We start from the raw sequence: 57,671 nt of genomic DNA on the forward strand, positions 1-57,671 counted from the left end.
TGTAGCCACACAAGTCAATAAGATCATACGAGTCTCGCCTGAAGGCAATTTAATAATAGCAATACTTGCCATCACGTGCAGACAATTGTGCATAAGTACCTGCTGAACGTGCGATTGACCCACCTTGACCAGGATTCAATTCAATGTTGTGAATGATTGAACCCAAAGGGATGTTAGCCAATGGCATAGTATTACCTACTTCTGGGGGCTACTGATTCGCCTGCGATCACTGTTTGACCTACTGTTAGACCAGCAGGAGCAATGATGTAACGTTTTTCACCATCCGCGTAATGCAATAAAGCAATACGTGCTGTACGATTAGGATCGTACTCGATAGTTGCAACTTTTGCAGGGATATCTTTTTTATCGCGTTTGAAATCTATTAATCGGTATGATTTTTTGTGTCCCCCACCGATGTAACGCATAGTCATTTTACCGGAGTTATTACGACCACCTGACTTCTTGATGCTAACTACTAATGATTTCTCAGGAACGTTAGTTGTAACGTCTGAATAATCAGCACCTACTCTGAAGCGAGTACCAGGGGTAACCGGTTTGAATCTTTTAACTGCCATTTCTTATTATAGTGTACTGTAAAAGTCAATAGTTTCACCATCTTAACTGTAATGATGGCCTTTTTATATTTAGGGCTTCTTCCTGAAACAAATCCTGCTTTAGTGTAGCGGCTTTTAGCTTTACCTGCAACTACTGCTGTGTTCACAGCTACTACAGTCACACCAAACATTTGCTCTACAGCAGCTTTGATTTGAATCTTGTTTGCTCTATGATCTACTTTGAAAGCATAACGGTTTAATTTCTCCGTTAAAATCGAAGCTTTCTCAGTCAAAATAGGTTTTTTAATAATTTCCATATTATTTAGCGAATGCTTCCTCCAAAGTTTTAACAGAATCTGCAGTTAACAATAATTTCGTAGCGTTCAATACATCATATGTATTTAAATCAGATGCTACGATAACTTTTGCTTTCTTCAAATTTCTGCTTGATAAATAAACATTGTTATTGTATGCTGGCAATACTAATAAAGTTTTTTCGTCAGCAATGTTCAATGCATTAACTAGAGCTACATAGTTTTTAGTTTTGATTGTATCGAAGTTTACTTCGTCCAATACTAAAACGTTGTTTTCTTGAGCTTTGTAAGATAATGCTGATTTACGTGCTAATTGCTTTAATTTTTTGTTCAATTTGAAGCTATAGTCACGAGGTTGAGGGCCGAATACACGACCACCACCGTTAAACAATGGAGATTTGATAGAGCCCGCACGAGCACCACCAGTACCTTTTTGTTTGTGTAATTTACGAGTTGAACCCGCGATTTCATTACGTTGTTTTGATTTGTGAGTTCCTTGGCGTTGGTTTGCTAAGTACTGTTTCACATCCAAATAGATCGCGTGGTCGCTTGGTGTAACACCGAATACCGACTCAGGAAGTTGCACCTTGGCACCTGTTTCTTTTCCTGATAAATTTAATACTTTAACTTCCATCTCTACTATTTGTCTACGATTACATATGAACCTTTAGCTCCAGGTACGGAACCACTAACAACGATTAGGTTTTGCTCAGGGTAAACTTTCAATACTTGTAAGTTTTGAACTTTTACTCTTTCACCACCTGTACGACCAGCCATGCGCATTCCTTTGAATACTCTTGACGGCCATGATGAAGCTCCCAATGAACCTGGTGCACGTAGTCTGTTGTGCTGACCGTGAGTCGCACCACCTACACCACCAAATCCGTGACGCTTCATTACACCTTGAAATCCTTTACCTTTAGAAGTACCAACTACATCTACGTACTCACCTTCTTCAAATAAAGTAACATCAACGATGTCTCCTAGTTGTTTCTCATCTGTAAAAGTTTTGAATTCAACTAGTTTACGCTTAGGACTAACCCCTGCTTTTGCAAAGTGTCCTTTCAAAGGATCTGTCGTGTTCTTTTCCTTGGCATCATCGAAACCAAGTTGAACTGCCGAATAACCATCCTTCTCTTCCGTACGTATCTGCGTTACCACGCACGGCCCAGCCTCGATTACTGTACAAGGGATATTCTTCCCTTCAGCATTGAACAGGCTGGTCATTCCTACTTTTTTACCAATAATTCCTGACATGTTATAAATTAATTAATTAAACGTCCATCGAAGCAGTAGGGCTTCGCTCAAGACACAATTCTCCCATTAAGGGATTGCAAAAGTACAAACAATTTTATAACTATCAAATAGTTAGTCAATTATTTTTCAAAAAAACATGCCATGCAAAAATTTGCATGGCATGTAGATTTATTCGAAGGCCAAAATTTATATCTTGATGATCGGCTCACCATCTAATATTCTTTTGTAGCGGATCAAGGCTTCAACATAATAATAATCAGCATACGTCAAAGGTACATCTACCTCAGAATCCAAAGGCAATGCACCAACACTGTGCTTCAATAAGTAACCCCCATTCTCTCCTACATTAGCAAAATACTCATTCGATGAAAGTGTTTTTAGAATGCTCTCAGCCTTTGATAAATATAATTCAGCTTTTTTCCCTTTGGTATATTGCGATAATTCCAATAATGCTGAGGCAATAATTGCTGCAGCCGAGGCATCTCTTAGATCCTTTCTAGAATAAGTTTTATTGTCTGATGGTATCTTATCCTTATCAAAATCCCAGTATGGAATCAGGTCTGCAGGTAAACTTTTATTGTTAAGAATATAGTTAGCAATATTTTCGGCCTGTTGCAAGTAAGTTTTATCCTTAGTTTCTCTATACATCATTGTATAGCCATATAGCCCCCAAGCCTGTCCCCTAGCCCAAGCAGATTCATCAAATGCACCTTGAGCAGTCTGTTTAGCCAGCACTTCGCCATTTTCTGGATTATAATCAATCACATGGTATGAGCTATTGTCTTTTCGGAAGTGATTTTTCAAGGTTGTATTGGAATGGGTCCTTGCAATCTCTTCATATTTTTTGTTTCCGGTAGTTTTTGCTGCTTGCATTAAAAACTCCAAATTCATCATGTTGTCAATGATAACTGGAAACTTCCAAGTGTTATGGTTCCATGAACGAATAGTTTTTGTGTTAGGATTATATCTGGAAATAAGTGATTCGGCACCAGTTTCCAATATAGGTTGATAAGTCGCGCTATCTCCTGTTAATCTCAGAGCATTTCCAAAACTACAGAATAGCATAAATCCGAGGTCATGGGTTCCTTTATTATATTGTTCTTTTTCGAGATCCTTCAACTTATCCAAAGCTGTTTTCTCAAGTCCTGCATTTCCAGTTCCTTCAGAAAGGTACAATAATGTCCCTGGGTAGAAACCAGAACACCACCACGAGGAATTTGAGAATTCTTGTTTCCCGTTATCGAATGTTTTTGGGAACTTACCATTAGGCACTTCTTCCACCAACTTACTATATTGTTCAGCAGAAGCCTTCAATTGTCCATTTATAAATTCAGATGTAAGCTTGAGGTTTTGTTTTTGTGAACTAGCAAATTGCAAAAAGTAAAGACAAAAGGAAAGGGATAAAACAAAGGTCTTCATAGATTATGATTTAAATAAAAATTAGGTTTAATACAAAATAGAAATATATACAGACATTTCTATAAAATATTTACTATAACGTTTTCATAAAAAAAGGGCAATGTTTCCATTGCCCTTAAAAATATTTTCAGTGTTTACTTAAAACTGACCGGTATTCAGCATAACCAAAGTACATGCTTCTACTACTTCTATTCCGTTCTCCCTGGCCTTATCTGCCAATTCAGCATTTTCGGCTCCTGGGTTAAAGATTATGCGCTTAGGCTTAGTCTTTAAGATATAGTCATAGTATTGAGGTTGATTTTGCGGACCGACATACAGTGTCATGGTATCGATATCGGTATGAATTTCCTCAGCAGGCTCGATTTCAACACCAGCCACTTTTCCAGTCTTGCGTCCAACATTTACGATTGGATGCCCTTTTCTTGCCAGTTTATTGGCTACCAAATACGAATATCTCGCCGGATTAGTACTCGCACCTAAAATCAAGGTCTTTTTCATGTGTTGCTATTAGGTTTATTAATTTACAAATTCTCCATTTGCATTATATGCATTTTGTCTCAAAATAGGTATTTCTAATATTTTATACAAATCATCCAGATGATTCAAGCTCCCATTTGCCATATTTGTTAACAAAACAATCGTAACATCGTTTTTAAGGTCACGTACATATAGGCTTTTAAATCCATGCCACCAACCAGTATGATAAACCATCGGTTCATTAGGCGGGCTGAAAGTTCTCCAACCATACCCATAACTGAACAAGCTTCTCTTAGCATCGCTTCTAGGCATATACATAGAATCTAAAGTTGCTTCGTTCACAATTCTTCCTTCCCGAACAGCTCTATCCAACAGGTACATATCTTGTACAGTACTATATATTCCTTTATCACCTACAGGACCATCCAAGTAATTTCTTACCACCGATCTTCTCCAAACTTTATCATGTCCCATGACATTGGACGGAGTTTTCTCATATACAGCGGTTGAATATACTGCTGTATTCTTCATGCCTGCAGGATCAAAAATATTTTCCTTCATGTAGACTGCGAAATCTTGACCTGTTACCTTTTCAACGATGGCTGCTAGTACCATATAGTTGGAATTATTATAATGAAACCTTCCATCAGGTGCACCATAACGATTAGGATGTTTTTCGATCAACAAATTCATGGCATCCTGATTTGTCATTGGCTTTTTACGATCTGGCCATGCTTCTTCAGCGAAATAGACATAGTTAGGCAAACCAGATCTATGTGACAACAATTGAGCAATGGTAATTCCAGGATATGGAAAATTAGGGTAAAAATCATTTACGGTATTGTCCAACTTTAATTTGCCATTTTGGACAAGTTTCATTACTCCTAAAGCAGTAATGGGTTTTTGATGCAGAAGCCAACTCAAATTGGGAGTTAATATTCAAACTGTCCTTTAACAGATAATCTGCCCAACCGAAAGAATTCTGATAAAGGATCTTTCCTTTTTTGGCGACCAAAACATTCCCATTAAATGCTGAATTTTTATGGAGTTTCTGCATAAAAGCATCAATCTGCTGATCTGCTTTCGAAGAATCATATATCAGGGCTATACTATCTTTTTTCCCTTGATCTACTTTAATTTCTCTTTGTTTTGCTTCTGGCGAAGAACATGAGAACATCGTAAATGTCCCCAACCCCAATACTAATAATAAATTTTTTATAGACACGCTCCTAAACTGAATCATTAATCCTTTTAATCATAATTGACTATGCAGACAAATTACTACATATTGTGACAAATTACAATAAATTTTAGCTTTCTTTTGATAAAAGTGTAGTTACAAATTCCCATATCAATGATACGCTAATTTTTAACATAATCATATTCAAAACGATTGATAATCCAACTTATTGCAATACAATAAATATTTGAGGAATTATTTATTTATTCATTGACTATTATATTTTGTAGAAATAAAAAAGCCGGGTAAATCAAGATCTACCCGGCTTTCAAAATTTTATGTGATTGCTCTTATGCCAATAAACGGATAGGAGCTTCGATCAATCCTTTTAATGTTTGAAGGAATTGTGCACCCGATGCGCCATCCACTACACGGTGGTCACAACCTAATGTCAATTTCATCACATTACCTGGGACAACTGCGCCATTTTTAACTACTGGCACTTGTTGGATTGCACCTACAGAAAGGATAGCTCCATCTGGAGAGTTGATAATTGAAGTAAATTCATCAATTCCAAACATACCCAAGTTAGATACAGTAAATGTTGAACCTTCCCAATCAGATGGTTGTAGTTTCTTAGACTTAGCTTTTTGCGCAAAGTCTTTTACCTCTGCAGAGATGTGAGATAATGATTTTCCATCAGCAAAACGTACAACAGGAACTAATAATCCATCTTCAACTGCGATTGCAACACCAATGTTTGAATGCTCGTTGTAACGGATCTTATCTCCTTGCCAAGATGAGTTTACGTTAGGATGTTGTTTCAAGGCAACAGCTACTGCTTTGATTACGATATCATTGAATGAAACTTTCACTGGCGCAACCTCATTAATTTGAGCACGAGCTGCCATTGCATTATCCATATCAATGCTGATTGTTAAATAGAAGTGTGGAGCTGTAAATAAAGATTCAGATAATCTGCGTGCAATAGTTTTACGCATTTGATTTACTGGTTTTTCTGTAAAACGCTCTTCTCCTACAAACTGAGGTAAGCTGATTGTCTTAGCTTCACCTTCTGCGGCAGGTTTAGCTGCAGCAGCTGCAGCAGGAGCTGCTTCTGGCTTGAAGTTTTCAACATCTTTTCTTACGATACGTCCATTTTCTGCAGATCCTTTCACTTGGGTCAAGTCAATTCCTTTTTCTTTAGCGATTTTCTTTGCCAAAGGAGAAGCTTTTACTCTTGAATCCGAGGAAGTTGATGCTGCAACAGGAGCATCAGATATGCTTTCTTGAACAACTGGTTTTTCTTCTTCTTTTTAGTTTCTTTTTTAGAATCTGAAGAAGGTTTTTGATTTAATAATGGAGTAACGTCAGTTCCAGCAGGACCTACTATAGCAATAATATCATTTACTTTAGCAGCTTGTCCAGCCTCTACACCAACATACAACAATGTTCCATCTGCATATGCAGTTACTTCCATAGTTGCTTTATCAGTTTCTACGTCAGCAATTGCATCATCAGATTTGATGGTATCACCTACTTTGAAGTTCCATTGAGCGATTACACCTTCTGTCATCGTATCACTTAACAGAGGCATAGTAATCACAGTAACTCCTAAGTCTTCAGCAGTAACGTTGCTTCCAGCGTCGTCAGAAGATTTTTCTTCAGATTTCTCTTCAGTTTTTTCTTCTTTGTTTTCTGATTTTTGTTCTGCTTTATTATCTTCTTTTTTGTCTGTGCTTGCAGAATCACCTTTTAACAAGGCTTCGTAATCTTCACCTTCTTCACCCAACACCGCGATTACAGCATCTACAGGAACAGCTTCACCCTCTTTGGGGCCAATATATAACAATGTACCATCTTGATAAGATTCAAAGTCCATTGTTGCTTTATCAGTTTCAACCTCTGCAATAAGGTCACCTGAATTAACTTTATCACCAACTTTTTTGTGCCATTTTGCGATTACACCTTCAGTCATGGTGTCGCTCATTTTAGGCATTTTTACTACTTCAGCCATCGTTTAGGAATGTTCTATTTTAGTTAAAGTAATTATCATTAATTAATCCATGACAAAAGGGTAGTCCTCTTGCACATAAATATCTTTGTAGATTTCTGATGCATCTGGGTACGGAGATTCTTCAGCAAATTTCACTGATTCATCAACGATTTTCTTAACCTTAGCTTCTACCTCATCAAACCAAGCTTGATCAGCATATTTATTCTCAACAATAGCATGTTTTACAGCGATAATTGGATCTCTTTCTTTGTATTCTTCCAATTCTTCTTTCGTACGATATTTTGCCGGATCTGACATGGAGTGTCCTTTGTAGCGGTATGTACGGATTTCCAAGAATGTTGGTCCTTCACCAGCACGAGCACGTTGAACGGCTTCATCCATAGCATTGTGAACAGCTACGACATCCATTCCATCTACTGGAGCACTTGGCATATCAAATCCAAGACCCATTTTGTAGATATCTTGCATGTTAGTCGTACGTTTTACAGAAGTACCCATTGCATAACCATTGTTTTCACAAACAAAGATTACAGGCAATTTCCATAACATCGCCATGTTCAAAGTTTCATTGAAAGCACCTTGACGTACGGCTCCATCACCCATGTAACAGATGTTAACATTGTCAGTACCCAAATATTTCTCAGCAAATGCAATACCTGCACCCAATGGAATTTGACCACCAACAATACCATGTCCTCCCATGAACTTATGTTCCTTAGAGAAAAAGTGCATTGATCCACCTTTACCTTTTGAACATCCTGTAACTTTACCAAACAATTCTGCCATACATGCATCAGCAGACACACCTTTAGCCAAGGCATGTGCGTGGTCACGGTAAGCAGTTATTAATGAATCCTCAGGTTTGATCACAGACATCGTTCCAGCAACTACTGCTTCTTGTCCGATGTACAAGTGACAAAATCCACGGATTTTTTGCTGTCCATAAAGCTGTCCAGATTTCTCTTCAAATTTGCGCATGAGCAGCATGGATTCATACCACTCTAGGTAGGTTTCTTTGTTATAGGTGTTGAACTCATTTCTAAGTATTGAATTTCTTTACTAAACTGACCACAAATTTAATTAATATTAACGAGATTTTTGATAAATTTTACCTTACATTTCACTGATTTATGCGGATTATGTCAAATTATTACCATAATCTCCGTCAAACATCAGCTTATTACATTAAGACATCTACTTTTGATCACAACTAGAAAACGACCCCAAAGGGCCGTTTATTTTATTTTATTTTTTCTATTAATTCCTCGATCGAAACTTTTTGCTGTTCTCCAGTCTTCATATCTTTCAATGACAACTGTCCTGATTCAACTTCCTCTTCCCCTACCAATAATACAAATGGTATTCCCTTCGAATCTGCATAACTCATCTGCTTCTTCAACTTTACAGCACTAGGATACAATTCTACAGCTATGCCTGCCTGCCTGATTTGATATAGCATTGGCAATGTGTATGACTCAAGGTTTGAATCAAAATTTACGATCAACAGTTTAGTTCGCGCTGAACCTTCTGTTGGGAAAAGATTTAATTCCTCCAAAACATCAAAAATACGGTCGGCTCCAAAGGATACCCCTACACCAGTCAAGTCTTTCAAACCAAACATTCCGGTCAAATCATCATAGCGACCACCACCACCTATACTTCCCATCTGTACTTCATTTGTTTTTACTTCAAAAATACATCCGGTATAATAATTCAATCCCCTAGCCAATGTGATATCAACCTCTACGATTTTCTCCAACAAATCTCCTCTGCCAAATTTTCTCACATAGTCGAATACTTCCTCAATTTCAGCAATCCCTTTCATCCCTATTTCAGAATTCGAAAGCACCTCCCGCATAGAACTTAATTTCTCCTCATTTGATCCACTCAATTCAATAATTGGCTTCAAAACTTCTAAATCATCTTGCGTAAATCCTCTTTCGAGCAATTCTTTATTTACTCCTTCAAGTCCGATTTTATCGAGTTTATCGATTGCAACGGTCATATCCACAATGAGATCCGGTTTTCCTACTACTTCCGCTATTCCTGAAAGTACTTTGCGATTGTTAAGTTTGATGTTGAAATCTTTTAATCCCAATTCGACCAATGCTTCATTGTAGATCAAGATAAACTCAGCTTCATTTAACAAGGAAGCAGAACCGACCACATCTACATCGCATTGATAAAATTCACGGTATCTTCCTCTTTGAGGTCGATCAGCACGCCATACCGGTTGTATCTGAAATCTTTTGAATGGAAGAGCTATGTCATTTTGATGCATCACCACATAGCGGGCAAAGGGAACAGTTAGATCATACCTCAGAGCTTTCTCGGAAATATGAGAAATCAATGAAGTTGAATTTTTGCTTCCCAGTAAGTCTTCAGGCGCTTTACTCAAGTAATCTCCTGAGTTCAATATTTTAAATATTAACTTATCGCCTTCATCACCATACTTTCCAGTTAAAGTACTCAGGTTTTCGAATGATGGAGTCTGAATCTCAGCATATCCGAATTTCCTGAATATTGTCTTTAATGTATTGTAGATATGGTTACGTTTGTCCATTTCCACAGGAGAAAAATCCCGTGTACCTTTAGCTAATGATGGTTTAATTGATGCCATAGGCGCAAATATAGAAAAGAGATGTGAGATGTGAGATATGAGATGTGAGATAGTGGAAAGGAATTGAAGGGGAAATTGTGATTAGACAATAGACATAAGACAAAAGACATTAGAACTTATATGTGAGATAGTGGAAAGGAATTGTGATTAGACAATAGACATAAGACAAAAGACATTAGAACTTTTATGTGAGAAAGTGGAAAGAAATTGAAGAGGAAAAGAAAAGTTGAAAGAAATTGAAGAATAAACGTAGAAAGGAAAAGTGGAAAGGAATTGAAGGGAAACGTAAAAAGGAAAAGTGGAAATGAATTGAAGAGGAAATTGGAAAGGAAAAGTGGAAAGGAATTGAAGAGGGAGTGGAAGAGGAAAAGTTGAGGGGATAGTTAAGGGTTAATTATTCTTCGAAAATCTTGAGGTATTCACATGCTCTTTCTGCGGCGATTTTTTCGGCGCTTTTTTTATTGAAGTCGCGGCCAAGTCCACATTCTTCACCATCAACGACAGCTACTACGGAGAACATTTTATTAGATTCACCTTCTGGGTTTTCAACTTGCACAAAGCTAATTTCTTTGTTATTGTGCTGACACCATTCAATCAATCTACTTTTGAAATTAGTTTCAGTTACTTCCAAGGTTTGAATATCAACATGTGGCTTGATGATTCTGGTCAACAAAAACTCCCTAGTAAAAGTATATCCTTTATCTAAATATACTGCTCCTACCAATGCTTCGAATGCATCACCAAGAAGAGATCCTTGTTTGTTAGGATAACTGATCATTCTAGCGTCGAATTCGATCATTTCATTGAATCCTAATTTTCGGGAAAGTTGATTTAGGTTTGCTCGAGAAACGATCTTTGATCGCATTTCTGTCAAGAAGCCTTCATCCTTGTATGGATAAAGTTTGAAAAGTAATTCAGCCACTACAGATCCCAAAACCGCATCACCCAGAAATTCGAGTCTTTCGTTGCTGTTTTTTACACCATCTTTGATGAGTACAGCGACCGATTTATGTCTGAAAGCCATTTGATAAAGGCGCACATTACCCGGCACGAAACCAAGTAAGTTCTTTAGTTTTCGAACATAAGTACGATTTGGTGACAGATAAAGATTATAAACCTGTGTGATAGGCATGATTACTCTAAATAACAAATAGGTAGTTGTGATATCCAACTACCTATTCAAAATGTTTAGCATGGAAAAAATGAATTCATCTTAACCATTATACTTTTTCACAATTATAGTTGCATTGTGGCCACCAAAACCGAAGGTGTTACTCAATGCTGCATTAACAACTCTTTTTTGCGCAGTATTGAACGTAAAGTTCAATTTACTGTCAATTTCAGGGTCATCTGTGAAATGATTGATCGTTGGAGGAACAATATCATTTTTAACTGCCAATATGGAGGCAATTGCTTCTACTGCACCAGCAGCACCTAGAAGGTGACCAGTCATGGATTTAGTAGAACTGATATTTAGTTTGTATGCATGTTCACCAAAAAGGTCAACGATAGCTTTAGTTTCACTTACATCTCCTACTGGAGTTGATGTTCCATGTACATTGATGTAATCAATGTCTGAGAAATCCATTCCAGCGTCTTTAATAGCCATTGTCATAGCCAATTTTGCTCCTAATCCTTCAGGGTGAGAAGCTGTGATATGATATGCATCAGCACTCATACCCCCACCTACTACCTCAGCATAGATTTTGGCACCACGCGCAAGAGCATGTTCTAGGCTTTCCAAAACAATTGCACCAGATCCTTCACCTGACACGAAGCCGTCACGATCTTTATCGAAAGGGCGCGATGCAGTTTTCGGGTCATCGTTTCTTGTAGACAGGGCATGCATAGCATTGAATCCTCCGATTCCGGCTTCATTGATAGTAGCTTCGGAACCACCGGTAATGATAACATCTGATCTACCTGAACGAATGTAGGTGAATGCATCTATCATTGCATTTGTTGCAGATGCACAAGCTGATACTGATGAGAAGTTTGGACCTTGTAATCCGTGACGCATTGAAATATGGCCAGGGGCCAAGTCAATAAGCATCTTAGGAATAAAGAACGGATTGAATCGAGGAGTACCATCACCTTTAGAAAATTGTGCAACTTCCTCCGTGAATGTGGTCAAACCACCGATTCCAGAACCCCAAATTACTCCGATTCGGGTTCTGTCTAAATTATCAAAATCTAGTCCTGCGTCTTTAATGGCTTCGTCTGTTGATGCAATGGCGTATTGCACAAAGGGGTCCATTTTACGAGCCTCTTTGCGGTCCATATACACGTGTGGATCAAAACCTTTTACCTCGCAGGCAAATTGTGTCTTGAATTTTGACGCATCAAAATGCGTGATAGGAGCGGCTCCACTTACACCGTTGACCAATCCGTCCCAGTATTCTGCAACGGTATTTCCGATCGGTGTAAGTGCGCCTAATCCTGTTACAACTACTCTCTTAAGCTCCATTTATGATGTTTGGCCTAATAAAATTAGTTAGTTAACGTTTTTTTCTAAGTAAGCGATTGCTTGACCTACAGTACTGATGTTTTCAGCTTGGTCATCAGGAATTGCAACGTTGAATTCTTTCTCGAATTCCATGATCAACTCAACTGTATCAAGTGAGTCTGCACCTAAATCATTCGTGAAAGAAGCCTCAGGTGTTACTTCATTTTCGTCCACACCTAACTTTTCTACGATAATTGCTTTTACTCTTGATGCGATATCTGACATGATTTTCTAGTTTAATTGTTTAATAAATCTGTGCAAAGAAAAAATAAATATTCCCAAAAATCAAATCTTTTTGACTTTTGGAATTAAATAAAGAACAAAGTTAGCCTAAATAAAGTTTTCAATACCTTATTAATTAACGTTATTCAATAATACTAAAACAAATAAAGTTTTACAAACTTAATGCATAATTAATGATATTTTTACGTAATCTTCAAACTTAAACAATCAAAAAACGTAATTTTGTATATCATTAAAATAAAATTGGCTTGAGCAAAATCACCTTTAAACTCGAAACTGACTTTGACCTTGAACTGGATTTTATCCTTATTGGGATTAGTTCTGTGCTCAGAGATTACAGACTCTGCCATTTCATCAATAAACATACAGGACTGCAGTTTGTCTATGGAAAGGAAGACTATCTCGACCACAATGGCAATACCAAAGAAAAGCCAAAGGACGAACTTGATTATCATATTATTTACGAATCAAAAAAAAATAAACCCTCCATTCAAAATCATTTTAATATTTTCAGATATCATAACCCAACCTTCGAATTTGAATTCTATTTGCTGAGCAATAGATCCGTTGAAGGGGCCGCTTTAATACCTGAAATAAGCAGTTTTGATTATTTTTTATTGGTTAAACATTATATTGACGACGAAGACTTAGATGCACTTTTGGAAAACATAAAGTCTATTCCAGAAGTATTGTTAGTAAAAGAAATAGATCCAACAATATTGAAATCTAAAGAAAATCTGATATTTTAGCGAATTATTTACATAGTGTATATATTACACATAAACCTAACCTTCGGCTTTAAGGGGAGAATAAAGCTGATAGAAACACGAAAAAGAATATAAATTTAAAATTTAATTTAAATGGATAAACTAAAAAAGCGGACCAAAATCGTAGCCACTCTTGGTCCGGCTTCTTCAAAAAAAGACGTTTTAACCCGTATGATTGCTAAAGGTGTCGATGTATGCCGCCTTAACTTTTCTCACGGATCACAAGATGACCACCTTAAGGTTATCAACACCATCAACGAAATCAACCAAGAACACCCTTTCAGTGTAGGTATTTTAGCGGATTTGCAAGGTCCGAAAATCCGTATTGGTAAAATGAAAGAAGGAGGAGCCATCCTTGTGAATGGCAGCACCGTTGAAATCACTACTCATGAACAAATAGGCGATGAAAACAAGATTTACATCACTTATGAAAACTTCCCTAATGATGTAAAAGAAAATGAAATCATTCTTTTGGATGACGGAAAACTTCAATTACGCGTTATTAACACAAATCATTTAGATACAGTTACTTGTAAAGTTGTTCACGGTGGTATTTTAACTTCTAGAAAAGGTGTTAATCTTCCTAACACAAAAGTTTCTATTCCTTCATTGACCGAAGAAGATTTAGACAATTTGAATTTTGCACTTGATCATGGTGCAGATTGGATTGCTATGTCTTTTGTTCGTTCTGCAGAGGACATCAAACAATGTAAAGAGATTATCAAGCAGAAAGGTTCACATGCAAAAGTTATTGCAAAAATTGAGAAACCTGAAGCTATTGAGAATATCGACAGTATCATTGAAGCTACTGACGCTGTGATGGTTGCTCGTGGAGACTTAGGTGTTGAATTGCCGATGGAAGAAGTTCCAGGACTTCAAAAAATCATAGCACAAAAATGCCGTAACTTGTCGAAGCCTGTTATTATTGCTACTCAAATGCTTGAGAGCATGATCACTACTCCACGCCCAACACGTGCGGAGGTGAACGACGTAGCTAACTCAGTAATTGATGGTGCAGATGCAGTAATGCTTAGTGGTGAGACCTCAGTTGGTGAATTCCCTGAGATTGTTATTGAAACAATGGCTAAGGTTATCACACATGTTGAAGCAACTTCTTACCCATATTATGCCCAAAAAGAACAATTAGGCACAGTTCCAGTAACACGTATCCCTGATGCAATTTGTAGTTCATCCATCTTCTTGGCTGAAAAAACTCATGCGTCAGCGATTGCTGTAATGACATCTTCTGGATATACAGCAATGGAAATTTCAAGTTACCGTCCGGATGCTGATATTTACGTATTTACAGGTAATAAAACATTATTGCGCACACTTAGCTTATGCTGGGGTGTAAAAGCATTTATCTACGAAAAGTACGAGTCAACAGACGGTACTATCCAAGATGTAAACGGATTACTGAAAGAGCGTCATTTGGTTGAACCAGGACAAATTGTAATCAATACTTCTTCAACTCCATTACATGAAAAAGGTAGAACAAATACCATTCGTGTTTCGGAGGTAAAATAATACTCCATTAAAAAAGCCTCATTTGATTGAGGCTTTTTTAATTTATTTATTTTTGGATTGATTTGACTTCTTCGGTTGAATCAACTTTATATTTTTTACTGTATCTACCTGCAGATTGAGATTATTGGAGTCCGATTTTTCTGTGCCTGGCATAATTACACTTTCCTTACCATTCAAATACTTTTCTCTAATCACGGTATCATCTTTCTGTTCCAATCCTTTTATCAAGTTATCTCCTTTTCCTTTATAGGCATTTGGAATTTCAATATTCATATTAAATGATTTATTTAAGGAATCCATTTTTGATTGAAACTTGGCAGCATTGTCCATTTTATCAATTGGCTGAATTGGGCGCTTGGAACAAGCTTTCCTTTTTCGGAATTTTTTCTGTAATTTGAGAAAAAGAAGGTATGCACCAACCCAACAGCAAAATGGCGATCGTTAATATGTGTTTCATAATTAGTCTATTTAGAGTATTTAATTTACCAAAACAAAGTCTATTTTGCTAAAAAAGCTAAAAAAGCGCTGTTAAATAGTGTTAAATGAGAAAATTAGCTGTTTCCCCTTATTATTTTTGTAACAAATGAAGAAAAGAAGTATTGCGTTGATTATATGGCTCATGTCTATTGCTCTAATTGGAGTGATGGCTATGCAATATTACTTTGTGAGGGAATCCTTTATAAAAGAATCAAAGTTATTTGATGAGGAAGTCAAGGCTTCTTTATCTGCTGTAGCCAATAAGATCGAGCGCCAGGAGATCTATGATTTTGCCCGAGAGCAAGAACGCCAGAACCAGGAGAAATTTAGAATCGATCAAGAACGCATTCAAAAGAACGAAAAGATCCTTGCACTTCAGGTTCAATATCAAGACAGTATAAAAACCCTTCAAAGGATAGCTTTTCAACATACTACAAATTTCAACAAACTTGAAACTGCTCTAAACCAGCAATTCCCTGCGGTTTTTATCAACAACGAATTTTTTGAAACTTATCTTAGGAGGAAAGAATATAAGCACCTGGTCAGAATTACTTTAGAACAAGGTCTTACAGCTGACAATACCATTGGTGAATTTACCAGAATAGATGCTATTAAGGTTATACCTCCGGTCAAGCCAAAGGACGACAGCACAAGATATATTATTCCTGTGTTTGCTCCACCTGCGACCAATGCTATTGCATATCAAATAAGGACATTACCGCCCAAGATTGATTACAGAACACTTGCCAAAATTGAGGCTTTGGAGATTAAGCTTCACAACCTGAGGAACCAAAAACTAACGGATGCCGCAACATTGTTTGATACTATTGCGATTCTTGGGGGTAAGAAAAGTTCAGTGATTGCGGATGTAGCCATGGGCATGGAATTATCGAAAAGACCTTTGGCAGAACGTATAAATGGAAAAAGAACGGTTGACCTTTTAATTCATGAACTGCATGAACGCGGCATTAAGTCGTCATTTGTCATGGAGATAAAAGATTTCAATAAAATTCCCGTTTTTCAAGGTTTTTACCAATTTAACAATGAGCAATTAGAAGAGGTTAAAAATCCGCTGATCTATACTGCTAGGTTATTTCAGGGTGACCGCGGTAATGCACCAGGAGAATTAAGCATCCACTTCCCTAACAAGGGGTGGTATTATTGCCGAAACAATGGGCTATTGGTTATTCCCCACTATCTTGGCATTATTGGCACTATTAATTGGCTGTTTCGCTTACACTTTGAGTATCATTTTTAAACAGAAAAAGATGTCTGAGATGAAGACAGACTTTATCAATAATATGACTCATGAATTCAAGACTCCAGTTGCCACAATTATGATTGCCAGCGAATCACTTCGTGATCCTGAAATCTCCTCTGATGGCAAAAGAGTCAATAAGCTTGCGAACATAATTTATGATGAAAATGTTCGGTTGGGCTCACATATTGAAAGGGTTTTGAACATAGCTAGGTTAGAGAAAGAAAACCTAAAGATCGAGCGCGTCAATGTTCATATCAATTCACTTGCAAATGCTGTTTTGGAAAGCATGCGTCTACAAATGGATAAGGCTGAAGGAACCCTAAACATTGATATTGCTGCTGATAACGACTTGGTTGTTGGAGATGAATTGCACTTGTCCAATGTGATGTTTAATTTGGTTGATAATGCGATTAAGTATTCCAAAGGAAAACCAGAAATCACTTTTAGGACTTTTAATAGAGGGAACAACATTGTAATTTCTGTTGCAGACAAAGGAATGGGGATGACCAAGGACCAACAAGAAAAGATCTTCGATCAATTCTACCGTATCCCAACAGGGAACATTCACAACGTGAAAGGATTTGGTTTAGGACTTAGCTATGTAAACGATATTGTCAAACGCTTGAACGGTAAAATCACCGTTAAGAGTGAAAAAGATAAAGGCACACAATTTGAAGTAACTCTTCCTTTGAAAAATGCATCTAAGGAAGTTGCATAATCATTAGATAAAGAAAAGTATGAATCAAAAGATATTATTAGCAGAAGATGATCCTAATTTGGGTGAATTACTAAAGGATTATCTAGAATTAAAAGGAAAATTTGACGTGGTACTTTGTACCGATGGTCAGGAAGGCATGGATGCTTTTCGTAAAGAGGAGTTTGATCTATGCATCTTGGATGTCATGATGCCCAAGAAAGATGGTTTTTCATTGGGGAAAGATATCCGCAAGATCAATCAAACGGTTCCAATTATCTATGCGACTGCCAAGGGAATGATGGAAGATAAAACACAGGCCTTTGAATTGGGTGGAGATGATTATATCACAAAACCATTCCGTGTTGAGGAGTTATTGCTTCGCATCAATGCGCTTCTTAAAAGAGCTTCAAAAGATAAGGAGGAAGAAGTTTCTGATAAATTTGAAATCGGAGATTATTTCTTTGATTACACCAGTCAGATTATTTCGTATAAGGGCCAACAACAGAAGCTTTCCACGAAGGAAGCCGAATTATTGCGCTTACTTTGCTTGAAGAAAAATGATGTCTTAACTCGTGAGGAAGCCTTAATCAAGATTTGGCATGACGACAATTATTTTACCGGCCGAAGTATGGATGTTTTCTTGAGCAAGCTTAGAAAATACCTTAAGGAGGACCCTAATGTTGAAATAGTTAATGTCCACGGTAAAGGATATAAGTTGTTGGTGAGCTAAGGATTAGATAGTTTGGTTAAGACACTAGACATAAGACATAAGACATTAGACTATTGTCAAATTCTAAAATAGTTTACCTTTTTTATACATTGTCCGTACCTAAATAGAGCTGATCGAATAGCATTATATTAAAACATTATAATTCTAAAAATAAATGAGGCATATCAAGCCTCATTTATTTTTTTTAATTAATTTTCTAACAGTAGCTGTTAACTCGACCAAATTCTAAAAATGTAATTAATATTTTATGGATTATTTCATCTCTCTTGTGTCTTGTGTCTTATGTCTTATGTCTACTTCAAGCCGTCTCTTCACTTTTTTTTGCATATTAAAAATCTAATTCCTAACTTAGCCCCCGCTTATAGAGAAAGGCAGAGGGACTAGACCCGATGAAGCCTTAGCAACCTGTCCCTTGACAAGGTGCTACATTCTACCCCTGATTGGGAAAGATAAGCTGGTTACAGACATCCTTGGTAGCCTTCTCTTAGCAAAAAGATTTATTGAAATATATTTAATTTAGTAGAGAAAATATGCTATTAACAAACAATTTAGGTTACCCACGTGTGGGCGCATTCCGCGAGTTGAAGAAAGCTAATGAAGCTTACTGGGCGAAGAAGATTAGCGCGGAAGAATTATTGCAGGCTGGACTGAAAATCCGTGAAAGCAATTGGAAGACTCAAAAGGATGCTGGAATCGAGTTGATCCCATCTAATGACTTCGCATTCTATGATCAAGTTTTAGACTTGTCATTAACTGTAGGAGCTATCCCTGCTCGTTACAATTCCTTATTAAACAAAATCGATCGCCAATATAATCTTGATTTATATTTCGCGATGGCACGTGGTTTCCAAGAAGGTGGCGTAGATGTTACTGCTATGGAAATGACTAAGTGGTTTGATACTAACTATCACTATATCGTTCCTGAATTCGTAAAAAACCAAGAATTCAAACTTACTTCAGAGAAATTCTTAAGTGAATACAATGAAGCAAAACAATTGGGTATTGAAACAAAGCCTGTTTTAATTGGTCCAATTACTTACCTTTTATTGGGTAAAGAAAAAGAAGCAGATTTCAACCGCATCGATCTTATCGACAAATTACTTCCTGTTTATGAAGAGATTTTAGGCAAGCTTGCTGATGCTGGGGCGAAATATGTTCAGATTGACGAGCCTTTCTTGGCTTTAGACATTGATGATGCTACCAAAGCTCTGTATGGCAAAGTATTTGAAAAATTAGCTGCTGCAGCCAAAGGCATCAAATTAATCGTTGCTACTTATTTCGAGGCATTAGGAAATAACGAGGATATCGCTGTTAATCTTCCTGTGCATGCGTTACACCTTGACTTAGTTCGTGGTGAAAACCAACTTGACACTATATTATCAAAAGTTCCTGCAAACTTAACTCTTTCATTAGGGGTTATTGAAGGCCGTAATATTTGGAAAAATGATTACGAAAATTCATTGAAAAAAATCAAACAAGCAGTTGATGCGTTAGGAAAAGACCGTGTTTGGGTTGCTCCTTCTTCATCTTTATTGCATGTTCCTTTTGATTTGGACAATGAAAACAATGAAGAATCATTACCTGCAGAAGTTAAAAACTGGTTAGCATTTGCAAAACAAAAACTTTCTGAGGTTAAAGATCTTGCTGTATTGGCTGAAGGTGAAGTTGATGCTGATACTCAGAAACGCTTTGAAGCAAACAAAGAAGCTGCTGAGAGTCGCCGTACTTCTCCATTGATTCACAAACCAGAAGTTAAAAACCGTGTAAGCAACATCACTGATGAAGATGCAAAACGTACTTCATCATTTGATGCTCGTAAAGCTGCACAACAAGCTAAATTCAATCTTCCTGGATTGCTACTACAACAATCGGTTCATTCCCACAAACAAAAGATGTACGTAAGTGGAGAGCTGACTTGAAAAAAGGAGCTATTTCTCAAGAGGAATACGACAAAGAAATTGCTGCTGAGACTGAAAGAACAATCAGATTACAAGAAGATTTGGACATCGATGTATTAGTTCACGGTGAATTCGAACGTAATGACATGGTTGAGTACTTCGGTGAGCAATTAGCAGGATATGCATTCACACAAAACGGTTGGGTTCAATCATACGGTTCTCGTTGTGTTAAACCTCCGATTATTTTTGGTGATGTGTACCGTCCAGAAGACATGACAGTACGTTGGTCAGCATATGCTCAGTCATTGACTAACCGTCCTGTTAAAGGAATGTTGACAGGTCCTGTAACGATTTTACAATGGTCATTTGTACGTAACGACCAACCACGTTCAACCACAACATACCAAATCGCTTTGGCTATTTTAGATGAGGTTCAAGCTTTAGAAAAAGCAGGAATCAAGATCATCCAAATCGATGAGCCAGCTATCCGTGAGGGTCTTCCATTACGTAAAGCAGATCAACAAGAATACTTGGATTGGGCAGTTCGTGCATTCCGTGTTTCTTCATCAAATGTTGATGATGATACGCAGATCCACACACACATGTGTTACTCTGAATTCAATGATATTATCCAGGACATCGCTGCAATGGATGCTGACGTAATTACTATTGAAACTTCACGTTCACAAATGGAATTATTAGATGCATTTGCTGATTTCAAATATCCTAATGATATTGGTCCAGGTGTATACGACATTCACTCACCACGTGTTCCTAGCACTGAAGAAATGGTAAACCTACTTCGCAAAGCAAAAGCTGTAGTTCCTTCAGAGCAATTATGGGTTAACCCTGACTGTGGATTGAAAACTCGTGCTTGGCCAGAGACTAAGGCTGCCTTAGAATCAATGGTTGAAGCTGCGAAAATCCTTAGAGCAGAATAATCAAAAATTAGTATTATAAAATATATTAGTTCAAAGCCGAGCAAAATGCTCGGCTTTATTATTTTACCGCTTTTAATCGAGTATGAGCAAACTTTTCGGTCTCTTTATTGTTTAACAAAAAAAGATATTATGAATAGATATATAGGATTCTTAGCGATTGCTCTTACCACTACCCTTTTCAGTAGTTGTTCTTTAATTGAAGGAATATTCAAAGCAGGAATGTGGTGGGGTATTATATTAGTTGTAGGGGCAGTAGTATTAGTGATTTGGTTAATTTCAAAATTATTTGGTGGTGGCCGTGGAGGCACTAATTAATCTTTAACGAAAATTTCACTATCTGTTAATGCGAATATCAGTATCTTTCGTACAAAATTAATGTACATGACCAGGTTTATCTTAGTAGTACTGATATTCGTATCTTCATTTCAAGCCTTTTGTCAGGATGGTTATCCAAAACCAACTTCCAACGATGGATTATTGTTCTACATCCAACATAACAGAGGTAAGAATGCATTTATTTATTCCATTAATTACAGCAATAACCATAAAATCGACACGGATGAGCCCGTTAAAGTTACCCGTCAATTATTTGACAAAAATGGAGAAATAAAACCTTTAACCGCCATTCAGAAAAACTTTGCATACGGTATTGATATAGATAAAATCAACGCAAATCACTATGAACTTGCCATCGTATCACTCCCAGATCAAAAGCTATATCTAACCATACCTTCCAAAGGAAAAGCCTACGTAGAGACTACGGTTAATGGTGTAAAAATCAAAGTCAATAGATTATTTATTCGTATAAAAGACGGAACTTCAGGATTTAGCACCAAATTAGATTATATATTATTTTATGGAACCCACAAAAACAAAGAAGTAATTTTAAAGCTTGAAATTTAATTGACCGTTATTTATGTTCAATATAATTTCTTTATATTAAACATATTATAAATCAATTTTATTTATTATGAAAGCATTAATCACTTTATTCCTATCCATTTTTATGATTTTTAGTTGTTATGCACAACAAAAATCATCAGATGTCAATAACCTTGAAGGCCTTTGGCAATTGAAATTTATGAAAGCCAATTCTGCTTCTGATTCCTTGGCAGTAAAAGCTCCAATTTTTAAACATATTAGGTCAGATTTGGGCTTCACGAACTTAAGCTTAACAGATATCCATTTGATAGGAACTTTGGAAGGATCTTTAGAAATCAGTGACACTGGTATTTTAACAGAAAAAATAGCAAAACAAGGCCCTTCAATTGGTAGTAATATGATTGGACAAACTTTAAAGATCCCATATTTATTAACAAATGGAAATAATCAATTATACCTAACTTTTTATACAGCAGACCAAAACGGTACACCTCTTGAATACCAAGAAATATATGAGCGTGTTCATATTCGATAAAATGAAATTAGCATATAGCACAGGATGGATATTTCAATATTTTAACCGTAATTTCGCTTTACAACCTATATCTTAATAATTGTTATGAGTGTAAAGATCAAATATCCTTACCATACGGGGTATCCTTCAGTTGCAGATTTAAAGAAGAGAGCTAAATGGAGAATTCCAAAATTTGCCTTTGACTATTTAGAAGGCGGATGTAATGAGGAACTAAATTTAGCGAGAAATGAAAATGATTTTGACAACATATTATTAAAGCCTCAATATTTACATGTATCTGGAGAAATAGACATGTCCGTTGAGCTTTTTGGCAAACGCTATAGTGCTCCATTTGGGATTTCCCCAATAGGACTTCAAGGTCTTATGTGGCCCAATGCACCAGAGATTTTAGCGAAAGCTGCTGCGAAAAACAATATACCATATATCTTAAGCACTGTTTCTACGAGTAGCATTGAGCGCATTGCTGAAGTATCTGATGGTGAGGCCTGGTTTCAGTTATATCACCCTACTGAAGACCGTTTAAGGGATGATATATTGAACAGGCTAAAAGCGGTTGAATGTCCGGTTTTAGTAGTTTTAGTTGATGTTCCTTCTTTTGGCCTTCGGTATAGAGAGATTAAGAGTGGCCTTTCTATGCCTCCTAAGATGAACATCAGTAATGTGGCACAAGCCCTTATTTGTCCAGAATGGGGAATCAAGACTCTCCAATATGGGATACCTAGCTTTGCAACATTAAAACCATATATGGAAAAAGGTCTTGATCTTTCTCAATTAGGACAATTTATGAACAAAACGTTCACCGGAAAAGTAAATATACAGAAGGTTCAAGCCATTCGTGATATTTGGAAGGGTCCACTTGTGTTAAAAGGTATAGCCACTCAGGAAGACATGGATGCTGCAATTTCTATTGGTGTCGATGGAGTCATCGTGTCCAATCATGGTGGGAGGCAAATTGACGCTGGAGAATCTTCAATCCATTCCTTGATTCGATTGACTCAAAACCCAGCTTATAAAAATAAGTTGAAAATCATGATGGACGGAGGTATCAGATCTGGTGTTGATTTAGGAAGGGCCTATGCAGTCGGTTCAGAATTCAATTTTATGGGTAGACCATTTATGTATGGCGTTGGTGCTTTGGGAGATGAAGGTGGAGACCATACGATTAACATGTTCAAAGCTCAACTCTACCAAGTGATGCAACAATTAAGCATTGAAAACATTAATCAATTCCCGTCTAGATTATTATAATTCAATATATAATTGTAAAAATTGGTTTACTTAAACATGTAGGCCAATTTTTTGCGTTTTAGGATTCCTAACAACCAGATTTTTGTTGTAGATTGTAAAAAAATCAAAAAAAAGATTCTTGATTTTTTTACAATCTACAACCTAAACATAATGCGATTAAATTACATAAACCTATTTTGGCTAACAAGTCTATTCATTCTTTCCATAAAATTTTCTCAAGCGCAGATAGCAGTTCAATTAAAAAACAATCAGGAGTTTAAATACAACCTGAAAACAGGGTCCTTTTCATTATACCAAAACAATGATCCTATTTTTGAACATGCATTTTCTAGCATTCAACTTAAAGGTAGCGAACTTGAAACCTTAAACCTTCCTACTACTCGAGCATTGAAGCAGAAATTCAAGGACAATGCGGGATCAGGAATCTGTTATTCCATTGAGCGCCCTGCTGGAAAAGGCTTGAAAACCCTGCAAAACTTCTATTTTTATGATAATTCATCCTTTATCGTTCTTGAAATAATAATTAAGGGGAAAAATATTAGTTCAAACTCTATTTTACCGTTTAACATTATTCCTCAGAATCTCCTGGCCAACAAAAACTTAACTGCTGTAAAGGTTCCTTTTGATAATGATACCTTTATTTCATATGATCAAATAGAGTTGACAGATACAACATATGAGAGCTCAGAAGTAGGTATATTATATGATCAAGAGTCACAAGCAGGTTTAGTAGCCGCTTCCTTAGATCAATCTGTTTGGAAAACTGGAATTCTGGCAAAAAATCAAAGCAATAATCTTACTGAACTTTCGATCAAAAATGGATACACGGAAGTTACCTTAACTCGAGATTCTATGGGTCATGGATTTGTAGAAGGTAATATCATCAGGTCTCCGAAGATATTTATCTCTTATGCTAGTAATTGGCAAGATGGTTTGGAAGAATTTGCTAAGTTTCAAAGAAAATTATTTCCTCCCTACCTTCAAACTTGGGAAGGAGGCACTCCAGTTGGATGGAACAGTTGGGGGGTTATTCAACAAGATTTATCTTGGGAAAATGCTACTGGCTCTGTTGATTACTTTAAGAGTAACCTTCCGGATTTTAGGAATGAGAATGGGAAGGCTTATATTGATTTGGATTCATTTTGGGACAATATGGTCCCTGGAGGGATGTCAGGAGATTATAGCAAACTTCAGGAGTTTGATACTTATTGTAAATTGGCGGGTCTTGAGCCTGGAGTTTATTGGGCACCTTTTACAGATTGGGGTTATAAAAGCGGTCCTTCCCGAAAAGCGGAAGGCTCAGATTATACTTTTGGTGAAATGTGGACCAAGACCAGCAAAGGCTATCATGAGTTGGATGGTGGTCGAGCGTTGGACCCTACACATCCAGGAACAATAGCTAGAATGAAATTTATTCTACAAAAACTTAAAGATTGTGGATTCAAAATGATAAAGATTGATTTCCTATCACATGCAGCAATTGAATCAACAGGATTTTACGACCCAACAATTAAAACGGGTATGCAAGCTTATGCCGTAGGCATGAAGAATCTCAATGATATTTTGGATAATCAAATGCTGATATATGCGGCCATCTCTCCTTCTCTAGCGAGCTATAAATATGCACATATGCGAAGAATTGCTTGTGATGCTTGGAAAACAATGGATCAAACAGCCTACACCTTGAATTCGGTTACTTTTGGCTGGTGGCAAACCTATCTTTATGATTATATCGATGCAGATCATTTAGTTTTTACTGGCGAATCACACGACACTAATATTGCCAGGTTTCTTTCAGGAGTTGTAGCGGGCCCCTTGATATTGGGAGATGACTTTTCAAAAACTGCTGAATGGCAAAAGGAAATGGAACCTATTCTTCAAAATCGAGAAATCCTAAGTATTGTCAAAAATGGAAAAAGTTTTAGGCCACTCCCCGTGATCAAGGACAATAAAAGCAGTAATCTTTATTTTAAGAAAGATGGAAAGAATTTATACCTTATTGCCTTTAATTTTAAACCTGAGGTTGCAAACATAGCCTTTGATTTAAAGGAAATTGGATTGACAGGCAATTTTAAGATGAAGGACTTGATCAGCCAAGTGGAAAAAAGCAGTAATTCCGAATTGAATATAGGATTTGAAAGTGCGGGCGCCAAGGTATTTCGGTTGGTAAAGGAATAGGGATTATGAACAAGATTGACTTTGGCATTCTTATTTATAAAGGCATTGATTGCATTAGTTTAGCCTATCAAAAAATTGTTTTATCAAGCCCAATAAATCAGTATAGGATTTCCCTTCTGGCAATATCCCCAAATCCTTATAATAAGTCATAAAATCTTTGGTATACATTTCATCAGCTTTAATTTGAAGAGTAAGAATATTTTCATTTTCAGCATGAGAAACTACAAATATATTTATCGTCAATCTATACTCACTCGTAAACAAGCCTTTACCTTTAGATAAATAATACAATTGGACAAAGCCATTCCTTATCCATATTTTGAATAAAATAGTCGTTTTCGAGCGAAAACCTCTTTAGGTTGTCCAATATTTCATTGCTATTCATATTAGAAATAACAAGAGATTTTGAATCTTGAGAAAATGCGTAGCATGTAAAAAGGCAATAAAATGACATCAGAAAAATCAAACGTAAAGCTTTCATAGTAAAATAGTTAGTTTGATTATTGACTCATCGAAATTAGTTTGGTTTAACTACAATAAACGATTTATCCCTTTTACATTTTTTTTTGTCTTGTACCTTCGAATCATACTTAGATAATAATTTCCTCATCCCGCTATGAGGAAACTATTGAAAAATCTTTTAACAGCTAAAAATTTAGCCCTACCAATTCTAATGTCTTATGTCTTTTGTCTCTTGTCTAAACACAATTCCTTTCCACTTTCTCATATCTCACATCTCATATCTCATATCTACTTTCTAATGTCTAATCTAATTTACCTCTTCCCAAACTTTTCTTCATAGGCTTTTTCCAGAGCGAACATTTCATCGCGCAATTTCGCTGCTTCCAAGAATTCCATTTCTTTTGCAGCTTTTTCCATACGTTTTCTCACTGTATCGATTGACTTCTTCATTTCTTTTTCACTCATATATTCGATCAATGGATCTGCAGCAACTGCGGCGCCTGGTTCTGGTTCAATATATGCTTTTGGTTCACCTTTAAAGTCAGCAACGGAGGTTTGTTCCAAGATTTCTTCTTTTGTCTTTCCTACGGTACGTGGGGTGATTCCGTGTTCAAGGTTATAGGCGATTTGTTTATCTCTTCTTCTGTTGGTTTCATCAATAGTGACCTGCATACTGTCCGTCATTTTATCGGCATACATAATCACCCGACCTTTATCGTTCCTTGCGGCGCGTCCGATTGTTTGGATCAATGACCTTTCCGACCTCAGGAATCCTTCTTTATCAGCATCCAATATAGCCACTAAGGTTACTTCAGGCAAGTCTAATCCTTCCCTTAGTAAATTCACTCCTACCAAGACATCGAATTCTCCAAGACGCAATCCTCTTAGAATTTCTACACGTTCCAATGTTTTCACTTCGGAATGGATATAACGAACTTTAATATTCAGCTTCGTCATATATTTGGTCAATTCTTCAGCCATACGTTTCGTCAAAGTAGTTGCAAGGATCCTTCCACCTTCTTTAATAGTTTTATCTACTTCTTCCAAAAGGTCGTCTACTTGATTTACTGCAGGCCTTACTTCTACGACAGGATCCAATAAACCGGTTGGACGGATAACCTGCTCTACCACGACACCTTCGGTTTGTTGCAATTCATAGTCTCCAGGAGTTGCCGAAACATATATGGTTTGATTGGTAAGGGATTCGAATTCTGGAAAATTCAGCGGACGATTGTCCAGTGCTGCCGGCAATCTAAACCCATGCTCCACCAAGGAAATTTTTCTAGACCGGTCACCACCATACATTGCTCTTAATTGAGGTATAGTAACATGGCTTTCATCGATTACCAAAAGATAATCTTCTGGAAAATAATCCAATAAACAGAATGGTCTCATACCGGGTTGCCTACCATCAAAGAATCTTGAGTAGTTCTCAATTCCGGAGCAATAGCCCAATTCACGCATCATCTCAAGATCGTAGTTCACGCGTTCTTCAAGTCTCTTTGCCTCCAACATCTTGCCTTCATCTTCGAGCTGCGACTTTCGAGCAACTAACTCATCCTGGATTGACCAAATAGATTGGGTGAATTTTTCTTTTGGTGTCACAAAAAGGTTTGCCGGGAAAAGGGCTAAACTTTCGTGTTTCTCAATAGTTCTTCCAGACACAGGGTCGATTTCACTCAGCTCATCGATTTCATCACCAAAGAAGGAAACCCTATAAGCTGTATCCAAGTAAGCAGGATAGACATCAATAGTATCTCCTTTCACTCTAAAGGTTCCTCTTTTAAATTCGGAAGTGGTTCTTGCATAAAGAATTTCGACTAACTTATGCAGGAAAGCATTTCTGCTGATTGTTGTACCTACACCAAACCGGAAAATAGATCGTGAGAAGTCTTCAGGGTTTCCCATACCATAGATACAAGAAACGGAAGAAACGACGATAACGTCTCTTCTTCCAGACATCAAGGATGACGTTGTTGCGAGCCGCAGTTTTTCAATTTCCTCATTGATTGCCAAATCCTTTTCGATATAGGTGTTGGTATGGGCGATGAATGCCTCCGGTTGATAATAATCATAATAAGAAACGAAGTAGTTGACCGCGTTATTGGGGAAGAATTGCTTGAATTCACCATACAATTGGGCAGCTAAAGTTTTATTATGGCTTAAGATCAAAGTTGGTTTCTGAGTTTCTTGGATGAGGTTAGCTACGGTAAACGTTTTACCGGATCCTGTAACTCCCAATAACGTTTGATAAGTTTCCCCTTGGTTTACACCTGCTACCAATTGTTCGATTGCTGCGGGTTGATCGCCTGTGGGTTTGTATTCTGAAGTTAATTGAAATTTCATAGAGTGCCTTTCGTACCCCTAAGTTATCAAATATTATTCCCAATCCAGATATATGAACTGCAAACAAAATAATCCAAAAAATTATTGTTATTTTGGTATTCAACAAGACTTTTTGTCATGGTCACTATACTAACAAAACAAAACAGCATTGCAAATCATTTCTTAGCAGAACTAAGGGATGTGAATATTCAAACGGACAGGATGCGTTTTAGGAGGAACCTAGAACGTTTGGGGGAAATTATGGCCTATGAAATTTCCAAAACTTTTGAATATAAGAGTTCTGAAGTGGATACGCCACTAGGTGTTGCAAATACTCATTTATTGAGTACTCAGCCGGTTATTGCAACTATTATTAGGGCAGGTTTACCATTCCATCAAGGACTGCTGAATTATTTTGATGGTGCTGACAGTGCTTTTATCGCAGCCTATAGACATACGAAAAAGAGTGGTGAGTTTGAGATTCACAAAAAATATCAAAACACACCAAATTTAGATGGCAAGGTCGTTATTATGGCTGATCCTATGTTAGCGACCGGTCGCAGTTTGGTATTATGTTGCAAAGATTTACTGAGCGATTATGATATTAAAGAATTGCATATTGCTACTATTATTGCATCTGAGGAAGGTCTTCAGCATGTAAGGGCATTTCTTCCGGATGTTCAGTTATGGATTGGTGCTGTTGACAATGAGCTTACCAGCAAATCTTATATAGTTCCGGGGCTTGGCGATGCAGGCGATTTGGCATTCGGCAATAAGGAATAGTTTACTTACCATTAGGAAACATACATTTATTAATTAGTTAACATTTAAAATCAAGATAATGAACCACATATCCGTAAATTTAGTAAACAAATTTTCATACTATGGAATGGCAAAAATACAACGGAGAGACAATAAGGCTTCCATTATGGTCTGCAGTTGAGGAGACCATCATTAGGGAGAAAAACGCAGGTAACAAACTCAAGGTTTTATATCGGCACAGATTCTCAAGTAAAAAGAGGAACTGTTGAGTTTGCGACTGTTGTTGTCTTCCTCAGGGAGCACAGAGGGTGGATTTATGTTTATCAGGAAAGATAAAAAAAGCCACAACATGTCCATCAAAGAGAGAATGCTTTTGGAAGTTCAGCACTCTATAGAAACAGCCTACGAACTTTGTCCTTTACTGGATCAATATCAAATCGATCTAGAAGTCCACGCCGACATCAATACAAACCCCAATTTCCAGTCTAACACCGCACTCAAAGAAGCCATGGGTTATATCTTAGGAATGGGTTTTATCTTTAAGGCGAAACCTGAATCTTTTGCAAGTACAAATTGTGCCAATAAACTGGTCCAATAACTGTTAAAGATTCTTTTTATCCAATTATTGCAATCTTTAATTATCCCAAATAATTGAAGGTTATAAACTTCTCCCATCTTTTTGATCTAATTCCTTAGGTCAGGTAAATTCTTCTCCCTTATTTTTTAGTAAAAATTAATTATTCCTATCCCTTTTTTGACTGATTTATTCAATGAAATAAAACTCAAAGAAGTTATTATCTTTATTCAACGAAAATTAACAGCTTCTACTTTATGGATTTTTTCCATCAACTATATGAACAGTTTCTTTTAACCTCCCCTCTCGAATGGTTAGCAACCATAACTGGTTTTCTATGCGTTTATCTAGCGGCAAAACAAAACATCTGGAATTGGCCAATTAGTATTATTTCAGTCCTCACCTATCTCTATATTTTTTATCACAACAAATTATATGGTGATTCTGTATTGCAGATCTATTTTTTGAGCACTGCAATTTATGGTTGGTATTATTGGAATAAAAGGGCTCATTCTGATGACAAACCTATCAGTTCCTTCAATTCTAAACAGATGATGGTCACTATTTTGATTATTGCAGTTTTATCTGCTGTATTAGGATTGGTTTTGGATAAATTTACAGACACCGATGTGCCCTATGCAGATGGTTTCTGTACCGCAACAAGTTTTGTTGCTCAATTTCTTATGACCAGAAAAGTTCTACAAAATTGGTTATTATGGGGTTTTGTTGATATATGTTATATCCCACTTTATTTCCACAAGGATCTCTTATTGACTGCCATCCTATATTTTGCATTTGCCATCATAGCATGGAATGGTTATCGTGATTGGCTGAAAACCTATCAAAAATTTCAGTAATATTGCCAACTTATGGATTCCAAAAACAATAAGGTCATAAAAATAGCTGTTGTAGGTCCAGAATCTACTGGAAAATCCACGATGGCATCCTACTTAGCGGAAAAACTAGATACAGTTTGTGTCCCTGAATATGCGCGATTCTATTGCCAGAACCTGAACAAACAATATACTTTGCAGGATGAAGTAAATATGTTTTATGGTCAGCTAGCATTAGAAGAGGCATTAACTTCATCAGCATCCAATAATTTATTGATTTGCGACACCACTATCTTAACTGTTAAGATTTGGTCTGATCATCTTTTTGGACATACACCTGTGGAGGTAACGGATGAAATTAGTCTAAGAAAATATGATTTATATCTGCTGATGGATATTGATTTACCTTGGGAAGATGATCCGTTGCGAGATTTCCCTAACGAAAGAGAGCATTTTATGAAGGTATGGAAAAAAGAATTATCTTCAATTGATGCTAATTACAGCATAGTTTCGGGTTTGGAAAATCAAAGATTAGAAAATGGTCTGAAGGCTGTTAAATCTTTTTTAATAAATCAATAGGCAGTTCAAAATAGGTTTTAACTCCCCAAAACTTAAAGGGATTATTTCTATGGGAATTTTCATAGATTTCTTCTGCATTTAACCTTTTACTCCCAGTAGTTGTAGAGATCTCCCAAAATTCTGGTTTTCTATCATTGCTATTTAAGTTGTAAAGATAAGTAACGCTTTTAGCAGGAATCTTTACCATCCAATATGCTGTATTGGCTTCAATAAGATTTAGTGTATCAATAGTCTTATCTTCAGCAGAGAAGTTTTCCTCTTTATATCCTTCCAATGGCAAATTAATTAGTTTTATTTGATTCACTTCCATTACTGTGGAAGGAAAGACTTTCAAGATTACGTCTTCATCCAGCTTATTAATGAAATATTGAGGATAAAAGAATGAACAAGAAGAAAAAATAAGAGAGATTAATGCAATCAATAAAAACTTGAACCGACTCATAAATTGGTTTATTGATTAATACCCAAAAATTACCAAAAGTAACCCTAGCAATCAATCAATAAAAACAAATTAAAATTTATCATTGTTCAATATTGAAGTGTTTGGCAAACTACTCGCTAAAGAATTTTATCTTAACAATATTTCCACTAATTTCCAGAATACAGACTGATTTGATTTCATTCTCCTTTCTAACAAATCTCTTGATATGGTTTTTATCAAAAACTTTAAACCAATTATTTCGTTTGGCCAAGCTATCTACTTTGTTGTTGTAATTTTCAAGGTTATTAATCTTAAAAGTATCCTGAATAATGGAACGGTCAATATCATGATAAACATGAAAATCATCACTGTTTTCAAAAAAGTATGCAATATCAGACCTTTTTGAATCTTCATAACTAAAATTTAATTTTTCATTGCAGGAACTAATAATTAAAAATCCCCATAAAAAATATTTCAACCTCATATTCTTAATCTTATGAAATTTTAGGATAACAATTAAAAGAAGTTAAAAATTAATCCTTGCTTTTCCATTAGAAATAATTTTCAAATACTTTATATTTTCAATTTAATAGAATTATTGAATTTTCTAATAGATTAGTAATAGAATTTAAAAGGGGCTGTCTAAAAAGGTCTCTTAAAAAAATAACCCCGTCATTAAAAAATGGCGGGGTTTTTCTGTTTTTTGTCCTCAAGATTTTGTATCTTAAGGTGCACCCAAAAAACAATATGGCAAACATACAATTCAAAGCGCTTCCATCCAATAGTCCGAGTCTTTTTCCTGAGAATATTTTAGACCGTATCCCCTTGAACCATCCGGTTCGTTTGGTGAGTCAGGTTGTTGACCAGTTGGATCTGGAACATATCATCCGTCAGTATAAAGGCGGAGGCACGACCAGTTTCCATCCCAGGATGCTCATCAAGGTACTGTTCTACGCGTATCTGAGCAATATCTATTCTTGCCGCAAGATCGAGCGCGCCCTGCACGAGAACATCCATTTCATGTGGCTTTCGGGCAACAGTACGCCGGATTACCGTACGATCAATTATTTCAGGGGAAAGCGTCTTAAGGGACAGATACAGGAGCTGTTTGCCAGTATCGTTCGGATGCTGCATGATATGGAGTATGTCAGCCTGAAAGTCCAGTATGTAGATGGTACCAAGATCGAATCGGCCGCCGGTCGCTATACCTTCGTTTGGAAGAGATCGATCGAGAAGAACAAGGTAAAGCTGGAGGCGAACATCGCTTCGGTCCTTTCGGATATCGATGCACAGATCAGCCAGGACCAATCTTCATTAGGGGATCAGCAAGTCAGCAAGGCCATCGATAGTGCCCAGCTGAAGGAAAAGATCAGAGCGATCAATGCCAAGCTCAAAGGAGTGGATAGATCCACCGATAGGCAGCTGAGGAAGCTTGAAGACGACTATCTGCCCCGATTGCAGAAATATGAGGAGCAACTGGAAGTACTGGGAGATCGCAACAGTTATAGCAAGACCGATACCGATGCCGTGTTTATGCGGATGAAAGAGGACCACATGAAAAATGGCCAGCTTAAACCGGCCTACAATACCCAGATCAGCACCGAAGACCAGTTCATCACCCATTATAGCATCCATCAAACGGCCGCAGATACCACAACCCTGCCCGAACACCTGGAAGGCTTTGAGTCCCATTACGGAAAACAGAGTGAATCCATCGTCGCAGATGCCGGATATGGTAGCGAGCAGAACTACGAGCTGATGGAAGGACAGGGTATAACCGCTTTTGTGAAGTACAATTACTTCCATATGGAACAGAAGCGCAAGCATAAACAGGATCCTTTCTCGGTACAGAACCTATATTACAACCAGCAGGATGACTATTATGTATGTCCGGCCGGACAGAAGCTCAGCTTTATCGGTCATGCAACCAGAGTCAGTGCCAACGGATACACTGCCCGGGTCAGCTGTTACCAGGCTCGGCGATGCGAAGGCTGCCCGATGCGGAGTGGGTGCCATAAAGCTACAGGCGATCGGCTCATTGAAGTGAACCACAGGCTCAATAAGCTCAAGGCTAAAGCCCGGGAAAGACTGCTGTCGGAAGAGGGAATGTACCATCGGAGCAAGCGACCCATAGAAGTGGAAGCCGTTTTCGGCCAGATGAAAAGCAACAACAGGTTTACCCGGTTCACAATGAAAGGACTGGAGAAGGTCGCTGTGGAATTCGGTTTGATGGCCATTGCCCATAACCTCAGAAAATGGGCAAAAAAGTGGAAAGACAAAGCTTTTATCGGTAAACCAGTTGGCAAAAACTCCCTATTTGCGATAAATCAAGCCATCAACATGCTGAAAAGCACAAAACATCGACTTGCAGCCTAATATTGCTCATGAAATTATAATGGAGCTCCAGAAAGCTATAAAGCAGAAGAAGGTGCCTTTTTAGACACCTTCTTTTGAATATCTAAATACTAAATACTATCTACTAAATACTATTCTAGTATCTATAAGCTTCAGGTTTGTAAGGTCCTTCTACGGTGACACCTATATATTCGGCTTGTTCCGGAGTCAATACATCCAATTCTACACCGATATGAGCTAAGTGAAGACGAGCTACTTTCTCATCTAAATGTTTAGGAAGCGTGTATACTTCTTTTTTGTACTGATCAGTGTTGGTCCAAAGTTCTAATTGTGCTAGCGTTTGGTTGGTGAAAGAGTTTGACATTACAAATGAAGGGTGACCAGTGGCACATCCTAAGTTAACCAAACGCCCTTCAGCCAATAGAATGATGTCTTTACCGTCGATTGTATATTTATCAACTTGAGGTTTGATTTCAACTTTTGTATTTCCGTGGTTCTCATTTAACCAAGCTACATCGATTTCATTATCAAAGTGACCGATATTACATACTACAGTTTTATCTTTCATTGCTTTGAAGTGCTCAGGGCGTATAATATCTTTATTACCTGTTGTTGTAACAACAATATTAGCTTCTTTGATGGCGTCTTCCATTTTCTTCACTTCATAACCTTCCATTGCTGCTTGCAGCGCACAGATTGGGTCAATTTCAGTTACGATTACACGCACACCTGCAGAGCGCAAAGATTCAGCTGATCCTTTACCAACATCTCCAAATCCAGCTACCACAGCGACTTTTCCAGCTAACATAAGGTCTGTCGCACGGCGAATAGCGTCTACCAATGATTCACGACATCCATATTTGTTGTCGAATTTAGATTTTGTAACGGAGTCATTGACATTGATTGCAGGCAAGTGAAGAGTTCCGTTTTTCATGCGTTCATACAATCGGTGAACACCTGTTGTTGTTTCTTCAGAAAGGCCTTTGATTCCTTCAATTAACTCAGGGAATTGGTCGAATACCATATTCGTCAAGTCACCTCCATCATCAAGGATCATATTTAGAGGCTTGCGATCTTCACCAAAAAACAAAGTTTGTTCTATACACCAGTTGAATTCTTCCTCGTTCATACCTTTCCATGCGTATACAGGGATACCAGCGGCAGCAATAGCAGCAGCGGCGTGATCTTGCGTAGAGAAGATGTTACATGAAGACCAAGAAACATCAGCACCAAGTTCAACAAGTGTTTCGATTAATACTGCTGTTTGAATAGTCATATGTAGACATCCGGCAATGCGAGCACCTTTTAAGGGTTTCGTTGCGCCGAATTCTTTGCGCAATGACATTAGGCCTGGCATTTCAGCTTCTGCTAATTCTATTTCTTTACGCCCCCAGTCAGCTAAAGTAATATCTTTTACTTTGTAAGGTACGTAGGTAGTTTCTAATGATGACATAGTTATACTTTTTGTTTATAGAAGCACAAAATTACTTGATACACAAATCAATTCAAAACATTGCTGCATTATTCCGCATAAATTGACATTTTCTTGAGGATACTGGCTTGACTATGGCATCTTTTAGCGCTATATTTGCATAAATCATTAGAAAAAAAGAATATGTATCCAGAATATTTAGTATCTCCAATGCGTCAAGAATTAGTTGACGCTGGGTTCCAAGAATTAAAGACTGTTGAGGAAGTTGATACCGCTATCCCTTCTGAAGGAACAGTATTCGTAGTAGTGAATTCTGTATGTGGATGTGCTGCTGCCAACGCTCGTCCAGCTGCTAAAGCTGCCGTAAAAAACGAAAAACACCCTGACAAATTAGTTACTGTATTTGCCGGAATGGAAAAAGATGCAGTTGACAAAGCTCGTCAATATATGTTACCTTACCCTCCATCATCGCCTGCAATGGCTTTGTTCAAAGATGGTAAATTAGTACATATGATAGAAAGACATATGATTGAAGGCCGTCCAGCTCAAATGATTGCGGACAACCTAGTTGCTGCGTTCGACGAGTACTGCTAACAATCGTTGTATTTTGATTTTTGAATACTGAAAAAGCTTCTTTTACCATAAAAGAAGCTTTTTCTATTTTATCAATTCCAGCTTTTTCTTAGTACATTTGTGCTGTATCATCAAACAACAACGATGAAAATTACAACAAACCTAATTTTTCTATTTTTCCTGAGCTTTTTTCTGAGCTGTACAACTAACAAGCAGATAGACTTAATTGTTTATAATGCAAAAGTATACACTGTTGATTCTGTTTTTTCTACGGTTGAAGCTATTGCAGTTAACAATGGAGTAATTGTTGAAATTGGAGACTCTCAAGATTTATTGAATAAATACGATGCTAAAGAAAAAGTAGATGTCAACGGGAAATTCATCTATCCTGGGTTTTATGATGCACATGCTCATTTCTTTATGTTGGCTGAAGCTATGGACGAGGTAGATCTTGTAGGTTCTCTATCTTATAATGAGGTTCTTGAAAGATTAAAAACATATGTTGCCCACAATCCTGACAAAAAATGGATCGTAGGGAATGGTTGGGATCAAAACCTGTGGGAAGACAAAAATTTCCCTACCAAAGATTCATTGGACAAATATTTCCCAGACCTCCCGATTTATCTAACTCGGATAGATTACCATGCTGCTGTGGTCAATTCTAAAGCTTTGGAAAAAGCACATTTAGATAGTGCTTATTTTGTTGAAGGCGGTGTGATTTCAGTTAATGCTGAAGGTTTGCCAGATGGAATTTTAATTGACAATGCCATGCAGCTGGTTAGAAATCATATTCCAAAAAATCAAAGTTCTGCCTTGCTGAAAATTCTTAGAAGAGCCCAAGATTCATTATTGTCAGTAGGCTTAACGAGTATAGTAGATGCGGGATTGACTCCAGATCAAATCGAATCATTAAAAATATTCTATAATGAAGATTCTCTAGCAATCCGGGATTATGCGATGGTTACGGCGACAGATGAGAGTATAAGAGATTATTTAAGAGCAGGTACATTTGAGTCTGACCGATTAACGGTCAGGTCATTTAAACTTATGGCAGATGGAGCTTTAGGGTCAAGAGGTGCTTGTTTATTACACCCATATAATGATGCGCCTACGAATGGTTTCTTATTGCAAGACCCCGAAGAATTTGACAGAATCATCAAGAGATTAGCCAACAGCAATTTTCAGGTCAACACACATGCTATTGGAGACTCAGCAAATAGAATTATTCTAGATACCTATGGCAAGTATCTCAAAGATGGTAAAAAGCGGAGATGGCGTATTGAGCATGCGCAAATTATCGCTCCATCAGATTTTGATAAATTCAAACAGTTCCAGATAATCCCCTCAGTTCAGCCTACGCATGCCACATCAGATATGTATTGGGCAGAAGACAGAATTGGTGCAGATAGGATTAAAGGAGCATATGCTTATAAGAAGCTCTTAGATGAGTATGGATTGCTTGCTTTAGGCAGTGATTTCCCCGTGGAACATTACAATCCATTATATGGATTTCATGCTGCTGTTGCTCGTGTAGACAAGAATGGTTTTCCTGACGGAGGCTTTCAAATGGAAAATGCCATTACTCGCGAGCAGGCCCTCCGAGGGATGACTATTTGGGCAGCCTATTCATGTTTCCAAGACAAAAAACGTGGTAGCATAGAAAAAGGAAAAGATGCAGACTTTGTGATACTTGAAGAGGATATCATGAAAGCCCCTAATGAAGAGCTTAGGGACATCAAAACCTTGAGAACAGTCATTGCTGGAAAAACAGAATTCCTAAGAAAATAAATTAACCTATTTCAATATTATCCTTAGAACGCTTTATTAAAAATTGAGATATTCCAGAAATTATAAATAATCCAGGAATTGCAACTATTGCAAAAAGGAATAAAAAGTATTTAAAGAAATAAGCTGATAATATATCTCTGTCTACTTCTTGACCTTTATAAACAGTTCCGAATCCACTTTTAAAGTAATTATGAACTTGGGCCATCTGAATAAATGCGTTATAATTCTCATTTCTAGGATAGATTTCCAAATATCGGAATTCACGAATGTTCATTCTTTTAAAATGGGTCATTGATCCCTTGACAAATTCATCATCCAACTTTTCTTCAAGTTCTTTTTTAGAAAATCCCTTAACATATTCAAACGCCAACCATGCTTTGGCATGTGATCGGTAAGCATCTTTATTTGAAAAGATAGGCACTATAAATAAGAGATTGACTTGGTATGAATTAAAATTGAATAAATTTGGCCGAGTCAAAGTTTTTAATGGGATTACTCGCATCCTATCAACATACCAATCATTCAATTGCAGAAACGCAGGGCTCTCATTCGGTTTTAAGTCATTGATACTTTCTAAGGTAAGGACCTTACCGAAATTATATTTAATGCTCTGTGTTAATGGCGAGAACATAATAGTTGTAAGAATAGGTACACAGATATACAAGACGACCGTCAACTGGTTATTTAACCTTTTACTTTCTCCCTGACCTCTCAACAGGATTTTAAGATATTTATCTTTGAATATTGCCAGCACGGCAATGCTGATTATGATTGGGATAACTGTGGTTGCCCACTCCGGCCAATTTGCATTCCATGTTCGCACCATCAATGCATAACAAATGCTAATCAAGAATAGTAAGGCTATTAAAAGAATAAATAACGGTAAGAAAATTCTTTTGAAAAACATGTTTAAGAGATTGATGTCTCTTAAAAATAGGGCTTTTCAAAAAAAAATCCTTAGAAATTCTAAGGATTTAATTTTATTGCATATCGAATAAGTGCTTTTCAGCGTGGTAAGAAGACCTTACCAATGGGCCTGATTCAACATATTTGAATCCCATTTTCAATCCGATTTCTTTATATTTTTCAAATTGCTGAGGAGTTACCCAATCAATTACTGGATGGTGGGCTTTAGTAGGTTGCAGGTATTGACCAATAGTCAATATATCTACCCCTACGTTATATAGATCTTGCATTGTTTCGATTACATCTTCTTCTGTTTCTCCCAATCCCAACATAATACCGGATTTTGTTCTCAACCCAGCTTCTGAAATCCGGCGCAAGCATTCCAATGATCTGTCATATTTCGCTTGGATACGCACTTCACGAGTAAGTCTTCTTACGGTTTCGATGTTGTGAGATACCACTTCAGGGCGTACTGCTAATACGCGATCCAAGTTTTCCCATTGTCCTTTAAAATCAGGGATCAATGTTTCCAAAGTTGTTTCCGGACTTTCTCTACGGATTGCCAAGATAGTTTCGGCCCAAATTTGGGAGCCACCATCTTTTTGATCGTCACGGTCAACTGAAGTAATTACGCAATGTTTTACTCCCATTAATTTGACTGAGTTTGCCACACGGTTAGGTTCATCAAGATCTACAGGCAGAGGTCTACCCGTTGCTACAGCACAAAATGAACATGAACGTGTACAAATATTTCCCAAGATCATAAAGGTTGCAGTACCAGCACCCCAACACTCTCCCATATTTGGACAATTTCCACTTTCACAAATTGTATGTAGCTTATGTTCATCAACCAAACCGCGAACATGTCGGTATTCTTTACCTACTGGAAGCTTTACACGCAACCAATCTGGTTTACGCTGTGTTTGATTTACTGGAATTACAGGAAGTTCAATCATGTGACAAAGTTAAACATATTTACATTATTAATATTAATTGATTGTTAGGATTATCTCATAAAACTTTGTCACAACATTTATTGTTATCTTAGTATTGAATTTTTGGATATTTGCTTAAATCAAACCCCAATTCTCCAATATGGTCAATTGTTACAGAATACTTCTAGTCTTATTATACTTACTTCCTTTATTCCTATTTTCCCAAGAACAGGATATTGATATTGTTCCTAGGCCTTCAAAAATCATGGTACAGGATGGTGAATTTCCCTTGGGTCAAATAATTGATTTATATTATACGGAGGAATTTGCTTCGAACACCGAATTATTGCGTGAGGTTCCCGGATTACAGATTGGCAATTCCGAACAAATCAAAAAACTCAAAAAACAGCATAACCAAGGTCTTCGATTATTAAAAGCTGAAGAATTTGACCATGTAGATCCGAACGGTTATTTATTGGAGATTGATGAGAAAGGGATCTATTGAAGGCTCATTCTGCCAAAGCGATGTTGCCAGGAATATACAGTCTTGTTCAATTAAGCTATCTAAATGACCTCAAGTTTTTACCCTATGTGAAAATTGAAGATAAACCACGGTTTTTCATATAGAGGGATGCATCTTGATGTATCACGAAACTTTATGCCTTTTAACTTTCTGAAGAAATACATTGATTTACTGGCATTATACAAATTCAATTATTTTCATTGGCATTTAACTGATGGTGCTGGTTGGCGATTAGAGATCAAGCAATATCCTGAATTAACCCAAAAGGCTGCATGGAGAACACATATGTTATGGAAGGATTGGTGGAACAATGGCCGTCAATACGTTGATCAAGGGAGTCCGAATGCAAGTGGAGGCTACTATACTCAAGACCAAGCCAGGGAACTGGTAGCATACGCAGAAAAAAGAGGGATTACTATCATTCCTGAAATAGAAATGCCGGGGCATTCGGAGGAAGTTCTTGCCGTTTATCCTGAATTATCATGTACGGGGAAACCATATACTCAAGGAGAGTTTTGCTTAGGCAATGAAAAGACATATCAATTTCTTAAAAATGTGCTTGATGAGGTATTGGCGATTTTTCCCTCTCAATATATTCATATTGGAGGTGATGAAGCAGACAAATCCCATTGGAAAAACTGTCCAAAATGCCAAGCGTTAATGCAGAAAGACAGTCTTAAATCGGAAGATGAGCTTCAATCCTATGCGATAAAACAAATGGATGAGTACCTGCAATCAAAAGGGAGGAAATTGATTGGCTGGGACGAAATTCTTCAAGGTGGTTTAAGTGAAGGTGCGACAGTCATGAGTTGGCGAGGCGAGGAAGGAGGCATCCAAGCGGCAAATGCTGGTCATGATGTTATTATGACTCCTGGCGGATATCTCTATTTTGATGGATATCAAACAGACCCACGGACTCAACCTGAGGCAATCGGCGGATATCTTCCTTTAGAAAAAGTATATAGTTATAATCCTATCCCAGAAGAATTACCTGAAGACAAAAGAAAACACATTCTTGGTGCGCAAGCCAATATATGGACAGAATATATTCCGAATTTTCAGCAAGTAGAATACATGGCATTCCCAAGAGCATTGGCACTTTCGGAAGTAGTATGGACCGATCAAGAGAACAGGTCATGGAAAGATTTTCAAAAAAGACTGCAACAGCAATATAAAATTTTGCAGAAACTCGAAGTTAACTATTACAGACCTTCCTATAATGTGATCAATAAGGTTGAATTTGATTCTGCGCAGGTAAAAAATACGGTTATTTTATCTTCAGAGCAGTTTATACCCAACATTAAATATACAATTGATGGGTCGGAGCCCAATGGTGGCTCTACAGTTTACAACCTTCCTATCGAGTTATCAAAATCTGCTGTAATAAAAGCGGCTTCATTTATAGATTCCACGAGGGTTAGTCCTGTTGAAACAATTGAATTGGATTTGCACAAAGCTATTGGCAAAGAGGTGAAGTACAATATTCCATGGGAAGGCTATCCTGCCCAAGGAAATAGAACTTTAACAAATGGGGATCAAAGGAACACTTACTTATCAGGATGGTCAATGGCAAGGATTCACCAAGGGTATAGATATCGTGGTTGATTTCGAAAGAAGAGAAGAGATAAAGTCTGTTGCTTTGAATTTCATGCAGATTCCAGGTCCTGGGGTTTATTTTCCGGGAGAATTTACGGTTTTGGTTTCGGATAATGGTAAAAGCTACCGTGAACTTGGGAAGATTATCAATCAGGTTAGTACGGGTTGATCCAGCCTTAAAATTTCAAAAATTTGAAATTGAATTAGGGAAACCCGTTTATGGCCAGGTATATTCAGATTAAGGCAACCAATCCTATGAATGGGTATTTATTTGCTGACGAGGTTGTAATTTATTAACAAACGAAATTTCTATTTTTTTCAATGAATTTATTCGTTCATTATTAAAATAAAAATGTAACTTTGCACTCCGACAAAGCAGTCGGAATATCACCTCCCTATAAGGCAAAATCTGTCTGCAATAGCTCGCTTAATTATTTGTATTTAACAACTGAAATAAAAAATAATGCCTAGAAACACCTCCATCAATTCGGTATTAATCATTGGATCTGGACCTATCGTTATTGGACAAGCATGTGAGTTTGATTACTCAGGATCACAGGCTGCATTGTCCCTAAAAGAGGAAGGGATTTCCGTTTCCATTATTAACTCAAATCCGGCTACGATTATGACTGACAGTGTCGTAGCAGATCACGTTTACTTACTTCCTTTAACATGTGAAAGTATCGAACAGATACTTCAAGAACGTCAAATCGACGCTGTACTTCCTACGATGGGCGGTCAAACAGCATTGAATTTATGTATTGAGGCATCAAACCGTGGTATTTGGGAGAAATACGATGTTAAAGTAATAGGAGTTGATGTAGCTGCTATCGAGAAAACTGAGAATCGCGAAGAATTCCGTCAATTAATGATTGATATTGGCGTTGGTGTAGCAAACTCAAAAATTGCGAACTCCTTCTTAGAAGGTAAAGAAGCTGCTCAATTAATTGGGTTTCCATTAGTTATTCGTCCTTCTTACACATTGGCTGGAACCGGAGGTGGTTTTGTGCACAATAAAGAAGAATTTGATGCGGCATTAAACCGTGGTTTGCATGCTTCACCTACACACGAAGTTTTGGTTGAGCAAGCAGTACTTGGATGGAAAGAGTTCGAGTTGGAACTATTGCGTGACACAAATGACAACGTTATTATTATCTGTACGATCGAGAACTTTGACCCTATGGGTATTCACACTGGTGACTCGATTACTGTTGCTCCAGGCATGACACTTTCGGACAAATGTTACCAAGACATGCGTAATCAAGCGATCAAGATGATGCGTTCTATTGGTAATTTTGCTGGGGGATGTAATGTTCAGTTTTCTGTAAATCCAGAAAATGAGGAAATAATCGCAATCGAAATCAACCCACGTGTTTCTCGTTCATCAGCTTTAGCATCTAAAGCTACAGGATACCCTATCGCTAAGATCGCTGCGAAATTAGCAATAGGATATAATTTGGATGAATTGCAGAATCAAATCACAAAAAATACTTCTGCTTACTTTGAGCCGACATTGGACTATGTAATCGTAAAGGTTCCACGTTTCAACTTCGACAAATTTAAAGGAGCTAATAAAGAGTTAGGTTTGCAGATGAAAGCTGTAGGTGAGGTTATGGCAATTGGCCGTACATTCATCGAGGCACTTCAAAAAGCAGCTCAATCTCTTGAGACTGGTCGTGCAGGACTTGGTGCTGATGGCCGTCAATCTAGAAACTTAGAAGAAATCATGCACAGCCTTGAACATCCAAGTGCTGACCGCCTATTCCATATCAAAGATGCCTTCGAATTAGGAGTTCCTTTGGAATCAGTACGCAAAGCTACGTTGATTGACAAATGGTTCTTGTTACAGATTCAAGAACTTGTTCAATTGGAAGGCGAATTACGTAGATACCAATTAAACAATATCCCACGCGACTTCTTTATGACCTTAAAACAAAAAGGGTATTCAGATATTCAAATCGCTTGGTTATTGGGCAATACAACAGAAGATGAAGTATATGCTCGTCGTAAAGAATTAGGTATCCGTCGTGTTTACAAAATGGTAGATACATGTGCTGCAGAATTCCCAGCTCAAACACCATACTACTACTCTACTTTCGAGGACGAAAATGAATCTATAACTTCTGATCGCAAGAAAATCATCGTTTTAGGTTCAGGTCCTAACCGTATTGGCCAAGGTATTGAGTTTGATTATTCTTGTGTCCATGGGTTATTGGCAGCTAAAGAATGTGGATACGAAGCAATCATGGTCAACTGTAACCCTGAAACGGTATCTACAGACTTTAATATGGCTGACAAGTTATACTTTGAACCTGTTTTCTGGGAACATGTTCGTGAAATCATCGAGCTTGAAAAACCAGAAGGTGTTATCGTTCAATTAGGTGGTCAAACAGCTTTGAAAATGGCTGAGCGCTTAGAAGCGGAAGGTGTTAAGATCATCGGAACGAATTTCTCAAACATGGACTTGGCAGAAGATAGAGGAAGCTTCTCTGACCTATTGAAAGATTTAGATATTCCATACCCTAAATACGGTGTTGCTACTTCTGCTGAGGAAGCAATCAAAGTAGCCAATGAAGTTGGTTACCCTGTATTGGTTCGTCCTTCATATGTATTGGGTGGACAAGGGATGAGCATTGTGATCAATGATGAAGATTTGGAAAAAGCAGTAGTTAACTTATTGAAAAACCTACCAGGCAACCATATTCTAATTGACCACTTCTTAGACAGAGCCGAAGAGGCAGAGTCAGATTCAATCTGCGACGGTGAAGATGTTCATATCATCGGTATGATGGAGCACATTGAGCCTGCTGGTATCCACTCTGGAGACTCTTCAGCGGTATTACCTCCATTCAGCCTTTCAGACAACGTACAGGCTAAAATGGAAGAGTACACGATCAAATTGGCTAAAGCTCTTAATGTAAGAGGCTTATTGAATATACAATTTGCAATCAAGGATGAGAACGTTTATGTAATCGAGGCTAACCCACGTGCATCACGTACTGTTCCATTTATTGCTAAAGCATACGATGTTCCTTACATCAACATAGCTACCAAAGTAATGCTTGGTGAAAACAAACTAAAAGATTTCACTATTGAACGCAAACTAAACGGATATGCAATTAAAGAGCCTGTATTCTCATTCTCTAAATTCCCAGAGGTTGACAAACAATTAGGCCCTGAGATGAAATCAACAGGTGAAGCCATCCGCTTTATCAAAGACCTGAACGATCCTCACTTCAGAGAATTGTACAGCAAGAAGTCGATGTTTTTGAATGCTCAGTAATCGTTAGACACAAGACATAAGACATAAGACACTAGATGATTTTATTTCTACAAAAAGCCGAGATTTTAGAATCTCGGCTTTTGTATATAAATAGCACTGTTAAATATCAAATAAGTACCTATGAAATTGTAAAAGTTTTTGAAAATAAGATGCTTATTTACAAGTTGTTATCTGGTAAACTTTATAATTCTAGTGTCTTATGTCTAGTGTCTTATGTCTACCGACTACTGTCTAAGTCCTTGACACACCTAAAACCCACATTATTGGTTGGGGAATTAATTTCTCCTTTGCCTCGGCTACCGGCTTTGTATCTTTCGCAATAATTGTCGTTGCATAAGAATGAACCTCCGCGTTGAACTCTTTTGATGGCGCCGGGTTCTTGTGGGTCATATGAATCAGCGGGGCCTTTGGGGTTTTCTTTTGGACTGTTTCGGTAGAAGTCGGGTCTGTAATAATCAGAACACCATTCCCATACATTGCCTTCCATATCGTAAAGTCCGTATGCATTAGGGGGAAATGACTTCACCGGAGCTGTATTTTCAAATCCATCTTCTTTGGTATTTTTTGTTGGAAACTCACCTTGATAGATATTTGCTAGCCATTTTCCATTTTCCAATTTTTCGGATCCCCAATAGTATGTTTCTTGTTGGTGTTTCCCTGCTTTGGCGGCATATTCCCATTCGGCTTCAGTTGGGAGTCTTTTACCGGGCCCATTTTGCGTATGCTTCAGCATCTTGGTATGCGAGCTGCGTGACTGGATGGTTTTCTCTTCCCTTTATGGAGCTGTTTGGTCCTTCAGGTTGGCGCCAATTTGCATCTGGCACATATTCCCACCATTGGAGGTGATTCTGCAATCCTTGCACCTGGTTCGGGGCTTTAAATACGGCTGATCCGGGAACAAGTAAAGAAGGGTCAGCTCCGGGGAAATCCTTAGGGTCCAATGGCCTTTCGGCAACCGTAATGTATCCTGTTGCTTTTACAAATGCTTCGAACTGCGCATTAGTAACTTCGTGAGCGTCCATATAAAATGAATTTACGGTAACTTTATGTATGGGTTGAGCATCTTGAAAACTGTTGCTTCCATTTCAAAAGTACCGCCTTCAATCATTACCATTTCACTTTTATCCTCCCCTATCATATTTTTTTCGAGCGAATCTTTTTGGATTGCGGAGAATCGGGAGGGAATTGCAGATGTATAGCACATCGCTGCAGAATCAGGAAAATTTACTGTTTCCTTGTTCTTGGCTCCGGATTGGCAGGATACAAATATTATAATGAAAAGTGGTATTGATTTAAAGATGTTCATCGAATCAGGTTTAGAAAATCACTTATACAAAGATAACAGAGTAAATCAAAAATGGAAATCAGGAGATATAGTCGATATAAATCTGTAAGGATTATTAAACAACAAAAGCCGCCATTAAATGGCGGCTTTGTTGAAAATATTGGATTTTAACTATTGTACGTTTAATTGCACATCTTTAGCCTCAACTTTTGCACGGATTTTAGTATTTCCACCGCCGTTCAAGGTCATGTCATGTGGTTTATTTGTTTTCCAATTACCTCTAGTGAAGTCAGGGATATCCACTGTTCTACTATTTTTGGCAACAGATTGTACACTTAATGGTACGATTGCACTCCAAGAAGCACCATCGTATACTGTTTGATCCAAAGGTAAGCCATTGCGCAAACAGTCGATTAATCTCCAGTCCATCATAAAGTCCATACCACCGTGACCACCTACTTGTTTAGCTTGTTCACCGATGAATTTCACCAAGTCCGGAGTATACTGATCATATAGTTTTTGCAATTCTTCTGGTTTTACAAAACTGTGTCCGAAAGCGATTCCTTCTTTTGGATACTTCTGAGCAAAACCTTTAGTTCCACTCAATAAATGGATACGAGAGTAAGGACGTGGGGAAGTTACATCATGTTGTACCATTAATGTTTTACCTTTTTCAGTTTTGATCAAGGTTGTATCCATGTTACCTCTGTATTTTTTACCTACGAATTCTTTGAAGAATTCATCGGTTGCAGCCAATTCTCTAGCTTTATCAGCCATCATAAAATCGTTGGATTGCATGGCAACTAAGTGATTCATTTTGTCACCACAGTTGATGTTCATACATTGAGCGATCGGGCCGATACCATGAGTTGGGTAAAGATTACCGTTCATCTTGATGTTTTCACGTAATCTCCACATATTATCATATCCTTTTTTATCGAAGTTTAAGCTCAATAAGTCATGGATATATGCACCTTCAGCGTGTACTAATTCACCGAACAATCCTTGGCGAACCATGTTCAATGTCAACATTTCGAAGAAATCATAGCAACAGTTTTCCAACATCATACAATGTTTTTTGGTTGCTTCAGAAGTTTTCACTACTTCCCAGATTTCAGATATCGTCAAACCGATTGGCACTTCAGTTGCGGCGTGTGCACCTGATTTCATGGCTTCAATAGCCATTGGAGCGTGAAGTTCCCAAGGAGTACAGATATAGACTAGATCAAGGTCTTCATTTTTAAGCATGGTTTTCCAACCATCTTCACCAGAATAAGCTTTAGCTTCGTTCAATCCTTTTTTGGTTAAGATTGTTTGAGCTTTTGTCACCCTGTCAGCATGTCTATCACAAAGAGCAACAATTTCTGCACCCTCAATATAAGAAATGCGGTCTACAGCACCTGGACCACGCATACCTAGTCCAATGATCGCCACTTTGACCTTTTCAATTTTTGGAGCGGCGAATCCTGACATATTAAAGTTAGAAGACGCGAACACCTCATTTTGCAAAGATGGCAATGTTATCGCAACACTGGACAACAAACCAGCTTTTTTCAAAAAAATCTCTACGGGAGTTATTCATAGTATAAATTTATTATCAAACTAAATTACTAAATAAAGGGGGACATTGTCCCCCTATAAATCACCTATTTTAAAACAAACTAAACAGTCAAATTTTGATTTATCACAAATTAACGAATGGTATAATTTGGTTGAGGGGCTTGATTATCAAACCACTAATACAATAATAATATGAATTATGATAAAACAAAAACTATTTAGGCACGCAAACGTTTGTCCAATTTGCACAACCGTTTGCTTTTCGTCAAAATATAGATACAATTCCTTATAAATTGATGTTACCTATCATTTCCTTTAATTCCAATTCCGATAATTTTGCTTGCAACCTGGAAGAGTTGAATCTTGAAATTGCATTGATGAAGTTCTCTTGAGCATCCCTAAACTCGACTGCCGAGATAGTACCTATCTTATATTTTTCCATAGTAATGCTCAGGTTTTGTCTTGCAATGTCAGCATTGTTTTCCTCTAGTCTAGCCAAGGACAAGTTTGTTTGGTAGGTTTGATAGGCTGTTGACATGGCTGTCTGAATCAACAAATTTTGTTGGTCAATCATCAGTCCTGAATTCTCCAATTGGATTTTTGCGATGCGCTCATTCCTCCTTTGGTTAAAGCCGTCGAAAATATTGATAGAAGCTGTTACGCCATAGTTTAATCCTCTGGAATTCGAACTTGAGACGAATCCTAAACTTGACTCTGATTCAGAGAAATTGTATCCTGTGTTCAATCGAATAACGGGGTATCGATTTCCTTTAACCCTTTTGACTTCCAATTCAGCCATCCTTTTATTGATGGCGATAATCTGCAAATCTGGATTATATTGCTTTGCTTTTTGCAACAATTCATCATATATCAAAGAGTCGTCATAATCGACTTCTCTTTCTACATCGAATTCAATAGAAAGATCTCTTGCCATCAAACTGTTTAAGGTTACTTTCAAGTTTTGGACAACATTAAATTGACGTAGACGGTTTGATTCGTCCTCATTTAGGTTCACCTGAACGTTCAATACCTCTAACCGAGACGCTTTACCGATCATAAATCTATTTTCTGCTGTTCTCAAGCGTTCATTCGATATCAGTATATTGGAGTCGATGGCATTTAATAGGTTCTGCTGTTCAACTATGGTATAATAGGTTGATATGACGTCCGATACTTTGGCAAGAATTGTTTTTTTCAGTTCGAATTCCCCTTGTTTTTCAAGCTCTTTCAATTGTTCATAACGTGAAAACATGGCAAATCCGTCAAATATGGTCCACCCGATGCTTACGCCATAATTCATGTTATTGTTTTTTGCATTGCTCAGTGATCGTTTTTCTCCACTTGCCTGTACTTGCGAAGAGTTCATGACACTATTGTTCTGGGTAAAATTTCCAGTGACATTGGGTAGCATACCTGCATTGCCATAGGTGGTATTTTCCTGAGCTATCCTCAGGTCATTCTGCGACAGTTTGATTTCAAAATTATTTTCCAAAGCTATCTGAACAGCATCCTTTACGGTCAATAATCCTTGCGCGTTCAGTATAGAGCCTGTGCTCAGCACCAATATCAATAGCGCTGCTATTTTCTTCATTTTATTCTTCAATTTCTTCAAGCATTTTCATTTCTGCCAATTCTGGATGCAGGTTCTTTTTTCTGGACATCATCAGGTAAAAAGCAGGAATTACAAATAAGGTTAATATTAAGGCAAAGATGGTCCCTCCCACTATAACCACACCCATACCAATTCTGCTAGTCGATGCTGCTCCTAGGGATAATGCAATTGGGAGTGCCCCTAATGCAATTGCCAAGGAGGTCATTAGAATTGGTCTTAACCGAGCCACCGATGCAGTAACTACAGCATCATACTTAGAGTACCCCTCCTCCCTCAACTGATTGGCGAATTCTACGATCAAAATACCGTTCTTGGTTACCAGACCGATCAGCATAATTGTTCCAATCTGAGAAAATATATTCCATGACTGTCCAAATAACCACAAGGAGAACATGGCCCCAGCAACAGCCATTGGCACTGTAATAATAATTATGATAGGATCGATAAAACTTTCAAACTGTGCGGCTAGGATCAAGAAAATCAGTAAAACAGCCAATCCGAATGCAAACATTGTATTCGATCCACTTTCGACAAAATCTCGAGATTCACCACCTAGGTCTGTTGTAAATGTTTCATTAAGGACTTTGGCTTTCACCCTTTCCATCGCTTCGATTCCATCGCCCATACTTTTTCCAGGTGCTAGACCTGCAGATACGGTTGCAGCCATATACCTGTTGTTATGGAACAATTGGGGAGGACTGCTTCGTTCTTCAATCTCAACGATGTTGTCGAGCTGTATCAATTGGCCTTGATTATTTTTGACGAAGATAGATGCCAAATCCATAGGTGTCGATCTATCTTTTCTATCAAACTGACCCATTACTTGGTACTGCTTTCCATTCATCATAAAATATCCGAAACGCTGTCCCGAAAGTGACATCTGCAATGTTTGGGCAACATCCAGAACCGAAACACCCAAGGATTGCGCTTTTTCCCTATCAATGCTCACATATACCTCAGGTTTATTGAACTTCAAGTTAACATCTGTAATTGAAAAAGTTGGATCATTGGAAAGCTCATCCATGAACAATGGAATCTTTTCTTCCAGTTTCTGAAAATTTGGCGCTTGAATAATATACTGAATAGGAAGACCTCCTCTTCTATTTACCGAGATGGTAGGTTGTTGTGAAACCGATACCCTTCCTTCAGAATATCCACGCGTCAGCCTTGAGAGATCATCTGAAATTTCTTGTTGAGTTCTTTCCCTTTCATCAGGTTGTACTAATCCTAAACGAACAAAACCTGAATTAGAGGACGCAGATCCAAATCCTGGAGATGTAATTACCAAGCTTACTTTTTTCTCAGGAACAGAGTCATTGATTAACATAGTTAGGTCAGTCATGAAACGGTCCATGTAATCATAGGACACACCCTCAGGTGCTGTTGCACGCAAGCTGATATAACTGCGGTCATCATAAGGAGCAGTTTCTTTGGGCAATAGCTGATAAAAAAAGAAGATTAAGGCAAAACATCCAATAATAGTAGCAAAGCTCAACCATTTGAACTTCAGAAACCCTTTTAATGAACTTGAATATTCTTCATTCATCATTTCAAAATAGCGTTCTGTCCGCATGTAGAATTTGGATTTCTTCTGTTCTCCACCTTTCATTAAATATGCGTTCAGCATTGGTGTTAAGGTCAATGACACGAATGCAGAGATTAAAACTGCTGCCCCGATGACGACTCCGAATTCTCGGAAGAGTCGTCCAACAAAGCCTTCTAAGAATATCACGGGCAAGAATACTGCAGCCAAAGTGATGGATATGGAAATAACAGCGAAAAAGATTTCATTCGATCCCTTAATAGCAGCTTGAATAGGAGGCATCCCTTCTTCCACTTTCTTGAATATATTTTCCGTTACTACGATACCATCATCCACTACCAACCCTGTTGCCAAAACGATAGCCAATAAAGTCAATACATTGATTGAAAATCCACAGAGATACATAATAAAGAATGTGGCAATCAAGGATACTGGGATATCGATCAGAGGTCTGAAGGCAATAGACCAATTTCTGAAGAACAGATAGATAATGAGGACTACCAAAACAATGGCAATCAACAATGTTTCTACTACTTCAAGTACGGCTCTTTTTACGAAAAGGGTGTTATCAATGGCGATATTTAATTCAAATCCTTCGGGAGTTCATTTTGAAGTTTATCGTATTCTTTATAAAAATGGTCTGCTATTTCGAGGTAATTTGTTCCTGGCTGCGGAATAATAGCCAAGCTCACCATGGGATATCCTGAGTCTGACATCTTTGTTTCAAAGTTCTCTGCTTCCAGGGCTGCTTTACCGACATCAGAAAATCTGACTATTCTATTATTATCTGAACGGATGATAATATTGCTGAATTCTTCTTCACTGGCCAAATTACCGATAGTTTTGATCGCTAGTTCGGTATTTGCTCCTGTTAATTTCCCTGATGGCAGTTCAACATTTTGCGTCGTGAGCGCATTTCTGACATCCAGAACGGTCAATCCATAAGATGCAAGTTTATTGGGGTCAATCCATAGCCTCATGGCATATTTCCGCTGTCCCCAAATTTGCACAGAACTCACACCTGGAATGGTCTGCAATCTTTGTGCTATGACGTTCTCTGCATAGTCCGAAAGTTCCAATACATTTTTGGTGGCACTTTGCATGGTCATGGTGATAATAGGTTCTGAATCTGCGTCAGATTTAGAAACTACTGGAGGGGCGTCAATATCTTGAGGTAGGCTTCGCAATGCTTGGGATACTTTGTCCCTAACATCGTTGGCAGCCTCTTCGAGGTTTTTTCCTAAATTGAACTCAATAGTAATGTTACTTGACCCTTGGTTGGAGGATGAAGAAATATTACGGATTCCATCGATGGAGTTGATTGATTTCTCCAAAGGTTCTGTAATCTGAGATTCAATAATATCAGCGTTTGCACCTGCATAGTTAGTTCGCACTGATATCTGTGCCGGGTCAATGGATGGGAATTCCCTGATTCCCAAAAATGTATAACCAATGATCCCAAATAAAATTAGGATCAGGTTCATGACAATAGTCAGTACAGGTCGTTTTATACTTAAGGTTGATAAACTCATTCTCTCAGATTATTGAAGAGTAACATTTACTTTGGAACCATTTCTCAACGACATAACTCCGGAGGTCAGAACGGTATCACCAGCTTGGATACCTGATGTTATCAAAACATCCTCATCTGTTCTGGCACCAGTTTCAACCATGACCTCATTTGCAGAACCATTTTTCATGACAAAAAGTTTTTTTCCGTTCTGTACAGGGATCAACGCTTCAGCAGGGACCAACAGTCCATTTTCCAACGTCTCCAATGGAAAAATAATGTTCGCAAACGTTCCAGGAATTATATTATCAGAATTATTTGTTGTAATGGCTTTCACCAATAATGTTCTGGTATTTGCTTCAACAGCAGGTTCAGTGGCATAGATTTTCGCTGTAAATTCTCCTTGCACACCTTGAACGTTAAATTTCACTTGATTGTTAACTTTTACCCGATTTGCATATTTTTCAGGTATTGAAAAAGAAACTTTCAATCTATTTGTGTTTACCAACTGGGCGATAACTGTCGCTGGAGTAACATAGCTGCCTTTAGATATATTTCTAAGACCTATTCTTCCTGAAAAAGGTGCTCGGATGACGGTTTTACTCAATTGTGCTTTGATCAATTGGATCTGTGACTCTGCTGTTCTAAAATCTGCACTAGCAATGTCATATTCCTCTTGAGAGATCGCTTCCTTTTCTAATAGGAGTTTTGCTCTTCTTTCATTTTCTGCTGCGAGGTTATTTCTGGTTTGCGCTTGTGCTAGTTGAGCTTGCAATTCGGCATCGTTAATTCGCAACAGTGGTTGACCTTGGCTCACGCGTCCACCTTCAGAAAAATTTATTGATTCGACAATCCCAGAGACCTCAGTATGAATTTCTATCTGTTCATCAGCTTCAATGGAACCCGAAAGAGTTAGATAGTCTGAAAATGGCTGCCCCTGGACTACCTGACCATAGACTTTCATTTCAGAACGACCAGCAGGACGCCCATTCTGTGCAGCGGCTTTTTCTTTGTTCGTAGTGATCCTGTAAAAGATCATTCCTCCGACCACTAGGACTATTATCAATAAAACAATTATAGATTTTCTTTTCATTTTTCAGGTTGCAGACGCTTAAATTATTTAAGTTTAATTAAGCTGAAAAATAGGAAAAATACGGATAAGATAGTGTAATAATGTTATTATACTAATATTAGGATAATATCAAGGGAATTTTAACAAGTATAATACTTGGGCGGGAAATTTAGGTTAAACCATCAAATTAACCAATAAATGGATGTTTATAGTTGATATTTAATTTTACAATTATTCGGTTTATAAGTACCCATAATCTTTCGATAGAGATCTTGTAAGACATGGCGATTTTCTGGAGACTTAATCCTTCCAACATCCGATGAACGATATGTAGTTCTCTTTCGGACAGCTTTCTTCTATCCTGTGGTGGTTTTTGAATACCGAAGAAAAGTGATTTAGTCAATTCAGGGCATGCATAACATGATCCGGTGAGCACATCGTTAATTATATCTACCAACTCACAGGTTTTGGTACCTTTATTAACGAATGCATATGCACCGCCCAATATACTATTTCTGATAATGGCGGGATTGATAGTATCCGAAAGCATAATTATATGCGTATTGGGAAATTTTTGCTTAATTATAGGAATTCCAGATACTCCATCTATTCCTGGCATCATAACATCCAACAGGATTACCTCGGGTACAGCAGTTTTTTCAGCTTTTGTTTGAAAGTCGGCAATAGACTCAGCTTCAAGGACGAAGTCAAATCGCACCTTGTTAAAGTTCAAAAGCTGTAGCTTAGTTAAATTTCGACAAAAGATGCTATCATCTATTATCCCTAACTTTATTCTTCGCATAAACTAATTTCTTAAATTCACTGGATTGATTTAGGATCAATCAAATCTGGTGTTACACCATCTACTATAAATATACTATTTGTCCTTTAGACAAGAAAGTAACTATTTAAAAAAGTAGGATTTTTATTTGTAAATTAATTAAATTATAAAACCCTAAGGCATTTTATTTCCACAGCAAAAAAAGCACGGAAATAGTCAAACTGAGAGTGAAAACATTGTTAAAATATCATCAATTAAACCGTTTTCACCTAAATCAGAGTTAAATTTAATTATTTAAAATATATAATTCACTAAAAGATGGAAAAAAGATGGATAGTAGATGTGGGATGTGAGATGTGAGATGTGAGATAGCCGGTTGGAATACTAGCCTTAGAGAACCAACCCTGTTACGGGTGTAACTATTCTAGAAAAATGTCATTATAACGCATAGAACTCTGTAGGGGTGTAACTATTATAGAAAAATGGCCATGCAGCCAAAAACCCCATCGGCGTTAAATGCCGGAGGCATGAAATGTATCTTAAATGCCGTAGGCATGAAATATCTATAGAAATGAAAATCCCCCAAACACCAGCGCCGTAGGTGTGGCATGTTTGTTAAATCTCCTGCTATAATAGTGACACCCCGATGGGGTTTCACCGCAGTGGCAGGTATCTCCGACGCCATGGTCGGTGTCCCCACCGGCCATCACCTGGATTGTGTGCGCCGCCTGCCCTTCGGCTAAGGGACCGAAGGCGGCCGGCAATTGGGAACGCCATAAAACAGGAAAGCCCGATGTCCTCATGGACAACGGGCTTCCGTATAAAATTAGGCACCGACCTACTCTCCCACCTGTTACGGCAATACCATCGGCTCTGGCGGGCTTAACTTCTCTGTTCGGAATGGGAAGAGGTGGACACCGCCGATATAGGCACCTGAATACCTTTTTGACAGACTGATCTGTCATTGACATGTTATTGGAAGAAAGGAGGGTTAAAAAGAGAGAGGACAACAGACTATCCGCATTGGAAAGCTTCGGGCTATTAGTACCACTCGGCTTTGGTCTCTCAACCTTTACACCTGTGGCCTATCGACGTCGTAATCTCCGACGACCCTTATGAGGAAGTCTCATCTCGTGGCTAGTTTCGCACTTAGATGCTTTCAGCGCTTATCTATCCCGGACGTAGCTACCCTGCCGTACACCTGGCGGCATAACAGGTTCACCAGCGGTCCGTCCAACCCGGTCCTCTCGTACTAAGGTCAGATCCACTCAAACTTCCAGCGCCCACAACAGATAGGGACCGAACTGTCTCGCGACGTTCTGAACCCAGCTCGCGTGCCACTTTAATGGGCGAACAGCCCAACCCTTGGGACCTTCTCCAGCCCCAGGATGTGACGAGCCGACATCGAGGTGCCAAACCTCCCCGTCGATATGAGCTCTTGGGGGAGATCAGCCTGTTATCCCCAGAGTACCTTTTATCCTTTGAGCGATGGCCCTTCCATACAGAACCACCGGATCACTATGTCCGTCTTTCGACCCTGGTCGACTTGTAGGTCTCACAGTCAAGCAAGCTTATGCCATTGCACTCCTCGTACGGTTACCAAGCGTACTGAGCTTACCTTTGAAAGCCTCCGTTACCTTTTTGGAGGCGACCACCCCAGTCAAACTACCCACCAAACAATGTCTCCCGCTGGGCGGGATTAGAAACCGAATACAGAAAGGGCGGTATTTCAAGGGCGTATCCGCGATTCCTGGCGAAACCGCTTCGACTACTCCCGCCTATCCTACACATCCTGTACCCAATTTCAATGTTAAGCTATAGTGAAGGTTCATGGGGTCTTTCCGTCCCGTTGCGGGTAACCGGCGTCTTCACCGATACCACAATTTCACCGAGCTCATGGCTGAGACAGCGCCCAGATCGTTACACCATTCGTGCAGGTCGGAACTTACCCGACAAGGAATTTCGCTACCTTAGGACCGTTATAGTTACGGCCGCCGTTTACTGGGGCTTCGATTCAATGCTTCTCCTTGCGGATGACATCCCCTCTTAACCTTCCAGCACCGGGCAGGTGTCAGGCCTTATACCTCATCTTTCGATTTCGCAAAGCCATATGTTTTTGCTAAACAGTCGCCTGGGCCTTTTCACTGCGGCTTCTCCACCCGGAGGTGGAGGAAGCGCCCCTTCTCCCGAAGTTACAGGGCCATTTTGCCGAGTTCCTTAGCCATGATTCACTCGAGCACCTTAGGATCCTCTCCTCGACCACCTGTGTCGGTTTGCGGTACGGGTCTTGATGACCTGGAGCTTAGCGGGTTTTCTTGGAAGTCTGCTTACCTGCGCTATCAGCGCCCCCGAGGGTTTGCTGTACTATCGGGCTTCGGCTGTACCGGCGGATTTGCCTACCGGTCCAATACCTTTGCCCTTCAACGAACTATTCCGTCAGTTCGCGGCAGTGTCACTACTCCGTCACCACATCGCAGTCATCAACAGTACGGGAATATTAACCCGTTGGCCATCGGCTGCCTCCCTTCGGATGCGCCTTAGGTCCCGACTGACCCTGATCCGATTAGCGTTGATCAGGAAACCTTGGTCTTTCGGTGGGCGGGTTTCTCACCCGCCTTATCGTTACTTATGCCTACATTTGCTTTTCCATCAGGTCCACCACAGGTCACCCTGCGGATTCGCCCCCGATGGAATGCTCCCCTACCAGTGCAACACGAGGTTGCAATCCATAGCTTCGGTACCGTTCTTGATGCCCGTTTATTATCCACGCCCGGCCGCTCGACTAGTGAGCTGTTACGCACTCTTTAAATGAATGGCTGCTTCCAAGCCAACATCCTAGCTGTCTGGGCAACCGGACCTCGTTAGTTCAACTTAGAACGGATTTGGGGACCTTAGCTGATGGTCTGGGTTCTTTCCCTCTCGGCCTTGGACCTTAGCACCCAAAGCCTCACTGCCGGCCATATCTAGCAGCATTCGGAGTTCGTCTGGATTTGGTAGGATTTGACTCCCCCGCACCCAATCGGTAGCTCTACCTCTGCTAGACTCATATGCCGACGCTGTTCCTAAAAACATTTCGGGGAGTACGAGCTATTTCCCAGTTTGATTGGCCTTTCACCCCTACCCTCAGGTCATCCGGAAACTTTTCAACGTTTATCGGTTCGGTCCTCCAGTACGTGTTACCGCACCTTCAACCTGCCCAAGGGTAGATCACAAGGTTTCGCGTCTACCTCGTC

45 protein-coding genes, 2 rRNA genes, 7 pseudogenes and 1 riboswitch (2 of these 55 running past the window's edge) are annotated in these 57,671 nt (G+C 38.3%); of the genes and pseudogenes, 22 read left to right on the forward strand and 32 right to left on the reverse strand.

Annotation, left to right across the window (positions count from 1 at the left end):
• From rplB to FGL31_RS19125, 14 genes and pseudogenes are all read right to left on the reverse strand, one after another.
• Window positions 1-575, reverse strand: a pseudogene (gene rplB / locus FGL31_RS30440) (50S ribosomal protein L2) (its annotated part extends 250 nt beyond the left edge of the window); the annotation flags it as partial.
• A 6-nt stretch (window positions 576-581) separates the two neighbouring features.
• Window positions 582-871 (reverse strand): annotated as a pseudogene (rplW, locus tag FGL31_RS19070) (50S ribosomal protein L23).
• A gap of 1 nt (window position 872) precedes the next feature.
• A complete protein-coding gene (gene rplD, locus FGL31_RS19075; RefSeq protein ID WP_099370331.1) occupies window positions 873-1,502 on the reverse strand; it encodes a 50S ribosomal protein L4 in 630 nt (209 codons plus the stop codon).
• Window positions 1,503-1,507: 5 nt separating this feature from the next.
• Window positions 1,508-2,125 (reverse strand): 50S ribosomal protein L3, encoded by a 618-nt coding sequence (rplC, locus tag FGL31_RS19080; RefSeq protein ID WP_099370330.1) that lies wholly within the window; start codon window positions 2,123-2,125, stop codon window positions 1,508-1,510.
• A gap of 186 nt (window positions 2,126-2,311) precedes the next feature.
• On the reverse strand, window positions 2,312-3,544 hold the full coding sequence (locus FGL31_RS19085) for a glycoside hydrolase family 88 protein (RefSeq protein WP_138093769.1): 1,233 nt from the start codon (window positions 3,542-3,544) through the stop codon (window positions 2,312-2,314).
• 138 nt (window positions 3,545-3,682) lie between these two features.
• Complete coding sequence (locus FGL31_RS19090; RefSeq protein WP_099370328.1) at window positions 3,683-4,042, reverse strand: CoA-binding protein; 360 nt, start codon at window positions 4,040-4,042, stop codon at window positions 3,683-3,685.
• 18 nt (window positions 4,043-4,060) lie between these two features.
• A complete protein-coding gene (locus tag FGL31_RS19095) occupies window positions 4,061-4,900 on the reverse strand; it encodes a serine hydrolase domain-containing protein (RefSeq protein WP_317131082.1) in 840 nt (279 codons plus the stop codon).
• Entirely contained in the window at window positions 4,851-5,264 is a 414-nt protein-coding gene (locus FGL31_RS29300) for a hypothetical protein (RefSeq protein ID WP_317131083.1), read from the reverse strand. The genes FGL31_RS19095 and FGL31_RS29300 overlap by 50 nt, the downstream gene beginning before the upstream one ends.
• Window positions 5,265-5,551: 287 nt before the next feature.
• Window positions 5,552-7,218 (reverse strand): annotated as a pseudogene (locus FGL31_RS30075) (dihydrolipoyl dehydrogenase family protein).
• Window positions 7,219-7,260: 42 nt separating this feature from the next.
• Window positions 7,261-8,196 (reverse strand): pyruvate dehydrogenase (acetyl-transferring) E1 component subunit alpha, encoded by a 936-nt coding sequence (pdhA, locus tag FGL31_RS19105; protein WP_232046980.1) that lies wholly within the window; start codon window positions 8,194-8,196, stop codon window positions 7,261-7,263.
• Between the two features lie 262 nt (window positions 8,197-8,458).
• Window positions 8,459-9,838 carry a histidine--tRNA ligase gene (gene hisS, locus FGL31_RS19110; RefSeq protein WP_138093773.1) on the reverse strand — a complete coding sequence of 460 codons (1,380 nt, stop codon included), beginning with the start codon at window positions 9,836-9,838 and terminating at the stop codon, window positions 8,459-8,461.
• A 394-nt stretch (window positions 9,839-10,232) separates the two neighbouring features.
• Complete coding sequence (gene rnc / locus FGL31_RS19115; protein ID WP_099370323.1) at window positions 10,233-10,970, reverse strand: ribonuclease III; 738 nt, start codon at window positions 10,968-10,970, stop codon at window positions 10,233-10,235.
• 81 nt (window positions 10,971-11,051) lie between these two features.
• The gene (fabF, locus tag FGL31_RS19120; protein WP_099370322.1) at window positions 11,052-12,305 is read right to left on the reverse strand and encodes a beta-ketoacyl-ACP synthase II; all 1,254 of its coding nucleotides are present in this window, start codon (window positions 12,303-12,305) and stop codon (window positions 11,052-11,054) included.
• A gap of 27 nt (window positions 12,306-12,332) precedes the next feature.
• Entirely contained in the window at window positions 12,333-12,569 is a 237-nt protein-coding gene (locus tag FGL31_RS19125; RefSeq protein WP_079643602.1) for an acyl carrier protein, read from the reverse strand.
• Window positions 12,570-12,835: 266 nt separating this feature from the next.
• On the opposite strand from FGL31_RS19125, the gene FGL31_RS19130 reads away from it, so the two are divergent.
• Both FGL31_RS19130 and pyk read left to right on the forward strand, forming a co-directional pair.
• Window positions 12,836-13,336, forward strand: a complete 501-nt coding sequence (locus FGL31_RS19130) for an IPExxxVDY family protein (protein ID WP_099370321.1) — start codon at window positions 12,836-12,838, stop codon at window positions 13,334-13,336.
• A gap of 111 nt (window positions 13,337-13,447) precedes the next feature.
• A complete protein-coding gene (gene pyk, locus FGL31_RS19135; RefSeq protein ID WP_138093775.1) occupies window positions 13,448-14,881 on the forward strand; it encodes a pyruvate kinase in 1,434 nt (477 codons plus the stop codon).
• Window positions 14,882-14,923: 42 nt separating this feature from the next.
• Here pyk and FGL31_RS19140 read toward each other — a convergent pair whose 3' ends face one another.
• Window positions 14,924-15,154 (reverse strand): hypothetical protein, encoded by a 231-nt coding sequence (locus tag FGL31_RS19140; RefSeq protein WP_138093777.1) that lies wholly within the window; start codon window positions 15,152-15,154, stop codon window positions 14,924-14,926.
• Between the two features lie 310 nt (window positions 15,155-15,464).
• Here FGL31_RS19140 and FGL31_RS26765 point away from each other — a divergent pair, with 310 nt between their 5' ends.
• From FGL31_RS26765 to FGL31_RS19180, 9 genes and pseudogenes are all read left to right on the forward strand, one after another.
• The gene (locus tag FGL31_RS26765) at window positions 15,465-16,616 is read left to right on the forward strand and encodes a hypothetical protein (RefSeq protein ID WP_232046981.1); all 1,152 of its coding nucleotides are present in this window, start codon (window positions 15,465-15,467) and stop codon (window positions 16,614-16,616) included.
• 19 nt (window positions 16,617-16,635) lie between these two features.
• Window positions 16,636-17,337, forward strand: coding sequence for a sensor histidine kinase (locus FGL31_RS26770; protein WP_232046982.1), 702 nt, complete (start codon window positions 16,636-16,638; stop codon window positions 17,335-17,337).
• A gap of 19 nt (window positions 17,338-17,356) precedes the next feature.
• Entirely contained in the window at window positions 17,357-18,046 is a 690-nt protein-coding gene (locus tag FGL31_RS19150; protein WP_093100433.1) for a response regulator transcription factor, read from the forward strand.
• A gap of 356 nt (window positions 18,047-18,402) precedes the next feature.
• Window positions 18,403-18,502: riboswitch (SAM riboswitch) on the forward strand.
• A 74-nt stretch (window positions 18,503-18,576) separates the two neighbouring features.
• Window positions 18,577-20,885, forward strand: a pseudogene (gene metE / locus FGL31_RS19155) (5-methyltetrahydropteroyltriglutamate--homocysteine S-methyltransferase).
• 129 nt (window positions 20,886-21,014) lie between these two features.
• Window positions 21,015-21,200: a hypothetical protein gene (locus FGL31_RS19160; protein WP_099371142.1), complete on the forward strand. Its 186-nt coding sequence runs from the start codon at window positions 21,015-21,017 to the stop codon at window positions 21,198-21,200.
• 66 nt (window positions 21,201-21,266) lie between these two features.
• On the forward strand, window positions 21,267-21,788 hold the full coding sequence (locus tag FGL31_RS19165; RefSeq protein WP_171017726.1) for a DUF4833 domain-containing protein: 522 nt from the start codon (window positions 21,267-21,269) through the stop codon (window positions 21,786-21,788).
• Window positions 21,789-21,855: 67 nt separating this feature from the next.
• Complete coding sequence (locus FGL31_RS19170) at window positions 21,856-22,302, forward strand: DUF4488 domain-containing protein (RefSeq protein ID WP_099371144.1); 447 nt, start codon at window positions 21,856-21,858, stop codon at window positions 22,300-22,302.
• Between the two features lie 84 nt (window positions 22,303-22,386).
• Complete coding sequence (locus tag FGL31_RS19175; RefSeq protein WP_138093781.1) at window positions 22,387-23,550, forward strand: alpha-hydroxy acid oxidase; 1,164 nt, start codon at window positions 22,387-22,389, stop codon at window positions 23,548-23,550.
• Window positions 23,551-23,700: 150 nt separating this feature from the next.
• Window positions 23,701-25,728 carry an alpha-amylase family protein gene (locus FGL31_RS19180; RefSeq protein WP_138093783.1) on the forward strand — a complete coding sequence of 676 codons (2,028 nt, stop codon included), beginning with the start codon at window positions 23,701-23,703 and terminating at the stop codon, window positions 25,726-25,728.
• A 54-nt stretch (window positions 25,729-25,782) separates the two neighbouring features.
• On the opposite strand, the gene FGL31_RS19185 is transcribed toward FGL31_RS19180, so the two are convergent.
• Together FGL31_RS19185 and uvrB are read right to left on the reverse strand one after the other, a co-directional pair.
• Window positions 25,783-25,992 carry a hypothetical protein gene (locus FGL31_RS19185; protein ID WP_171017727.1) on the reverse strand — a complete coding sequence of 70 codons (210 nt, stop codon included), beginning with the start codon at window positions 25,990-25,992 and terminating at the stop codon, window positions 25,783-25,785.
• A 510-nt stretch (window positions 25,993-26,502) separates the two neighbouring features.
• Window positions 26,503-28,536 (reverse strand): excinuclease ABC subunit UvrB, encoded by a 2,034-nt coding sequence (gene uvrB / locus FGL31_RS19190; RefSeq protein WP_099371148.1) that lies wholly within the window; start codon window positions 28,534-28,536, stop codon window positions 26,503-26,505.
• Window positions 28,537-28,653: 117 nt separating this feature from the next.
• On the opposite strand from uvrB, the gene upp reads away from it, so the two are divergent.
• The 4 genes and pseudogenes from upp to FGL31_RS19210 all read left to right on the forward strand — a co-directional run bounded on the left by upp (window position 28,654) and on the right by FGL31_RS19210 (window position 31,263).
• Window positions 28,654-29,298, forward strand: a complete 645-nt coding sequence (gene upp / locus FGL31_RS19195) for a uracil phosphoribosyltransferase (protein ID WP_099371149.1) — start codon at window positions 28,654-28,656, stop codon at window positions 29,296-29,298.
• 101 nt (window positions 29,299-29,399) lie between these two features.
• Window positions 29,400-29,875, forward strand: a pseudogene (locus FGL31_RS19200) (ribonuclease H-like YkuK family protein).
• 233 nt (window positions 29,876-30,108) lie between these two features.
• Window positions 30,109-30,708 (forward strand): nicotinamide riboside transporter PnuC, encoded by a 600-nt coding sequence (gene pnuC / locus FGL31_RS19205; protein ID WP_138093787.1) that lies wholly within the window; start codon window positions 30,109-30,111, stop codon window positions 30,706-30,708.
• 12 nt (window positions 30,709-30,720) lie between these two features.
• Entirely contained in the window at window positions 30,721-31,263 is a 543-nt protein-coding gene (locus FGL31_RS19210) for an ATP/GTP-binding protein (protein WP_138093789.1), read from the forward strand.
• Here FGL31_RS19210 and FGL31_RS19215 read toward each other — a convergent pair.
• Together FGL31_RS19215 and FGL31_RS19220 are read right to left on the reverse strand one after the other, a co-directional pair.
• Window positions 31,238-31,705, reverse strand: a complete 468-nt coding sequence (locus tag FGL31_RS19215; protein WP_138093792.1) for a hypothetical protein — start codon at window positions 31,703-31,705, stop codon at window positions 31,238-31,240. The genes FGL31_RS19210 and FGL31_RS19215 overlap by 26 nt on opposite strands.
• Before the next feature lie 109 nt (window positions 31,706-31,814).
• Window positions 31,815-32,168, reverse strand: a complete 354-nt coding sequence (locus FGL31_RS19220) for a hypothetical protein (protein WP_138093793.1) — start codon at window positions 32,166-32,168, stop codon at window positions 31,815-31,817.
• Between the two features lie 263 nt (window positions 32,169-32,431).
• On the opposite strand from FGL31_RS19220, the pseudogene FGL31_RS19225 reads away from it, so the two are divergent.
• Window positions 32,432-33,952: pseudogene (locus FGL31_RS19225) on the forward strand (IS1182 family transposase); the annotation flags it as partial.
• A gap of 223 nt (window positions 33,953-34,175) precedes the next feature.
• On the opposite strand, the gene ahcY reads toward FGL31_RS19225, so the two are convergent.
• Entirely contained in the window at window positions 34,176-35,492 is a 1,317-nt protein-coding gene (gene ahcY / locus FGL31_RS19230) for an adenosylhomocysteinase (protein ID WP_099371154.1), read from the reverse strand.
• Window positions 35,493-35,654: 162 nt separating this feature from the next.
• Between ahcY and FGL31_RS19235 the strand changes: the two genes are divergently transcribed.
• Both FGL31_RS19235 and FGL31_RS19240 read left to right on the forward strand, forming a co-directional pair.
• The gene (locus tag FGL31_RS19235) at window positions 35,655-36,065 is read left to right on the forward strand and encodes a BrxA/BrxB family bacilliredoxin (protein ID WP_099371155.1); all 411 of its coding nucleotides are present in this window, start codon (window positions 35,655-35,657) and stop codon (window positions 36,063-36,065) included.
• Between the two features lie 123 nt (window positions 36,066-36,188).
• Window positions 36,189-37,832 carry an amidohydrolase gene (locus FGL31_RS19240; protein WP_138093795.1) on the forward strand — a complete coding sequence of 548 codons (1,644 nt, stop codon included), beginning with the start codon at window positions 36,189-36,191 and terminating at the stop codon, window positions 37,830-37,832.
• Window position 37,833: 1 nt separating this feature from the next.
• Here the strand turns inward: FGL31_RS19240 and FGL31_RS19245 are convergent, their stop codons facing one another.
• Window positions 37,834-38,739: a hypothetical protein gene (locus FGL31_RS19245; RefSeq protein WP_138093797.1), complete on the reverse strand. Its 906-nt coding sequence runs from the start codon at window positions 38,737-38,739 to the stop codon at window positions 37,834-37,836.
• A 73-nt stretch (window positions 38,740-38,812) separates the two neighbouring features.
• Window positions 38,813-39,694, reverse strand: coding sequence for a lipoyl synthase (gene lipA / locus FGL31_RS19250; protein ID WP_099371158.1), 882 nt, complete (start codon window positions 39,692-39,694; stop codon window positions 38,813-38,815).
• Between the two features lie 139 nt (window positions 39,695-39,833).
• Between lipA and FGL31_RS23895 the strand changes: the two genes are divergently transcribed.
• From FGL31_RS23895 to carB, 4 genes are all read left to right on the forward strand, one after another.
• The gene (locus tag FGL31_RS23895) at window positions 39,834-40,178 is read left to right on the forward strand and encodes a beta-N-acetylhexosaminidase family protein (RefSeq protein ID WP_197734323.1); all 345 of its coding nucleotides are present in this window, start codon (window positions 39,834-39,836) and stop codon (window positions 40,176-40,178) included.
• 93 nt (window positions 40,179-40,271) lie between these two features.
• Window positions 40,272-41,801: a beta-N-acetylhexosaminidase gene (locus tag FGL31_RS19255; RefSeq protein WP_262709184.1), complete on the forward strand. Its 1,530-nt coding sequence runs from the start codon at window positions 40,272-40,274 to the stop codon at window positions 41,799-41,801.
• Complete coding sequence (locus FGL31_RS23900; RefSeq protein ID WP_197734325.1) at window positions 41,794-41,961, forward strand: hypothetical protein; 168 nt, start codon at window positions 41,794-41,796, stop codon at window positions 41,959-41,961. The genes FGL31_RS19255 and FGL31_RS23900 overlap by 8 nt, the downstream gene beginning before the upstream one ends.
• A gap of 294 nt (window positions 41,962-42,255) precedes the next feature.
• Entirely contained in the window at window positions 42,256-45,075 is a 2,820-nt protein-coding gene (gene carB, locus FGL31_RS19260) for a carbamoyl-phosphate synthase large subunit (protein ID WP_138093799.1), read from the forward strand.
• 217 nt (window positions 45,076-45,292) lie between these two features.
• On the opposite strand, the gene FGL31_RS30080 is transcribed toward carB, so the two are convergent.
• The 10 genes and pseudogenes from FGL31_RS30080 to FGL31_RS19300 all read right to left on the reverse strand — a co-directional run.
• Complete coding sequence (locus FGL31_RS30080; protein ID WP_394366163.1) at window positions 45,293-45,808, reverse strand: formylglycine-generating enzyme family protein; 516 nt, start codon at window positions 45,806-45,808, stop codon at window positions 45,293-45,295.
• A complete protein-coding gene (locus FGL31_RS30085) occupies window positions 45,777-46,097 on the reverse strand; it encodes an SUMF1/EgtB/PvdO family nonheme iron enzyme (RefSeq protein WP_394366164.1) in 321 nt (106 codons plus the stop codon). The genes FGL31_RS30080 and FGL31_RS30085 overlap by 32 nt, the downstream gene beginning before the upstream one ends.
• An 11-nt stretch (window positions 46,098-46,108) precedes the next feature.
• Window positions 46,109-46,381, reverse strand: coding sequence for a hypothetical protein (locus FGL31_RS26775; protein WP_232046983.1), 273 nt, complete (start codon window positions 46,379-46,381; stop codon window positions 46,109-46,111).
• 150 nt (window positions 46,382-46,531) lie between these two features.
• Window positions 46,532-47,917 (reverse strand): Gfo/Idh/MocA family protein, encoded by a 1,386-nt coding sequence (locus tag FGL31_RS19270; RefSeq protein WP_232046984.1) that lies wholly within the window; start codon window positions 47,915-47,917, stop codon window positions 46,532-46,534.
• 289 nt (window positions 47,918-48,206) lie between these two features.
• Complete coding sequence (locus tag FGL31_RS19275; RefSeq protein ID WP_099371166.1) at window positions 48,207-49,511, reverse strand: TolC family protein; 1,305 nt, start codon at window positions 49,509-49,511, stop codon at window positions 48,207-48,209.
• A gap of 1 nt (window position 49,512) precedes the next feature.
• Window positions 49,513-52,607, reverse strand: a pseudogene (locus FGL31_RS19280) (efflux RND transporter permease subunit).
• Window positions 52,608-52,616: 9 nt separating this feature from the next.
• Complete coding sequence (locus FGL31_RS19285; protein WP_099371164.1) at window positions 52,617-53,678, reverse strand: efflux RND transporter periplasmic adaptor subunit; 1,062 nt, start codon at window positions 53,676-53,678, stop codon at window positions 52,617-52,619.
• 166 nt (window positions 53,679-53,844) lie between these two features.
• Entirely contained in the window at window positions 53,845-54,459 is a 615-nt protein-coding gene (locus tag FGL31_RS19290) for a response regulator transcription factor (protein WP_138093801.1), read from the reverse strand.
• An 804-nt stretch (window positions 54,460-55,263) separates the two neighbouring features.
• Window positions 55,264-55,375: ribosomal RNA gene (rrf, locus tag FGL31_RS19295) — 5S ribosomal RNA — on the reverse strand.
• Window positions 55,376-55,460: 85 nt separating this feature from the next.
• Window positions 55,461-57,671: ribosomal RNA gene (locus tag FGL31_RS19300) — 23S ribosomal RNA — on the reverse strand; it runs 681 nt beyond the window's last position.

Source organism: Sphingobacterium daejeonense (assembly GCF_901472535.1).
Taxonomy (GTDB): domain Bacteria; phylum Bacteroidota; class Bacteroidia; order Sphingobacteriales; family Sphingobacteriaceae; genus Sphingobacterium; species Sphingobacterium daejeonense.

What these genes read in the sequence shown, in the direction of transcription:
- rplD (WP_099370331.1), bottom strand. Translation starts at nt 1,502, where the DNA reads ATGGAAGTTAAAGTATTAAATTTATCAGGAAAAGAAACAGGTGCCAAG.
- rplC (WP_099370330.1), bottom strand. Translation starts at nt 2,125, where the DNA reads ATGTCAGGAATTATTGGTAAAAAAGTAGGAATGACCAGCCTGTTCAAT.
- FGL31_RS19085 (WP_138093769.1), bottom strand. Translation starts at nt 3,544, where the DNA reads ATGAAGACCTTTGTTTTATCCCTTTCCTTTTGTCTTTACTTTTTGCAA.
- FGL31_RS19090 (WP_099370328.1), bottom strand. Translation starts at nt 4,042, where the DNA reads ATGAAAAAGACCTTGATTTTAGGTGCGAGTACTAATCCGGCGAGATAT.
- FGL31_RS19095 (WP_317131082.1), bottom strand. Translation starts at nt 4,900, where the DNA reads ATGAAACTTGTCCAAAATGGCAAATTAAAGTTGGACAATACCGTAAAT.
- FGL31_RS29300 (WP_317131083.1), bottom strand. Translation starts at nt 5,264, where the DNA reads ATGATTCAGTTTAGGAGCGTGTCTATAAAAAATTTATTATTAGTATTG.
- pdhA (WP_232046980.1), bottom strand. Translation starts at nt 8,196, where the DNA reads ATGCGCAAATTTGAAGAGAAATCTGGACAGCTTTATGGACAGCAAAAA.
- hisS (WP_138093773.1), bottom strand. Translation starts at nt 9,838, where the DNA reads ATGGCATCAATTAAACCATCATTAGCTAAAGGTACACGGGATTTTTCT.
- rnc (WP_099370323.1), bottom strand. Translation starts at nt 10,970, where the DNA reads ATGCCTATCACACAGGTTTATAATCTTTATCTGTCACCAAATCGTACT.
- fabF (WP_099370322.1), bottom strand. Translation starts at nt 12,305, where the DNA reads ATGGAGCTTAAGAGAGTAGTTGTAACAGGATTAGGCGCACTTACACCG.
- FGL31_RS19125 (WP_079643602.1), bottom strand. Translation starts at nt 12,569, where the DNA reads ATGTCAGATATCGCATCAAGAGTAAAAGCAATTATCGTAGAAAAGTTA.
- pyk (WP_138093775.1), top strand. Translation starts at nt 13,448, where the DNA reads ATGGATAAACTAAAAAAGCGGACCAAAATCGTAGCCACTCTTGGTCCG.
- FGL31_RS19140 (WP_138093777.1), bottom strand. Translation starts at nt 15,154, where the DNA reads ATGAATATTGAAATTCCAAATGCCTATAAAGGAAAAGGAGATAACTTG.
- FGL31_RS26765 (WP_232046981.1), top strand. Translation starts at nt 15,465, where the DNA reads ATGAAGAAAAGAAGTATTGCGTTGATTATATGGCTCATGTCTATTGCT.
- FGL31_RS26770 (WP_232046982.1), top strand. Translation starts at nt 16,636, where the DNA reads ATGAAGACAGACTTTATCAATAATATGACTCATGAATTCAAGACTCCA.
- FGL31_RS19150 (WP_093100433.1), top strand. Translation starts at nt 17,357, where the DNA reads ATGAATCAAAAGATATTATTAGCAGAAGATGATCCTAATTTGGGTGAA.
- FGL31_RS19160 (WP_099371142.1), top strand. Translation starts at nt 21,015, where the DNA reads ATGAATAGATATATAGGATTCTTAGCGATTGCTCTTACCACTACCCTT.
- FGL31_RS19165 (WP_171017726.1), top strand. Translation starts at nt 21,267, where the DNA reads ATGACCAGGTTTATCTTAGTAGTACTGATATTCGTATCTTCATTTCAA.
- FGL31_RS19170 (WP_099371144.1), top strand. Translation starts at nt 21,856, where the DNA reads ATGAAAGCATTAATCACTTTATTCCTATCCATTTTTATGATTTTTAGT.
- FGL31_RS19175 (WP_138093781.1), top strand. Translation starts at nt 22,387, where the DNA reads ATGAGTGTAAAGATCAAATATCCTTACCATACGGGGTATCCTTCAGTT.
- FGL31_RS19180 (WP_138093783.1), top strand. Translation starts at nt 23,701, where the DNA reads ATGCGATTAAATTACATAAACCTATTTTGGCTAACAAGTCTATTCATT.
- uvrB (WP_099371148.1), bottom strand. Translation starts at nt 28,536, where the DNA reads ATGAAATTTCAATTAACTTCAGAATACAAACCCACAGGCGATCAACCC.
- upp (WP_099371149.1), top strand. Translation starts at nt 28,654, where the DNA reads ATGGTCACTATACTAACAAAACAAAACAGCATTGCAAATCATTTCTTA.
- pnuC (WP_138093787.1), top strand. Translation starts at nt 30,109, where the DNA reads ATGGATTTTTTCCATCAACTATATGAACAGTTTCTTTTAACCTCCCCT.
- FGL31_RS19210 (WP_138093789.1), top strand. Translation starts at nt 30,721, where the DNA reads ATGGATTCCAAAAACAATAAGGTCATAAAAATAGCTGTTGTAGGTCCA.
- FGL31_RS19215 (WP_138093792.1), bottom strand. Translation starts at nt 31,705, where the DNA reads ATGAGTCGGTTCAAGTTTTTATTGATTGCATTAATCTCTCTTATTTTT.
- FGL31_RS19220 (WP_138093793.1), bottom strand. Translation starts at nt 32,168, where the DNA reads ATGAGGTTGAAATATTTTTTATGGGGATTTTTAATTATTAGTTCCTGC.
- ahcY (WP_099371154.1), bottom strand. Translation starts at nt 35,492, where the DNA reads ATGTCATCATTAGAAACTACCTACGTACCTTACAAAGTAAAAGATATT.
- FGL31_RS19235 (WP_099371155.1), top strand. Translation starts at nt 35,655, where the DNA reads ATGTATCCAGAATATTTAGTATCTCCAATGCGTCAAGAATTAGTTGAC.
- FGL31_RS19240 (WP_138093795.1), top strand. Translation starts at nt 36,189, where the DNA reads ATGAAAATTACAACAAACCTAATTTTTCTATTTTTCCTGAGCTTTTTT.
- FGL31_RS19245 (WP_138093797.1), bottom strand. Translation starts at nt 38,739, where the DNA reads ATGTTTTTCAAAAGAATTTTCTTACCGTTATTTATTCTTTTAATAGCC.
- lipA (WP_099371158.1), bottom strand. Translation starts at nt 39,694, where the DNA reads ATGATTGAACTTCCTGTAATTCCAGTAAATCAAACACAGCGTAAACCA.
- FGL31_RS23895 (WP_197734323.1), top strand. Translation starts at nt 39,834, where the DNA reads ATGGTCAATTGTTACAGAATACTTCTAGTCTTATTATACTTACTTCCT.
- carB (WP_138093799.1), top strand. Translation starts at nt 42,256, where the DNA reads ATGCCTAGAAACACCTCCATCAATTCGGTATTAATCATTGGATCTGGA.
- FGL31_RS30080 (WP_394366163.1), bottom strand. Translation starts at nt 45,808, where the DNA reads ATGCTGAAGCATACGCAAAATGGGCCCGGTAAAAGACTCCCAACTGAA.
- FGL31_RS30085 (WP_394366164.1), bottom strand. Translation starts at nt 46,097, where the DNA reads ATGGACGCTCACGAAGTTACTAATGCGCAGTTCGAAGCATTTGTAAAA.
- FGL31_RS26775 (WP_232046983.1), bottom strand. Translation starts at nt 46,381, where the DNA reads ATGAACATCTTTAAATCAATACCACTTTTCATTATAATATTTGTATCC.
- FGL31_RS19275 (WP_099371166.1), bottom strand. Translation starts at nt 49,511, where the DNA reads ATGAAGAAAATAGCAGCGCTATTGATATTGGTGCTGAGCACAGGCTCT.
- FGL31_RS19285 (WP_099371164.1), bottom strand. Translation starts at nt 53,678, where the DNA reads ATGAAAAGAAAATCTATAATTGTTTTATTGATAATAGTCCTAGTGGTC.
- FGL31_RS19290 (WP_138093801.1), bottom strand. Translation starts at nt 54,459, where the DNA reads ATGCGAAGAATAAAGTTAGGGATAATAGATGATAGCATCTTTTGTCGA.